Source organism: Ideonella aquatica, assembly GCF_018069755.1.
In the GTDB taxonomy this organism is placed as follows: Bacteria; Pseudomonadota; Gammaproteobacteria; order Burkholderiales; family Burkholderiaceae_C; genus Ideonella; species Ideonella aquatica.
In genome coordinates this window covers 53,028-109,058 of record NZ_JAGQDE010000013.1, presented here as the reverse complement: position 1 = coordinate 109,058, position 56,031 = coordinate 53,028, and the positions used below count along the sequence as shown (strand labels likewise).

Annotated in this window: 53 protein-coding genes (2 of these 53 running past the window's edge); 27 read left to right on the top strand and 26 right to left on the bottom strand. The window is 68.6% G+C overall.

The genetic code is table 11. The annotated features are described in order from the left end of the window. Window positions 1-798 carry the 5' portion of a form I ribulose bisphosphate carboxylase large subunit gene (locus tag KAK06_RS15325; RefSeq protein ID WP_210802997.1) on the bottom strand. 687 nt of this gene lie to the left of the window's left edge, so the window shows 798 of its 1,485 coding nt (coding positions 1-798); its start codon is at window positions 796-798; the stop codon falls past the left edge of the window. A gap of 126 nt (window positions 799-924) precedes the next feature. Here KAK06_RS15325 and KAK06_RS15320 point away from each other — a divergent pair, with 126 nt between their 5' ends. From KAK06_RS15320 to KAK06_RS15310, 4 genes are all read left to right on the top strand, one after another. Beyond that, on the top strand, window positions 925-1,875 hold the full coding sequence (locus KAK06_RS15320) for a LysR substrate-binding domain-containing protein (protein WP_210802996.1): 951 nt from the start codon (window positions 925-927) through the stop codon (window positions 1,873-1,875). Window positions 1,876-1,913: 38 nt separating this feature from the next. Next, entirely contained in the window at window positions 1,914-2,024 is a 111-nt protein-coding gene (locus tag KAK06_RS24695; RefSeq protein ID WP_510604442.1) for a YlcI/YnfO family protein, read from the top strand. A 349-nt stretch (window positions 2,025-2,373) separates the two neighbouring features. Continuing rightward, window positions 2,374-2,682: a YlcI/YnfO family protein gene (locus KAK06_RS15315; protein WP_210802995.1), complete on the top strand. Its 309-nt coding sequence runs from the start codon at window positions 2,374-2,376 to the stop codon at window positions 2,680-2,682. Continuing rightward, the gene (locus tag KAK06_RS15310) at window positions 2,679-2,999 is read left to right on the top strand and encodes a hypothetical protein (RefSeq protein WP_210802994.1); all 321 of its coding nucleotides are present in this window, start codon (window positions 2,679-2,681) and stop codon (window positions 2,997-2,999) included. The genes KAK06_RS15315 and KAK06_RS15310 overlap by 4 nt, the downstream gene beginning before the upstream one ends. Before the next feature lie 216 nt (window positions 3,000-3,215). Here KAK06_RS15310 and KAK06_RS15305 read toward each other — a convergent pair whose 3' ends face one another. The 3 genes from KAK06_RS15305 to KAK06_RS15295 form a co-directional block, all read right to left on the bottom strand. Then, window positions 3,216-3,560, bottom strand: coding sequence for a hypothetical protein (locus KAK06_RS15305; protein WP_210802993.1), 345 nt, complete (start codon window positions 3,558-3,560; stop codon window positions 3,216-3,218). 96 nt (window positions 3,561-3,656) lie between these two features. Next, window positions 3,657-4,457: an ankyrin repeat domain-containing protein gene (locus tag KAK06_RS15300; protein ID WP_210802992.1), complete on the bottom strand. Its 801-nt coding sequence runs from the start codon at window positions 4,455-4,457 to the stop codon at window positions 3,657-3,659. Further along, window positions 4,454-5,617, bottom strand: coding sequence for a Tle-like phospholipase domain-containing protein (locus KAK06_RS15295; protein ID WP_210802991.1), 1,164 nt, complete (start codon window positions 5,615-5,617; stop codon window positions 4,454-4,456). Before KAK06_RS15295 ends, KAK06_RS15300 begins: the two co-directional genes overlap by 4 nt. 287 nt (window positions 5,618-5,904) lie before the next feature. Here KAK06_RS15295 and KAK06_RS15290 point away from each other — a divergent pair, with 287 nt between their 5' ends. From KAK06_RS15290 to KAK06_RS15280, 3 genes are all read left to right on the top strand, one after another. After that, complete coding sequence (locus KAK06_RS15290) at window positions 5,905-8,982, top strand: LodA/GoxA family CTQ-dependent oxidase (protein WP_210802990.1); 3,078 nt, start codon at window positions 5,905-5,907, stop codon at window positions 8,980-8,982. A gap of 4 nt (window positions 8,983-8,986) precedes the next feature. After that, window positions 8,987-10,099, top strand: a complete 1,113-nt coding sequence (locus KAK06_RS15285; protein WP_210802989.1) for an NAD(P)/FAD-dependent oxidoreductase — start codon at window positions 8,987-8,989, stop codon at window positions 10,097-10,099. A gap of 143 nt (window positions 10,100-10,242) precedes the next feature. Next, complete coding sequence (locus KAK06_RS15280) at window positions 10,243-10,908, top strand: phosphoglycolate phosphatase (RefSeq protein ID WP_210802988.1); 666 nt, start codon at window positions 10,243-10,245, stop codon at window positions 10,906-10,908. 191 nt (window positions 10,909-11,099) lie between these two features. Here KAK06_RS15280 and KAK06_RS15275 read toward each other — a convergent pair whose 3' ends face one another. The 4 genes from KAK06_RS15275 to lnt are packed head-to-tail and all read right to left on the bottom strand — an operon-like array spanning window position 11,100 to window position 14,079. After that, window positions 11,100-11,453: a hypothetical protein gene (locus tag KAK06_RS15275; RefSeq protein WP_210802987.1), complete on the bottom strand. Its 354-nt coding sequence runs from the start codon at window positions 11,451-11,453 to the stop codon at window positions 11,100-11,102. Further along, entirely contained in the window at window positions 11,450-11,821 is a 372-nt protein-coding gene (locus KAK06_RS15270) for a hypothetical protein (RefSeq protein WP_210802986.1), read from the bottom strand. The genes KAK06_RS15275 and KAK06_RS15270 overlap by 4 nt, the downstream gene beginning before the upstream one ends. A gap of 33 nt (window positions 11,822-11,854) precedes the next feature. Beyond that, window positions 11,855-12,562 (bottom strand): TadE/TadG family type IV pilus assembly protein, encoded by a 708-nt coding sequence (locus KAK06_RS15265; RefSeq protein WP_210802985.1) that lies wholly within the window; start codon window positions 12,560-12,562, stop codon window positions 11,855-11,857. Beyond that, window positions 12,559-14,079: an apolipoprotein N-acyltransferase gene (lnt, locus tag KAK06_RS15260; protein WP_210802984.1), complete on the bottom strand. Its 1,521-nt coding sequence runs from the start codon at window positions 14,077-14,079 to the stop codon at window positions 12,559-12,561. Before lnt ends, KAK06_RS15265 begins: the two co-directional genes overlap by 4 nt. Window positions 14,080-14,397: 318 nt before the next feature. Here lnt and KAK06_RS15255 point away from each other — a divergent pair, with 318 nt between their 5' ends. The 13 genes from KAK06_RS15255 to KAK06_RS15195 all read left to right on the top strand — a co-directional run bounded on the left by KAK06_RS15255 (window position 14,398) and on the right by KAK06_RS15195 (window position 26,047). After that, window positions 14,398-14,634 (top strand): pilus assembly protein, encoded by a 237-nt coding sequence (locus KAK06_RS15255; protein WP_247664499.1) that lies wholly within the window; start codon window positions 14,398-14,400, stop codon window positions 14,632-14,634. Between the two features lie 122 nt (window positions 14,635-14,756). Then, on the top strand, window positions 14,757-15,617 hold the full coding sequence (locus tag KAK06_RS15250; RefSeq protein WP_210802982.1) for an OmpA family protein: 861 nt from the start codon (window positions 14,757-14,759) through the stop codon (window positions 15,615-15,617). Between the two features lie 168 nt (window positions 15,618-15,785). After that, a complete protein-coding gene (locus KAK06_RS15245) occupies window positions 15,786-17,180 on the top strand; it encodes a pilus assembly protein TadG-related protein (RefSeq protein ID WP_210802981.1) in 1,395 nt (464 codons plus the stop codon). A 2-nt stretch (window positions 17,181-17,182) separates the two neighbouring features. Further along, window positions 17,183-18,034 carry a hypothetical protein gene (locus tag KAK06_RS15240; RefSeq protein ID WP_210802980.1) on the top strand — a complete coding sequence of 284 codons (852 nt, stop codon included), beginning with the start codon at window positions 17,183-17,185 and terminating at the stop codon, window positions 18,032-18,034. Continuing rightward, window positions 18,031-18,798: a TadE/TadG family type IV pilus assembly protein gene (locus KAK06_RS15235; RefSeq protein WP_210802979.1), complete on the top strand. Its 768-nt coding sequence runs from the start codon at window positions 18,031-18,033 to the stop codon at window positions 18,796-18,798. The genes KAK06_RS15240 and KAK06_RS15235 overlap by 4 nt, the downstream gene beginning before the upstream one ends. Further along, on the top strand, window positions 18,795-19,511 hold the full coding sequence (locus KAK06_RS15230) for a hypothetical protein (RefSeq protein WP_210802978.1): 717 nt from the start codon (window positions 18,795-18,797) through the stop codon (window positions 19,509-19,511). Before KAK06_RS15235 ends, KAK06_RS15230 begins: the two co-directional genes overlap by 4 nt. Window positions 19,512-19,514: 3 nt before the next feature. Further along, complete coding sequence (locus KAK06_RS15225) at window positions 19,515-19,715, top strand: hypothetical protein (protein ID WP_210802977.1); 201 nt, start codon at window positions 19,515-19,517, stop codon at window positions 19,713-19,715. A 2-nt stretch (window positions 19,716-19,717) separates the two neighbouring features. Next, window positions 19,718-20,650 carry a Flp pilus assembly protein CpaB gene (cpaB, locus tag KAK06_RS15220; protein WP_210802976.1) on the top strand — a complete coding sequence of 311 codons (933 nt, stop codon included), beginning with the start codon at window positions 19,718-19,720 and terminating at the stop codon, window positions 20,648-20,650. 226 nt (window positions 20,651-20,876) lie between these two features. Continuing rightward, window positions 20,877-22,232 (top strand): type II and III secretion system protein family protein, encoded by a 1,356-nt coding sequence (locus KAK06_RS15215; protein ID WP_210802975.1) that lies wholly within the window; start codon window positions 20,877-20,879, stop codon window positions 22,230-22,232. Continuing rightward, the gene (locus KAK06_RS15210) at window positions 22,229-23,947 is read left to right on the top strand and encodes a TadA family conjugal transfer-associated ATPase (protein WP_210802974.1); all 1,719 of its coding nucleotides are present in this window, start codon (window positions 22,229-22,231) and stop codon (window positions 23,945-23,947) included. Before KAK06_RS15215 ends, KAK06_RS15210 begins: the two co-directional genes overlap by 4 nt. After that, window positions 23,944-24,786, top strand: a complete 843-nt coding sequence (locus KAK06_RS15205; protein ID WP_210802973.1) for a type II secretion system F family protein — start codon at window positions 23,944-23,946, stop codon at window positions 24,784-24,786. The genes KAK06_RS15210 and KAK06_RS15205 overlap by 4 nt, the downstream gene beginning before the upstream one ends. Beyond that, on the top strand, window positions 24,783-25,646 hold the full coding sequence (locus tag KAK06_RS15200) for a type II secretion system F family protein (protein ID WP_210802972.1): 864 nt from the start codon (window positions 24,783-24,785) through the stop codon (window positions 25,644-25,646). Before KAK06_RS15205 ends, KAK06_RS15200 begins: the two co-directional genes overlap by 4 nt. A gap of 5 nt (window positions 25,647-25,651) precedes the next feature. Continuing rightward, window positions 25,652-26,047, top strand: a complete 396-nt coding sequence (locus KAK06_RS15195; protein ID WP_210802971.1) for a DUF192 domain-containing protein — start codon at window positions 25,652-25,654, stop codon at window positions 26,045-26,047. Here the strand turns inward: KAK06_RS15195 and KAK06_RS15190 are convergent. The 5 genes from KAK06_RS15190 to KAK06_RS15170 form a co-directional block, all read right to left on the bottom strand. Beyond that, entirely contained in the window at window positions 25,989-27,152 is a 1,164-nt protein-coding gene (locus KAK06_RS15190) for an ABC transporter permease (RefSeq protein ID WP_210802970.1), read from the bottom strand. The genes KAK06_RS15195 and KAK06_RS15190 overlap by 59 nt on opposite strands. Then, window positions 27,149-27,895, bottom strand: a complete 747-nt coding sequence (locus KAK06_RS15185; protein WP_210802969.1) for an ABC transporter ATP-binding protein — start codon at window positions 27,893-27,895, stop codon at window positions 27,149-27,151. Before KAK06_RS15185 ends, KAK06_RS15190 begins: the two co-directional genes overlap by 4 nt. Next, window positions 27,892-29,352: an alpha/beta fold hydrolase gene (locus KAK06_RS15180; RefSeq protein ID WP_210802968.1), complete on the bottom strand. Its 1,461-nt coding sequence runs from the start codon at window positions 29,350-29,352 to the stop codon at window positions 27,892-27,894. Before KAK06_RS15180 ends, KAK06_RS15185 begins: the two co-directional genes overlap by 4 nt. A gap of 326 nt (window positions 29,353-29,678) precedes the next feature. Then, entirely contained in the window at window positions 29,679-30,641 is a 963-nt protein-coding gene (locus tag KAK06_RS15175) for an IS5 family transposase (protein WP_210802967.1), read from the bottom strand. A 53-nt stretch (window positions 30,642-30,694) separates the two neighbouring features. Beyond that, on the bottom strand, window positions 30,695-32,164 hold the full coding sequence (locus KAK06_RS15170; RefSeq protein ID WP_210802966.1) for a hypothetical protein: 1,470 nt from the start codon (window positions 32,162-32,164) through the stop codon (window positions 30,695-30,697). A 389-nt stretch (window positions 32,165-32,553) separates the two neighbouring features. On the opposite strand from KAK06_RS15170, the gene KAK06_RS15165 reads away from it, so the two are divergent. Then, window positions 32,554-33,192: an MBL fold metallo-hydrolase gene (locus tag KAK06_RS15165; RefSeq protein ID WP_210802965.1), complete on the top strand. Its 639-nt coding sequence runs from the start codon at window positions 32,554-32,556 to the stop codon at window positions 33,190-33,192. A 13-nt stretch (window positions 33,193-33,205) separates the two neighbouring features. Here the strand turns inward: KAK06_RS15165 and KAK06_RS15160 are convergent, their stop codons facing one another. The 3 genes from KAK06_RS15160 to KAK06_RS15150 form a co-directional block, all read right to left on the bottom strand. Continuing rightward, window positions 33,206-35,302, bottom strand: coding sequence for a S8/S53 family peptidase (locus KAK06_RS15160; protein ID WP_210802964.1), 2,097 nt, complete (start codon window positions 35,300-35,302; stop codon window positions 33,206-33,208). A 10-nt stretch (window positions 35,303-35,312) separates the two neighbouring features. Continuing rightward, window positions 35,313-36,458: a phosphatase PAP2 family protein gene (locus KAK06_RS15155; protein WP_210802963.1), complete on the bottom strand. Its 1,146-nt coding sequence runs from the start codon at window positions 36,456-36,458 to the stop codon at window positions 35,313-35,315. 202 nt (window positions 36,459-36,660) lie between these two features. After that, window positions 36,661-38,394, bottom strand: coding sequence for an adenylate/guanylate cyclase domain-containing protein (locus KAK06_RS15150; protein WP_210802962.1), 1,734 nt, complete (start codon window positions 38,392-38,394; stop codon window positions 36,661-36,663). A 278-nt stretch (window positions 38,395-38,672) separates the two neighbouring features. Between KAK06_RS15150 and KAK06_RS15145 the strand changes: the two genes are divergently transcribed. The 3 genes from KAK06_RS15145 to KAK06_RS15135 all read left to right on the top strand — a co-directional run bounded on the left by KAK06_RS15145 (window position 38,673) and on the right by KAK06_RS15135 (window position 40,314). Beyond that, window positions 38,673-39,428 carry a helix-turn-helix transcriptional regulator gene (locus KAK06_RS15145; RefSeq protein WP_210802961.1) on the top strand — a complete coding sequence of 252 codons (756 nt, stop codon included), beginning with the start codon at window positions 38,673-38,675 and terminating at the stop codon, window positions 39,426-39,428. A 75-nt stretch (window positions 39,429-39,503) separates the two neighbouring features. Continuing rightward, window positions 39,504-39,686: a hypothetical protein gene (locus KAK06_RS15140; RefSeq protein WP_210802960.1), complete on the top strand. Its 183-nt coding sequence runs from the start codon at window positions 39,504-39,506 to the stop codon at window positions 39,684-39,686. Further along, on the top strand, window positions 39,673-40,314 hold the full coding sequence (locus KAK06_RS15135) for a Crp/Fnr family transcriptional regulator (protein ID WP_210802959.1): 642 nt from the start codon (window positions 39,673-39,675) through the stop codon (window positions 40,312-40,314). Before KAK06_RS15140 ends, KAK06_RS15135 begins: the two co-directional genes overlap by 14 nt. Before the next feature lie 34 nt (window positions 40,315-40,348). On the opposite strand, the gene KAK06_RS15130 is transcribed toward KAK06_RS15135, so the two are convergent. From KAK06_RS15130 to KAK06_RS15095, 8 genes are all read right to left on the bottom strand, one after another. Next, a complete protein-coding gene (locus tag KAK06_RS15130; protein WP_210802958.1) occupies window positions 40,349-41,302 on the bottom strand; it encodes a M48 family metallopeptidase in 954 nt (317 codons plus the stop codon). Between the two features lie 10 nt (window positions 41,303-41,312). Next, complete coding sequence (locus tag KAK06_RS15125; RefSeq protein WP_210802957.1) at window positions 41,313-42,932, bottom strand: AmpG family muropeptide MFS transporter; 1,620 nt, start codon at window positions 42,930-42,932, stop codon at window positions 41,313-41,315. A gap of 111 nt (window positions 42,933-43,043) precedes the next feature. Further along, window positions 43,044-43,433: a hypothetical protein gene (locus KAK06_RS15120; protein ID WP_210802956.1), complete on the bottom strand. Its 390-nt coding sequence runs from the start codon at window positions 43,431-43,433 to the stop codon at window positions 43,044-43,046. A gap of 41 nt (window positions 43,434-43,474) precedes the next feature. Then, window positions 43,475-43,927 carry a hypothetical protein gene (locus KAK06_RS15115; RefSeq protein ID WP_210802955.1) on the bottom strand — a complete coding sequence of 151 codons (453 nt, stop codon included), beginning with the start codon at window positions 43,925-43,927 and terminating at the stop codon, window positions 43,475-43,477. Window positions 43,928-44,112: 185 nt separating this feature from the next. Continuing rightward, window positions 44,113-45,984, bottom strand: a complete 1,872-nt coding sequence (locus KAK06_RS15110) for a hypothetical protein (RefSeq protein ID WP_210802954.1) — start codon at window positions 45,982-45,984, stop codon at window positions 44,113-44,115. A gap of 325 nt (window positions 45,985-46,309) precedes the next feature. Next, window positions 46,310-47,089, bottom strand: coding sequence for a hypothetical protein (locus tag KAK06_RS15105; RefSeq protein WP_210802953.1), 780 nt, complete (start codon window positions 47,087-47,089; stop codon window positions 46,310-46,312). 26 nt (window positions 47,090-47,115) lie between these two features. After that, complete coding sequence (locus KAK06_RS15100; protein ID WP_210802952.1) at window positions 47,116-49,896, bottom strand: serine/threonine-protein kinase; 2,781 nt, start codon at window positions 49,894-49,896, stop codon at window positions 47,116-47,118. 144 nt (window positions 49,897-50,040) lie between these two features. Then, window positions 50,041-50,607, bottom strand: coding sequence for an ECF-type sigma factor (locus KAK06_RS15095; protein ID WP_210802951.1), 567 nt, complete (start codon window positions 50,605-50,607; stop codon window positions 50,041-50,043). Window positions 50,608-50,900: 293 nt separating this feature from the next. On the opposite strand from KAK06_RS15095, the gene KAK06_RS15090 reads away from it, so the two are divergent. Together KAK06_RS15090 and KAK06_RS15085 are read left to right on the top strand one after the other, a co-directional pair. After that, complete coding sequence (locus KAK06_RS15090; protein WP_210802950.1) at window positions 50,901-51,500, top strand: BAR domain-containing protein; 600 nt, start codon at window positions 50,901-50,903, stop codon at window positions 51,498-51,500. Window positions 51,501-51,518: 18 nt separating this feature from the next. Next, the gene (locus tag KAK06_RS15085; protein WP_210802949.1) at window positions 51,519-51,896 is read left to right on the top strand and encodes a hypothetical protein; all 378 of its coding nucleotides are present in this window, start codon (window positions 51,519-51,521) and stop codon (window positions 51,894-51,896) included. 8 nt (window positions 51,897-51,904) lie between these two features. Here the strand turns inward: KAK06_RS15085 and KAK06_RS15080 are convergent, their stop codons facing one another. Together KAK06_RS15080 and KAK06_RS15075 are read right to left on the bottom strand one after the other, a co-directional pair. Then, complete coding sequence (locus KAK06_RS15080; RefSeq protein ID WP_247652894.1) at window positions 51,905-52,555, bottom strand: response regulator transcription factor; 651 nt, start codon at window positions 52,553-52,555, stop codon at window positions 51,905-51,907. After that, a complete protein-coding gene (locus tag KAK06_RS15075; protein WP_210802948.1) occupies window positions 52,552-54,585 on the bottom strand; it encodes a sensor histidine kinase in 2,034 nt (677 codons plus the stop codon). The genes KAK06_RS15080 and KAK06_RS15075 overlap by 4 nt, the downstream gene beginning before the upstream one ends. Window positions 54,586-54,696: 111 nt before the next feature. On the opposite strand from KAK06_RS15075, the gene KAK06_RS15070 reads away from it, so the two are divergent. Then, window positions 54,697-56,031, top strand: partial view of an NADP-dependent malic enzyme gene (locus KAK06_RS15070; RefSeq protein WP_210802947.1) — the 5' portion only. 963 nt of this gene lie beyond the right edge of the window; only the first 1,335 of its 2,298 coding nucleotides appear in the window; it begins with the start codon at window positions 54,697-54,699; its stop codon lies off the right edge, out of view.

Here is a 56,031-nt window from a genome sequence, read left to right as displayed (position 1 = left end):
CTCGGCGCGCTCGTAGATGGCCTCCATCGTGCCGGCGGTGACGTTGAGGTAGCTGCCCTTGACCTCGCCGGTGGCGGCGCTGGCCTTGTTGACGCCGTCCATCACGTACAGGAAGCGGTCGCGCCAGTGCATGAAGGGCTGCGAGTTGATGTTCTCGTCGTCCTTCATGAAGTCCAGGCCGCCCTTCAGGCCCTCGTAGATGACGCGGCCGTAGTTGCGCGCCGACAGGCCCAGCTTGGGCTTGGTGGTGGCACCCAGCAGCGGGCGGCCGAACTTGTCCAGGCGCTCGCGCTCGACGATCAGGCCGGTGGGCGGGCCCTTGAAGGTCTTGACGTAGGCCACCGGGATGCGGATGTCCTCCAGCCGTGCGGCCTTCAGCGGCTTGAAGCTGAAGACGTTGCCGATCAGGCTGGCCGTCATGTTGGCGATCGAGCCCTCCTCGAAGAGGATGATGTCGTAGGCCACCCAGGCGAAATACTCGCCCGGCCGGCCCGGCACCGGCTCGACCTTGTAGCACTTGGCGCGGTAGTTCTCGCAGGCAGTGAGGCGGTCGGTCCAGACCACGGTCCAGGTGGCGGTGCTGCTCTCGCCGGCCACGGCGGCGCCGGCTTCCACCGGGTCCACGCCGTCCTGCGGCGTGATGCGGAACAGGCAGATGGTGTCGGTGTCCTTGGGCACGTAGTCGGGCACCCAGTAGCCCATCTGGCGGTACTTCAGGACACCCGCGCTGTAGCGCTTCTTGGCGTCGACGATCTGGGTGGCCTCGGCCACCAGGCCGGCGTCCACAGGGCTGTTCATGGGGTGTCTCCTTCAGCTGTTCTCGGGTGGGTGGGTGACCCCACTGTAGGAACAGGCTTGCGAAAGAAACAGTCAGAACTTTTTGTCGATCACGTAAGGTGCGGCTGAGGTGTCGGGGCGAGATTGATGAATATCACTTTCAGACAGCTGCGCGTGTTCACCGAGGTGGCGCGCCACAACAGCGTGCAGCGCGCGTCCGACGTGCTGCACCTGACGCCGCAGGCGGTGTCGATGCAGCTGCGCGAGATCGAGTCGCAGGTGGGCCTGCGCCTGTTTGACCGCCAGGGCCGCGGCCTGAGCCTGTCCATGGCCGGCGAGCAGTTCCTGATGCAGGCCCGGCGCATGCTGGCGCTGCTGAAGGAAACCCAGGACCTGATGGCGCGCTACAAGCAGGTGGCATCGGGCCGCCTGAGCATCGGCATGCTGGGCCCGGCCAAGTACTTCCTGCCCACGCTGCTGGCGCGCTTTCGCGCCGAGCACCCGGGCGTGCAGGTCACGCTGCGCCTGGGCAACCGCGCCCAGCTGGTCGCTGCGATGCAGGCGCGCGAGGTGGACATGGCCGTGATGGGCCGCGCCCCCGCCGACTGGCCCAACCGCGCCGAGCCCTTTGCGATGCACCCGCAGGTGCTGGTCACCGCGCCCGACCACCCGTTCACCGCGCTGGCCCATGTGCCGGTGGCCGCGCTGGCGCGCGAAACGCTGATCGTGCGCGAAGCCGGCTCGGGCACCCGCGCCGCGATGGAAGAATTCCTGCGCGCCCACCACGTGCAGCCGGTGTCGCTGATGGAGATCCCCAGCGACGAAGCCATCAAGCAGGCCGTGATGGCCGGCCTGGGCGTGAGCCTGCTGTCGCGCCACACCGTGGCGCTGGAACTGCAGCACGGCCTGATCGCCACGCCCGCGATGGAAGACCTGCCGCTGCTGCGCCGCTGGCACCTGGTGCGCAGCAGCGGCACCGAGCTGTCACCGGCGGCCGAGGCCTTCCGCTACTTCCTGCTGGAGAGCGGGCGGGGGGTGCTGGCGGAGCTGGTGGGGGAGATCAGTGGGGGGACGGAGACAGGGGAGGAGGCGGACTGAGGGATGGGTCTCATGCGATCGATCACCTGGCGCCGAGCATGTCCACGACGGCCATCCGCGTCGGCGAGGAACTGACGTCCCGTATCGCGATGCCCGCGCAGCGAGGCGGCCAGACGGCCCATGCATTCATCATCGAAGCCATTGCCTGAACGGTCACCAAGGCCTGGCTGGCAGTGCGCAGCCAGCGCGGGAGTGGCGACACAGGCGGGGGCGCTGCCTGGCGTGGCGATGCGCTCGTACCGTGACGACGCCTGTGTCCGGACGATTGCTGCGTGAAGCCGGCAGGCAGGTGTCGACCCTCAGGAGTCGTCGCCATCCCGATCGGGTTACCGCGTAGCCGACCATCGGACCCGCACCAGACCGGTCGAAGGAGCCCGCGCCGCGGAGATCACCTGTCAGCGCGCCGCGTTCCGGGCGTCCGCGCGGTCTGCTAAAGAACCTGGCGCGACCTTATGGGCTTGGTGCGTGGATGCAATACAAATGCTATACACTTTTTCCATGAGTCGCTCCGCCACATTGCCTCCCATCCGTGTCGCGCCCGAGACGAAGGCCAGCCTCGAGGCTGTGCTGCGGGAGGGCGAATCGCTGACGCAGTTCATCGAGGGCGCGGTTTGCCGCGAGGCGGAGTTCCGCGCCGAGCAGAACGCTGCCGTCGCCCGGGCGAAGAAGGCATTGCGCAGCGCTGACAAGGGCGTAGGCCTGTTGACAGCCGAGGACTTCTTGGCAGGCATGGCGCAGCGTGCAAAGGCTGCACAACAGCGCATCCGTGAGGCTGCGGCGGCCAGGAACAAGCGGGCCACCGGGTGAGCAGCCGGTTTCGAGTTGTTCCGACCGTCACGTTCCAGGACGACATCGAGCGCCTCGAGGAACACATCGTGCAGCGCGAGCCGGCGAGCAACGCACCAGATGACACGTGTCTCTTTCGGTTCCGCGACGCGGTGGAGCGCGCGATGGGAATCCTCTCCTTTGCGCCGCACACCTGTCGTCGATCTGAGGCGCACCGCGAGTTCCGGGAACTGATCATTCCTTTCGGCCAAGGCGGGTGCGTCGTTTTGTTCGCGATTCGCGAGGTTGATGTCGTATTGCTCGCCGCGAGGGACCAGCACGAACACGACTACCGCTGACGCATTCGACAGCTGGCAGATCTGCTGCCGGCGCTGCAGCCGCCGGCAGCACAGACACCCGCTGAGCCCCGACTCGGTGTGCATCCAGAAAGCTGCCTGTCGGCGAGGGCCGGACCTGGCCGATCGGCGACAACTCCAGCATGCCAACGCCCCCCCATCACCTGACCCAACCTGCGGCGGCAGCCTGCGCGACGGAGCCAATCGCGTCGCCCTCGGTCACAACGCACTGGGCCACTGAACTTGGCGGCAAGCTGGGTCGCCGTCGCACCACACCAGGCAATGCGCCGGCTTGTCGAAGCCCGGGACCCAGAAGACGTTCGGGTCCATGCGTTGCGCTCCCAACTCCAAGGCAAAGCGTTCGAAGTCTCCACGCCGATCGCTGGGAGAGTCGAACGCGTGGGCAAGCGTGGCGGCTTGGGCGCGATGGAGAACGGTCGCGATCTCTGGTGGCAGCGCACCGTCGGCCCCTTCCCAGGACGCGGCAGTCGTCATCGGCTTGGGTTGCGCCAGGAGGCGCCGCCAGTCAGTGCCGGACCCGGCGGGGACGAAGATGCGTTTCACGGTGCTCGAAGGCGAACGCGGCGCCGACCAGCCATGGGGTTCACAACGGTCGGTACGAACAGCGAATCGGCGCGTGGACGATGCGCAGACCCGCCCCTACCGCCGCGCCACTGGCAACTTCGCCAGCAGCGCCGGCTCCACCGGCTCGCGCGGCAGCACGCCCACCGGGAAGCGCACGCCCAGCGCCTCCAGGCGCTGCTGCACCAGCGCGCGGTCCCGGGCCAGGGGCGTGTTGGGGGCCACCACCACCACCTGCAGGGTGCGACCCAGGTGGTTCAGGCGGTAGCGGTAGCCGCGGTCCAGCAGCTCCAGCACGCGGTCAAAGCGGCCCAGCGAGGCAGCACGGATGGCGATGGTGTCGCCCGTGGCGTCGTAGGGCTGGTTGATGTCGGCGCGGGGCAGCAGCAGCTGCCAGTGGCGCCAGTCGCCGCTCTGGATGCCGCGGCTCAGGGCCAGGCCCAGCGCGGTCTGGTCGGAGCGCAAGTCGTAGGCGTCGCCGCTGGCGCCGGCCTCCAGCAGCAGCTGCAGCAGTGCGGGATTGTCCTGGCCGGCGGCCACCAGCACGGCGGAGCTGAAGAGTTCGCCGATGGCCTGGTCGGGCCGAGCGCCGGCAGCCAGCAGCGCGCGCACGCCGTCGGTGCTGCCGCAGTGCAGCGCCCAGACCAGTGGGGTCAGGCCCTGCAGGCCGGCGGCGTTGGGATTGCTGCCGGCCTTGACGGCGGCGGCCACATCGGCGCTGCGGCCGGCGCAGGCAGCGTCGGCCAGCTGGCGCACGGCCGGGTCGGTGAAGACCTCGGCCGCACTGCGCTGGCCCAGTCGGTGTTCCATGGCATGGCCCCCTTGGTTGGTCATGATCAGCAGCGCCAGCCAGGTGGCGCGGACAAAGGTGTGGGTCACGGTGGGAGCTCCGCCTGCGCCTGGGCAGCCAGCGAATGGATCATGGTGGTGATGCGGTGCTGCTCGAGCATGGCGCCAGGCCACAGCGACTCCAGCGTGCCGTAGGCTTCGCCCGCGGTGTACTGATCGCCCTCTTGCGTGGGCGCGTGCACGGCAGGCAGGGCGTGACGGTCGCCCTGCACCGCGGGCAGGCCCACCAGCGCGGGGGCCAGGGCAATGCCCGCCACCCCCAGGCCGGCCACGGCCCCGGCGGCCAGCAGGTATTTGCCGCCATCCTGCAGGCGGTTCAGGGCGTCGCCCTCCAGGTGGTAGGCATCGATCAATTCGCCGGCATGGCTGAAGTCCACGCCGTAGCGCGCCAGCGTGTCCGGGTGTACGCCGGCCGCGTTCATCGTGGTGGCGGGGCTGCCGGTGCGCAGCGCCTGGGCCATGGCCAGGCCGCCACCCAGCGAGTGCCCGCTGTACTCCACGTCCACACCGTCGCGGGCCAGGCGCACTGCATTGAGCATCGCCTGCTCGTACTGTGCCGATGGGCCGCCCAGGGCCTGCACGACATCGGTGCCGATGTCGTTCAGCGCGCCTTCCGTGCCGCGGTTCACGTACAGCAGTTTGGGCTGGCCGGTGGCGGGGTCGGTGGTCTCGTAGAGGGCAGCGTAGTAGCCGTTGCCGGGGTTGTTCAGCATGTCCGGGCCCAGGCCGTAGCGCTGTTTGGCCTGCGTCGGGTCCAGACGCTGGGTGCCGGCCGGCAGCAGGCCAGGCACGTGGGCGTCAAAGTACACATCCTGCGCCAGCAGCGCACGGTCAAAGGCCTTGAACAGCGCCTCGGCGCGCTCGGCGCGGGCCGGGTCGGCCAGGCGCAGCGCGGGCAGGCGCTCGCGCCAGGCCTCCACCTGCTCGCGCGTGGCCACCAGGCGGGCGATCTCGGCGGCCTGCTGGCGGGCGTCTTTCTCAGAGGCGCCCTGGGCCAGGCGGGTCTGCAGCACGCTGTCAAACGCGGTGGACTGGGCGATGCTGACGGGGACCCAGGGGCTGCGGGCGGCCGCTGGCGCGGCGGGCAGGTCGGCGGGCAGCGGCACGCCCAGCACCTCGGCCAGCCAGCGCTGCTGGCGGGCTTGCAAGGGGGTGGGGGCGGGCGGGCGGGGGTCGCCGACGAAGGACACGCGGGCACTATAGCCTGAAGCCCAACGCCAACAGCCCTGGCCTGAAGCCGGCGCAGGCGGAACCGACGATCACGCCCCGCTGTGGTTGCATGGCGTCGGCTGTATCGACGGCGCCCCCGCGAGCCGGTTTCGCACCGGCGGCCAGCCGGATCCGGCGTGGCCGGGAAAACACCAGACCGCTGGTCGACCTGTCCTGCTAGTGTGCAGCCGCGGAAGTGACGCCAACAAGAACCAGATGTGGCGCCTTCCGTGCAACCCATCCAAGGCACATCAGGAAGGAGCCTGCGATGCGTAGTCTGCAAGACGATCACCCGTCGTTCACCGCCACCTGCGCCTGCGACGACCCGGTGGCCTGTCTGGGCCACATGTTTGTGGACATGACGGCCAAGCGCCGTGTGGCGCAGGGGCAGTGCCCCGCCCGACGCCCGGTGTTCCTGCGCACCCACGGCATCCTCCAAGGCCGCCTGACCTTCAGCGACGACATTCCGGCCCCCATTCGGCACGGCTTGTTCGCCCATCCGGGGCGCTCGCACCCGGTGTATGTCCGCTACTCGTCGGACCTGTCAGATGGCCGACCGGACTGGGAAAGCACCATCGGCGTGGGCATCAAGCTGTTCGATGTTCCCGGCGACAAGGTGGTCTCGGACGACGGCGCAGGCACCGCCGACCTGCTGCTGCAGAACGTGCCCTTCTTCTTCGTCGACAACGCTCGCCAGATGTGCGAGTTCACCAAGGCCAGCTTCGAGGGCTGGGGCGACGAATGGGTGCAGCGCCACGCGCCCGACACCAACGCGCTGCTGGACCGCATGGCCAAGCCGATCCGGTCGGTGCTGGCCACGAACCTCTGGAGCGTGGTGCCATTTCGCCTTGGAAGCGGCTTTTGCAAGTACATGCTGGTGCCGGGCACCTCCACGTTTCCTGGCGACCCGGACACCGATGACCCCCATTTCCTCGCCGCCGACCTGCGCGCCCGCATGGCGCGCGGGCCGGCCACGCTGGACCTGTACGTGCAGGTGCGGCCGGACGCCGCGTCGTTCGGCGAGGCCTATCTGGACGAGCACTTCCCGCTGGACCGCGCCACCGTGGTGTGGGACGACAAGCTTGCGCCGCCCGTGCGCGTGGCCACCATCGCGCTGCCGCAGCAGGACGTGGCCGAACCGGCACAAGCCATCTACGGTGACTGGCTGGCCTTCAACATCGGGCGGGTGCCCGCCGTCAACGCGCCTGTCGGCTCGATCGCGCAGGCCCGTATGCAGGTCTACCTGCTCAGCGCCGACTTCAGGCGAACCCAGAACGGTCAGCCGACGACCGAACCCAGCGCGCCCGGTGAGCCCCAGGTCAGCAACCCCGCCTGCCCATTTCCGCACCACCCGTCGCAGCCGCAGGCCCAGGCGCTCAGCGCCGAACAGATCGCTCGGATCACGCAGGTGCGCATCCATCCCGGCATCGGGGTGGCACGAGTGGGGAACAGTGCAAGCGACTTCTACGTCGGCCCCGAAACCACCGCACCGGCACCCACCGCCTGGGGGCAGACGCGCGACGCGGGGGGCGCCCTGAAACGGCAGGCCGCCCGGTTCCGCGTGTATGGCTACGACCAGAACGGCAACGTGGTGGCCGAGATCCAGCAGTCGGCCAACAGCCGCATTGAATGGTCGGTGCATGTGGCCAACCGCAAGGCCCAGTGGTACGAGTTCAACGCCGCCATGGACCTGCCGGCCACCTGCAACATCAGCGTGCCACAGCGCAACCCCACGGCCCAGGGCGCAGCCCGTGACGCCCTGTGCATCGATGCCGGCGTCAAGAAGATCACAGGCATCGGCATGAACGACGCCAGCTTCGCCCTCACCGGCACCTTCCAGGGCACCTCGGTGTATCTCGGCGAGCTGCGCACCGACAGCGTGGGGCGGCTGCTCGTTCTTCCCGGCATGGGGGTCTCGGCCAGCCCGGGCAACACGCCGGTCTATGACCCGGCCCACCCGGGCAGCTTCAACAATGCCGCCGGCTGGTACGACGACATCGCCGACGGCCCGGTGCATGCGCGTGTGACGATTGGCGACCGCGATTTTGACGCCGACCCGGCCTGGGTCCTGTCGGCGCCGCCGAGCTTCGCGCCCGACCTCACCAGCTGGCGCACGCTGGACGACCTGCTGCGTGCCGTCTGGGCGAAGGCCGGCATGCTGAGCCTGCCGCAGCGGGTCTCGTTCCAGGACCATGTGCGTCCCGCCCTGGAGCGCCTGACCGATCTGCAGTGGGTCAACAAGGGTTTCTCGTCGATGTTCGGCGCCGACGGCCCGATGAACTTCCGGGACCCGGCACTGATGCGCAAGCTGTCGTTCCTGCCGCCCAGCAGTCTGTATCCCGACCCCTACGCGGAACTCCGCCGCACGATCTTCAACAGCTTCCGCGCCGTGGTGGGCGACGAGCAGGACATCGGCGCCTGGCCGTGGTCCTATGGCGATACCTTCGGCTACACCGATCCCACCGAAGCCGACGCGGTGAACGCTCAAACCTACCTGCGCTTGCCCGACTATTACGGCTACATCCTGACAGCCTGGGTCCAGGGCCATTTCGTCAGCGACTACCGGCCCGAGGTGTCCCAGGGCATCCCCCTGGATGACTGGCCCCTGCAGGAGCGGCCGGACATGCTGGACCGCGCGGCCATGCATTTCTGCCTGGCCGACGCCTTCCATCCCGGCTGTGAACTCACCTGGCCGGTCCGGCATGCCAGTCTGTTCCGGGCGCCCTACCGGATCCGCGAACGCCAGCCCGGCCTGGCCGAGCCCTCCTACGGCCCTCAGTTGACGCAGGATGACGTGCTGCGCATGGGTGGTCCGCTCTATGACCAGGGCCCTGGTGACCTCACGCGCTGGATGGCCGTGCCTTGGCAAGGCGACACGGCCTATTGCCGGTCCGGCTACGACATGGAATTCGACCCCTACCTGCCCACCTACTGGCCGGCTCGGGTGCCCAACCAGGTGCTGACGCTGACGGACTACCAGACGCTGTGTGACCGCAGCAAGCCGATGGACGAACGGATAGCAGCTTTCCACAACCGTCCCGCCTGGCTGCGCCAACTGCCGTCCGCCAACCCGGCGCCCGAGCAGATGGTGTACATGATCGAGCACTTCAGCGAGATGGGCGTGCTGGAGGCTCGGCCCCGCCCGGACGACCTGGACTGGCTGCCGGCCATGCTCTATGTCGAGAACCTCACGGCGGTGAAGGAAGCCGAGCTGGCGTCCGCCCACCGGGCGTTCACCGAGCGCTACGCCCTGCTGGGCCCGCATGACCGCTTATTGGCGGAAGCGGGCTGGTTCAGCGATGAGCAGCGCAACGAGTTCGCCACCATCAAGTTGCGTAGCCTCTGAGGCCTTGCAACCGCGCGTTGTCGTCATCGGCACCGGGCCGGCGGGCTGCGCAGCGGCCACCGTGCTGGCGCGCGCAGATGTCCCGGTGGTCCTGCTGGGGCCGTCGCCGGACGAGCGATGGCGGGTGGGCGAGTCCCTGCCGGCGGCGGCGCAGCGCCTCTTGCGCGCCCTGGGCGCGGCCAGTCTGGCGTGTCTGCTGTCGCCCGGCGAATACATCCCGTGCACCGGCCACGCATCAGCCTGGGGGGAAGCGGCATGGCGGTTCCGCGATGCTCTGCGGGATCCGGAGGGTCCCGGATGGCTGGTGTTGCGCCACCGGTTCGATGCCGCCATGTTGGCCTTGGCGACGCGGGCTGGCGTCACCCACATCGATGGTCAGGCCGTGGCACTGGCGCCCGCTGCGGACGGTCACCGTGTGCGGCTGCAACGGGGCTCGGTCGAAGAAGAGCTCAGCGCGCCATTCCTCATCGATGCCACCGGTCGCGCCGCCTGGCTGGTTCGCAAGCTGGGTGAGCCGGGTGTGCGCGCGGCGGAGCTGATGGCGGCCGTGGCTTGGCTGCGCAGCCCACCGTCGGACCACGACCAGAGCACCCGTGTGATGTCCGTCCCCGAGGGTTGGTGGTACAGCGCCCGACTGCCCCAGGGCCTGCGCGTGCTGGCCTTCCATGGGCTGCGTCATGCCGTGGGCGAGCATGTCCGCACACCGGCCTCCCTGCTCGCCGAAGCGCGGCGCTGCGGCATTCTTCCCCATGCGTCTGTGGATGGGGAGCTGCTGGCAACACCGCAAGCGCACGACGCGGCGTTGCGCCTGCAAAACCGCTTTGCGGGTCACCGCTGGCTGGCAGTGGGTGATGCAGCACTGGCGCTGAACCCGTTGGCATCGCAGGGTCTGCTGTTTGCGCTGTACAGCGGCCTGCAGGGGGGCCGGGCGCTGTTGCCGGCCGTGGTGGATGGCGCCGTGGGCCCCACCTGGGACAGTGCCGATTACCTGGCGCGCGTGCGCCGCGTGCACCAGAGCAACGAACGCGCTCTGAGGGGATTCGCCTGGGCGGAGACCCGCTTTCCTGAGGCCCCGTTCTGGCGACAACACCAGCGCGCGGTGTCTCCGGTTCTGTGAACCATCGTGCAACCGCCGCCCTGCGGCGTTCTCGAGATCAGGTCTGTGGCGCCGCGCCCGGCCCCAGCCAACACCCCACCCCGCACGCGGGCCGGGCGCGGCGCCGCACAATCCGGGCACCCCGTCTTGCAGCCCACTCGCCCATGACCTCACCCACGATCCTGCCCTGGCACGCCGCCATCGTTGACCTGGACGGCACGATGGTGGACACCGTGGGCGATTTCGACGCCGCGCTGAACCGCACACTGGCCGAGCTGGGTCAGCCGGCGATTGGCCGCGCGTTCATCGAGCGCACGGTGGGCAAGGGCTCGGAGCACCTGATCCGCCGCACGCTGGCCGAGGTGGGCGCCGACGCTGCGCTGTACGAGGCCGCCTGGGCCGCCTACCAGCGCCATTACCGCAGCATCAACGGCGCGCACTCGGCCGTGTACCCAGGCGTGCCGGAGGGCCTGCAGGCGCTGCGCGCGCGCGGCCTGCGCCTGGCCTGCCTGACCAACAAGCCGGGCGAATTTGCGCGCGAGCTGCTGGCGCGCAAGGGCCTGGACGGGCACTTCGACGTGGTGTTTGGCGGCGACGCCTTCGAGCGCAAGAAGCCCGACCCGCTGCCGCTGCTGCGCACCTGCGCTGCGCTGGGCACCACGCCCGCGCAGACGCTGATGGTGGGCGACTCCAGCAACGACTGCCAGGCCGCCCGCGCCGCCGGCTGCCCGGTGGTGCTGGTGCGCTATGGCTACAACCACGGCGAGCCGGTCGAGGCCTCGGGCCCCGACCGCGTGATCGACCGCCTGGATGCGCTGCTGCAGCCCTGAGGGCGTGCGGCGGCGCTGCGGGGGGCAACGCCAGTGCGGCGCCGCATCCCCCATCGTCAAACGCAACCTCTGCGCCCCAGCCTTTGGCCCGCGACGAAGACAGCCCGTGGTGCGACCCGAGTAGCACGGTCGTCTGTACGTGACCAAAGTGCGGCAGCCGCCGATGCCGACGGCGTCGATCGGGCGCGTGCTCACCGCGCGAGTTCGCGCCGCAGGGCATCGATGTTGTCCTGTGCGCGCCGCCGCTGGGCAGCATCCGCCGCACGCCCATCGCGCTGCAGAGCAGCCAGCGCGGCATGCTCCTGGCGCAGCTCGTTCTCCAGGATCGCGCGCCGAGTGATGTCACGCTGGCGCTGCGACGTCGGTGCAACAACGAGGTTCGGTGGGGATGCCGGTGGGGAGGTTGGTGCGGACTCGACACAGCCCTGGGCGCCCCCGCCGATCAGCTCGACCCGTCCCTGACGACAGTGCCACTGCGCTGACGCCGGCCTGAGCAGCAGGCCCAGCACGACAAGCGCGAGCCATGGGCCGGGACCGGCGGTCATATCGGCGCGTTGCTGATCGGCACGGCCAGCAACCGGCCTTCGGCATCCTCGATCGTGATGGGCATGTCCGACAGACACACGCCGTTGAAGGTCAGCGTGAAGCCCTCACCCGGCATGTTGACGCGCGCGCGATCGAGCGACATGGCCAAGGGCGCAGCATTCTTCAGCACGTAGGGCGGCTTGCCGCCATAGACATGGACGGTTGGGCCGATCCCCACGAAGCAGCTGCCCTTGGCGCCGACCTTGACCGCATCGGGCGACGCCCAGACGGCATCGGCCGGACCCAGTTCATTGCCGCCACCGCCGCAGCCGGCCAGGGCGATCGTCAGCGGCAAGGCCACCAGGCCGCACCGGGAGTAACGTGGCATGAATGTGGACACGGAGCGATCCTTGCAAAGACTTCAGGGTTGGTAGGCCGGCGACTGCATCTCGACCAGGGCATAGGCCTCGATGGGCAGTCGGCCGTGGCGGTAGTAGCGGGCGCACAGCAGCGGGTTGGACAGGCCGAAGGCCGACTCGGCGATGCTGACGTCGCCCCAGGCGTCGACACCCGCGTCACCGCCGCACATCACGCGGCGGACCACGCCGGCCATCAGCGGGACCTTCATCTCATAGCCATAGACGACCTTGATCTTCAACAGATTGGCGTCGCGCAGGTTCATCTTGGACTTGGGTTGCACGGCCTGGCTGCGGAAGGCGAGGTTGTCGTTCGGGATGTAGGTGAGCTTCCGGACGGGATCACGCACGCCGAAGTCGGCGAAGGCCTCGGGTGAGGGCGACAACACGGTGAACTCGCTGAAGAGCCGGGTGTCCACCTGGGCCTCGGCCAGGGCCATCGCCAGCCGGGTGTGGTCGTTCCTGCGGGAGCCGTCCTGGTAGAACGGGCTGAGCCCGCGCGCCAGGGCGTCGGTCATGGCGCTGCGGCTGGCGTTGTGCACGGCGCCCACCCGTGCCGCCATGAAGGTGGCGTGGTTCAGCGTGGTCTTGGCCATGAAGACGAAGCCCGCCTGGATCAGGCTGAGCGTGAACAGCACGGCGAACGGAAAGACGATCACGAACTCGACCAGCGATGCGCCTTGCTGACGGCGCCGGGCCGATGCGGGCTTCATGCAGAGACTCCTCGGCGCCATGGGGCCCGTTGCCCGAAGGCCGCAGGCAGGGCCCGCGCCAGCGGAAACAGCGCCAGCAGCCACCATTGCGGGGCGGCACTGCGCGCATAGAACGAGGCGGTGCCGCCGGCGGGGACCACCACGGGCCAGGGCTGGATGCGTGCGCCGCGCAGCGGCAGCATGCGCTGCACCCGCCCGTCAGGCAGGGCCAGCAGCGTCGGCCCGCCGTTGGCCACCCGCAGCAGCGGCAAACCGGTCTCCATGGCGCGCAGCCGGGCCAGCGCGACCATCTGCTGGCGATACATCGGGTGGTCGATCCAGCCGTCCTCGGACAGCACTACCAGCCATTCGGTGTTGGCTGCCCGCTCGGCGGCTTCCAGAGCGAAGGACATCTCGTGGCAGATCAACACGCCCGTGGCGTGTCCCGCCACCAGCAGCGATTGCACCAATTCCTCGGGGGCGGGACTGGGCCCCTCGAGCGTGCGGCCGAACACCGGCCCATCGATCCAGCCCATCAGCGAGGGCCAGGGCAGATACTCGCCGCCGGGAACCAGTCGGCGCTTGCCATACATCGACGCTCTGCCGGGGGCGAGCTGCAGCGCTGTGTTGATGATCCGCAGGCCGGTTTCGTCCTGCAGCGCGTGTGGCATGCCCAGCAGCACTGTGACGCCGCTGGTGTCGACCTGACGCAGCAGGTCGGCCCAGACGCCTTCCGCCCTCTGAGGGGGTGGCTCGGCAAAGAAGGTTTCAGGGGTGACCACCGCCTGGCCGGCGCCAGCCAGCTGCATGGCCTGGTCCAGTGCCGCGAGCTGGCGATCTCGCCCAGGCCGGCTGGACGCCTGACCATGGTCGATGTGGGTGGCCAGGGCCACGACCCGCCACCCGTCGTTGTGGGCGCGGGTCTCGGTGGGCGTGGGTCGCAAGGGGAGCGCGAGGAGTATCGGCAGCAACACGGCGGCCACCGCGGCCATGCGCCGAGGTCCACGGTGGTCAGGCGACAGCAGCGCCAAGGCTGCCACCGCGGCAGCAGCGCAACCGATGGCCGACAACCCCAGCCCGCCCACCAGGCTCAGCGGCAGCGCCGCGCCGGGCACCGCCGACAGAGGGTCCGCCAGCGAGGCGTAGCCGTGCCCGGCGCAGCCCCATTGGCGCCAGGTCTCACCCGAGGCCAGGGCGATGGCCCACGCTGCCAGTCGCTGGCGCGCTGTGGTGTCCCGCCCCATGGACCAGCGCAGCGGCACCCAGGGCAGCATCACGCAGGCCGAGTGGTGAACCACTGACACCAGCATCGTCAGCCACTGCCAGAGCAGCCGCGCGTCCGAGGCGTCGTGCACCGCGGTGGCCACCCAGACCGTGCCGACACTGGACCAGGCCCAGACACCCCATGCGAGGCAGGCGGCCTCCTGGCGACGATCCTGGCACCCATGGATGCCCACCGCCCACAGCAACAAGGCGGGCCAGGCCAGGACCGACCACGCCGGTCCCGCCAGCGACAGGCCGATCAGGGCGCCGGACACCGCGCCGGTCCAAGCGGGTTTAACCTGTGGAGTGCTGGGCACGTTGATAGCGGGACGTGGCGATCCAAGGGTTTTGACAATCAACGCCGAGGAGGTTCCCGGCGCCACGATCCGGGGAAATTAATCCGTCGGAGTTCAGCCGGCCATCACCCATGAGGGGGGGTTGACGCCAGCAGGTCTTGAAGTAGTCTGGCGGCCATCGACAGCCGTGTGTCATACCCATTCCTGCGATACGTCGGCGTCGACCTTCGACTCAATCAACCTCAGGGAGCGAATATGTCCGCACACAGCATGAAGGGTCGCCATCACGGCCAAGGAATGACCGAGTACATCATCATCGTGGCGCTGATCGCGATCGCATCGATCGGCGTCTACAACCTCTTCGGCAAAACAATCCGCAACCAAACGGCGGGTCTGGCGGCGGGTTTGGCTGGAGAGGATGGGCACGCCAAGAATGCGATTAAGGCCGCGCGGGATGCTGAGGAGGCAGCCAAGTCCGACGCCAATACCCCACGTGGGTTGTCGAGCTTTGCCGATTCGACGGGCGATAAGTAAGAACTCAAGGTCCGAACCCTTCTCATCTACTTGACGCTGGTGATGCGTGTCTGGATTCACTCGTCATCTGGGCTGCCGGGCATCTCGCCTGCGTCGTACTCCTGAAGTCTGAATGTATGCGCATGTTCCGTCTGCTTCTGTGGCTGCTCTGGGCCGCATTCGCTGCTTCCACCGCCCACGCGGCGGCTTCACCTGAACCCAGTGACCACCCCCTGCTTTCTCGTATTCCGGGGTTTGAGGTCCACTCAAAGACAGGTCCGAGATTCGATGTCGTGAAAATCGAAGATTTCAGCATCGCAGGCCAGATCGGCAAGAATTCTCAGGCATTTCAAGCCGAGGGTAAGGTTACTTTCATTGACTACAACGATGACAAAGAGACCACTTCCCCAGCGTTCATCTACAGAAATTATCTTAGTGCGGCCAAGTCACTCGGCGGCGTGCAGCTCAACTCGAACTTCGGGCCTACTAGCCGGGATGTTCAAGGAGGGCACCACATTTTCCAGATTCCTAGCAAGTCGGTGGCTGAGCCCACCTACGTGCTGCTGCGAATCAACGGCTCGCGGCGGTATTCACTGACATTCATCGAACCCAGCCCGATGGTCCAGCAGGTCACGGTTGGGAAGCTCGCCCAGGAGATGGCTGACCAGGGGTTTGCCACGATTCGTTTGAATTTCGCCACTGGAAGCGCAGAGGTGCCACCAGACGCTGCTCAGACCCTGCAAACCATCGTGCAGTGGCTCAAGCAGACGCCGTCGTTGCGCCTGTCGATCGAGGGCCATACCGACAACGTGGGCCAGGCCGCCGAGAACAAGCGACTGTCCCAAGCGCGCGCGGACGCGGTGCGCAGTGCCTTGCTGGCCCAGGGCATCGCGGCGGGCCGCCTGACGGCCAAGGGCTGGGGACAGGAACAGCCGATCGCCGACAACCGCGCCGACGCTGGACGGGCGCAGAACCGCCGCGTCGAACTGGTGAAGTCGCCGTGATGGTGTGACATGACAGCGGGAACGAGCAATCTGCGTGGATCGTCGCCCGGAGCCGTTGATGGCCCGCGCCCGGCACAACAGGGCAGAACCATGCGCAATGGACCACTTCGGAGCGGCTTCGTACGTCTGCACCCTCCGCGAAAAGGCGGTCTGCAGCGCGGGCAAGCGATGATCTGGCTGTTGGGCACTCTGTCGGCCGCAGCTGCCGTGATGTACGGCGTGTTCAACGTCTCGCAACTCACCGTGGCGAAGCAGCGGACGGTGAATGCGGCTGATGCCGCCGCGCTGGCCGGCGCCACGGTGGAAGCGCGGCTGCTCAACCTGATGGCCTACAACAACCGCGCCATGATGGCCAACGAGGCGTTCCTGGTGCAGATGCTGAGCCTGGAGAGCTGGACCCAGTACTTCTCACACTCGGCAGACAACATCGGCTACGCACTGGACGTGTTGGGTACGTTCGTTCCTCAAGTGGCTGTCGCGGCCCGCTTGTTGCACGAGCTGGCGCACCGTGCGAACGAGGGTCATACGCTCCTAGGCGAGTCGATCACGAAGATCGTCGACATTCTGGAAGTCGAGAAGAAGCTGATCAAAGGCAGTCACCTGATGGTCCGGAGCACGGGCAGCCTGCTGGCGCAAGATGCCGCCGCGGCCATTACCGATGCCAACCGCGCCCAGTTCGGACAGCACTCGGACGCCGGGGTGCAACTCGATCGTCGGCCCGCGGTCCTGGCGCTGACCTTGGCCGCCAACGAATGGGAATGGCGGAACTTCACCCGGCAGTACGCCACGACCGGGGACGACCGGCGAGATGCCGCCGATGTTCTGCTGGCCTCGCGCGATGGCTTCTCAGCATCGCGACCCGGCGCGGGATGGCTGAACTTCGATGCCCTGCTGTTCGGCCTCGACAAGGACGGCGGCTCCCGCCTCAAGAGCTATGAGCGTTGGGAGTCCCAGGACACCTTGGAGCTGTGGGTCAAGGGGCTATGTGGCAAGCCGCCGCGGCCCTGCAAGCTGTACACGCCGATTGGATGGGGTCGCTCAAATGCGGACTACGTTGGTGGTGGTGGCGATACCTGGTCACCTCGGCGCAGCGCACAGATGTTGGCCTACAAGGACGCGAGCCGGCACGAGAACTGGACCGGCGTGCCCCATGTCTACGACGTTAGAGACAAGTCCCTGTCCCAGCGCGGTCGCCTGGGTCTGGACTTCGTGGTGGTGGTGAGCCGCCCTGCGTCGAACACCGTGACCAGTGATGCGCTGCGAATGGGTGTAACAACGGGCTCGGTGGCTGGCTCCTCGGAGATGCCCGAGCGCCTGGCTGGCCACCGACTGAGCGCGATTGGCAAGGCGCGGGTCTTCTTTGAGCGCCCGCGCCGCGGCCTGCCCAACGACTTCACGGCCCGCTCACTGTGGCGCCCGGACAGCGCCAAGGAGCACGGATCCTTGTTCAGTCCCTACTGGCAAGCCCGGCTGGCAGACACCAGCCAGCGCGAAAAGGCGGCCCTTCTCGTGGCCATGGGACTGGCGCCGGACGCCGCGCTGTACACACCTGGAGGGCAGTGACGATGCGCTGCGATGTCCGTGGCCGAGGCCGCATCTGGGCTCTCGGGCTGCTGCTGTGGATGCTGCTCACTGGCTCGGCCGTCGCCGATGGTGGGCCCCTGCGGGTGGTATTGCGAGGCTACGCGCACCCGGCAACGATCCAGGAGTATCTGGAACTGATGTCCCACATATGCTGGACCCGCAAAGGACTGCCCGCCGCCCCTGTGCCCCTCTTGTCAGCGGCCCAGTTGCAGCAGGCACCCCATGAGCAGAGCGAAGTACTCTTCGACGGCGAACGGTGGGCGAAGTACACCATCAACGCGGTCTTTGTCGTCGACTCCAACTGTCAGCCCATCATCTGGCGCAGCTTCCACGTCGACATCATTGACGGATGCCGACGCGCGCTGAGCGGGACCAAGGGACCGTACATGCCCGGTGAAAGCGATGTTCCTCAAGTCGCGGTGTTCGAGAACTCGGTGGTGTGTCATGGCCGCCCCCCCAAGCGCGAGGTCGACCTCAGCGGCCTGCCCGTCGACGATGCCGGACTGGGCGTTCAATGCATCTGGACCGAAGACATCGTCTCCCGAGAGCTGAAGACGCCGCTGGGCAAGCGCAGCGGCAACGACCACTGCCTCTACGCTCGCCGCTCGCATGTGGCCCTTCCCAGCGGCGCCAAGCAGGTCGTCGTGCGCATGCGCCTGGACAACAGAAATGACCGCGGCGGCGACGTCGGCGCCATCTTTCCCATGTCTGCGGAGATGAGGCTCGCCGAGTTCAGCGACGGCACGCCGATTCCACCCACCCGTTTCTCACGCGAGAGCGTCGAGGCCTTCCTGCGCCAGCCGCACAAGCAAGCCCTGGGGGCCGGCCGATGAGCGCGCCGCGATCCCGCCAGCACGGCCAATCGATGGCCGAGTTCCTGGTGGCCCTGGCGGTGCTGCTGCCGCTGTTTCTGGGCATCAGCTACCTGGGCCGCTATGGTGACCTGAACCAGACCGCCACGCAGGCCAGCCGCTATGCTGCCATGCAAAAGGCCATGCACCCGGGCCTGTCGGAGGACCGGATCCAGGACCAGATGCGGGCTCGGTTCTTCCTGCACGGCAGCCACCTGCATGGCGGCAGGCTGCGCTCCGACGACAGCGTCGCGTCGATCCAGGGCGCCAAGGGGCAGACCTCGCTGTGGCTGGACCTGTCCGGCCGGGCGCTGCTGCAGAAGCCCGAGGACGTGCGCGTGGTCTTCAGCGGGGTTGCGATGGGCAGCCAGGGACCGCTGGCTGAGGCCAAGGCCATGGCCAGGTCGGCCGGCAAACACTACCCCCCGGGCACCGTCGCTCGGGTGGAAGTCTCGCTGGTCAACCGGCTGCCGCTGGCCGAGACACTGAAGGCCGATCGCCTGACACTGGCCGCCGCCACCGCCGCGGGCGCCAATGCGCTGGGCAGCAGCGGCTCGCAAGCCACCCGAGATGCGGCGGCGGTCATCGTCCCGCTGACCCTGGTGCCCGGCATGTTGAGCGGCTTCTTGGAACGGGCCGTCTCGCTGTTCGAGCCCGAGGGGCCGGTGCTGGGCTGCATCAAGCCCGACCCGATCTACGCCAGCCGCCTGGAGGGGGCAGGTACCGCAGGACCCTGCGTGCCATGAAGCCGCTTGTGGGCCTGCTGGTCTGGACGATCGTGAGCGCCGCCGTCGCCGCGCCGGTCGAGTGGCCCGAGGTGAAGCTGCCGCCGCGCAGCCACGCCGAGTGGGTCACCAACGACGCCGTGGTCAATGGCTTGCCAACCCGCCTGCAGCACTTCGCGTCCGAGCTGACGCCGCGCGAGGTGCTGGGCTTCTACGAACGTGAATGGGCGCGCCGGCCCGTGGGCACGCCGCGTCGGGTCGATACCGGAGGCTGGTTGGCCTTGTCGACGCTGGCTGGCGGCCTGCAGGTGGCCGTTCAGGTGCGCGAGCATCCAGAAGGTCGGGGTTCGGAAGGGCTGATCAGCTGGGGCCACGTCCAGGGACTTCAGCGCGATTTGGCACCGCCTTGGTTGCCTCGCTTTGCAGACCACCGCATCGCGCAGAGCATGGCCTCCACCGACGGGCCGGTGCGCAGTGAGCACGTGACGCTGGTCAGCCAGGCGCCCTTCGAGGTGCAGGTCCGCCGCTGGCGCGATCACTGGCAGCGACAGGGCTGGCGCACCACCTTCGACCGCGAAAGCCCCGCCAACGCCGAAGCCGGCCGCGGCTGGCTGGCCAGTTTCGAGCGCGCCCCGCAAAGCGTCGACGTGGTGATCAGCTGGCAGCCGCACGCGCAGCGAGGCGTCGCCACGGTCAACCTGCTCACGCCCGCCACCGCCGCCCTGACACGCTGAGCCATGACGAAGACCATTGAACACCGACGCCCTGGCCCCCGCAGCGAAGCCGGGCAGTCCATGGTCGAGTACCTGGTGGTCGTCTCGGCACTGGTGGCGGCCTTGTTCGTGATCGATGTCGATGGCCGAACCGGAGCGCAGCACCTGGCGGACATGGTCCGGCTCTTCTACCGCAACCTCACCTACTTCCTCTCGCTGCCCTGACCATGCGGCTTCCCCGACCCCAGATCAACACCCACTGGCTGCTGCTGGGCTTGGCCATCGCGCTGGGCGTCGGCGCCGTCTACCTGAGCAATGACTTGATCCACAGCCGCTTGGCTCAACTGGAGGAGGAGAGCCGTCGGGGGCGCGTGATGGTCAGCGTGGTCGTCGCCAAGCGCGACCTGGACCGCGGCGAGCCCATCTCGGCCGAGGTCATGGCCATTCGAGAGGTGCCCAAGGAGTTCGTGCACCAGAACGCCGTGCTACCCAAGCAGTTCGGTGACTTCGAGCGCCAGCGGCTGACCCTGCCGATCAAGCGTGGCGAAGTGCTGCTGCCGATGCATGCCGAGGGCGGTGGCCAGTACGTGTTCTCGGCCACGCTGAAGAAGGGCCAGCGGGCCATGACGGTCGAGGTCGACTCGGTCAACTCGATCTCCGGCATGCTCAAGCCCGGCGACTTCATCGACCTGGTCTACTCCGGCCGGGCCGCGGCGCCGCAGGGGGCCGAGCGCGACGAGGAGCTGACGCTGCCGCTGCTGTCCAAGGTGCCGGTGCTGGCCACCGACCAGCGGGTCAGCCGGCGGGACGATGGCACCGAATCGTCCTACTCGACCATCACCTTGGAGGTCAGCCCCGAGGAGGCTGACCGCATCATCGTCGCCCGCGCCGCCGGTCGGCTGACCGCACTGCTGCGCAACCCGGACGACACCGACCCCAACCGCACGCCGGTGATGAGCGGCGCGTCACTGATCGGTCAGCGCCCGGCCGAGGCGGTTCGCCGCAGCGTGGAGTTCATCGTCGGCGGGCAGGGCGGGGGTCTGGCCGACGTCACCGAAGCCAAGGTGTCCGGTCTGGCGCCGCTGCTCAAGGGCTGGATGGGGCCGGCGAGCACACCCGCACAGGCCCTTGCCCGGCCACGGGCCACAGACAGCCACTGACGCCATGCCACCGACCCACCCGCCCCGGGAGATGCCGTTGTTGCTGCGCGCCCTGACGTCCGCCCCCGCCCTGGTCTGCTGCTGCTGCCTGACCGCCTGTCTCGCCTGGCCGGTCATGGCAGCAGCTGCGGTGTCCGCCGCTGTACCCTCCGCTGTACCCGCCGCTTCGGCCGTCTTGGCGCCCCCGCCCGCCCCCCCCCTGCCGGCCAGCGCGACCACGGCGCCCGTGTCCACAGCGCGTGGCACACAGATCGAGACCCGCGTCCTGCCCGCCCAGCGCGCCTGGGCTCGCGCGCCAGCGCCTGCACCCGCCCCCGAGGTCGAGCTGGGCCCGAACCGGCGCATGGTGGTGGGCGAAGTGGGCACCATCGGCCTGCCGGCGATCAGCCGCATCGCCATCGGCAACGGCGCCGTGGTCAAGGCCACCGTCGTGGATGACCGTGAGATCGTGTTGCTGGCCGAGGCCGCCGGCGAGACGACGATGCATGTCTGGCTCAAGTCGGGCCGGCAGATCAGCTACCAGCTCAAGGTCGAGGCGGTGCGTGCTTCGCGGGTGCTGGAGGATCTGCAGGAACTGATCCGTGCGGTGCCCGGCGTCACCGCGCGCCAGGTGGGCGACCGCATCGTGATGGAGGGGCGGTACCCCGATGCCGAAACGGCCACCCGCATGAACAAGCTGGCCGCCAGCTTTCCCCAGGCGCTGAATCTGGTGGCCGAGCGGCCGGCCGATGCCGATCCGCTGCAGATGGAACGCATGGTCCAGATCGACCTGCGCGTCGTCGAGGTGAAAAAGCGCGCGCTGGACCAGCTTGGCGTGAAGTGGGGCAGCAGCGCGCGTGGCCCCAGCGTCGCCACCAACATCCTGGGCTACAGCAACACGCCGTGGCGGCCTGCCGACAACACCGGCCTGCCGCAGGTCAGCAGCGTGGTGCCGGCGCGCAGCTACTTCGGCCTGGCCACGCAGCTGAGCTCGGCCATCAACCTGCTGGAGCAGAACGGCGACGCGTGGGCCCTGGCCGAGCCGCGCCTGAGCTGCCGCAGTGGCGGCGAGGCCAGCTTCCTGGCGGGCGGCGAGATCCCGATCCCTGTCACCCAGGGTCTGGGCGCGGTCACTGTGGAGTACAAGCAGTACGGCGTGCGCATCGAGTTCAAGCCTGTGGCCGATGGCGAGGGCAACATCGATTCGGCGCTGATGGTCGAAGTCTCCGAGCCCGACGCGCGCAACTCGAACGCCGGCTACGTGGCCTTCACCACGCACCGCACCGAGACCCGCGTGGCGCTGCGCCAGGGCGAGCCGCTGGTGATCTCCGGCCTGCTGCGCCAGCGTGCCGAACGCGCCATGGACGGTATCCCCGGCCTGGCGCGCCTCCCGGTGGTCAACAGCCTCTTCCGCTCACGTGAGAACACCACCGAGCAGACCGAGCTGTTCGTGATTGCCACGCCGCGGGTGATCACCCCCGATTCGGCGATCAACCGCGAGGCGCTGGAGAAGGCCTCCGCGGCCGCCGGCGTCGCTGCCGACAAGGTATCGCCTCGCGTCACGCCCAACACGATCGAAGGCCGCTTCGACATGTCACGATGAGCCCGGTGCTGGTGGTTGACGGGGTTCCCGGACAGGCCAGTCCGCTGCGGCTGGAGGGGCTTCGCTTCGTCATTGGCAAGGAGCTCGACTGCGAGGTCACGTTGCCGGGCTGGCGCGTCAGCCGCCGGCACGCCGAGGTCTTCGTCTCCAACGATCGCGTCTTTGTGCGCGATCTGGCGTCAGCCTTCGGGACGCTGATCAACGAGCGCAAGATCGACGGCATGGCCGAGGTGGACGAACAGGACCAGCTGCGCGTTGGCGGGCACCTGTTGACGGTGCGCCTGCAGCGGTCGCCTGTGGCCGCCACCGAGACGGCCGCGCCCGCTGACACCTTGCAGCGGGTCGCCGGGGTGTCGTCGGCCGGCATCGCAGAGCCCGCCCCGGCGACCGACGCCAACGCCGACGCCGACGATGCCCTTTACCGCTACCGCCGCGCACTGCATGGCCGGCTGCTGGATGCCTTCGATGTGCGCCGCGTTGACACCCACCGCATGGGCGACGCCGAACTGCGCGAGCTGACCGAGCGGATGATCCGCGAGCTCATCGCACAGATGTCGGCCGATCTGCCGCCACAGGTGGACCGCGTGCGCCTGCTGGAGGAGGTGCGCGACGAGGCCATTGGCCTGGGTCCGCTCGAGCCGCTGCTGGCCGACGCCTCGGTCACCGAGGTCATGGTCAACCGCCACGACGAGGTCTTCGTCGAGCGCGCCGGCCGGCTGCAGCGCTGGCCGGTCAACTTCACCAGCGATCGCGCGGTGCAGGGCGTGATCGAGCGCATCGTCGCGCCGATCGGGCGCCGGATCGACGAGAGCTCGCCCATGGTCGATGCGCGCCTGAAAGACGGCTCGCGGGTCAACGCGGTGATTCCGCCGCTGGCGCTCAAGGGCCCGTCGATCACGATCCGCAAGTTCTCCCGGCGCAAGCTGGGCTCCAGCGACCTGCTGAAGTTCGGATCGGCCAGCCCGGCAATGATCGAGTTTCTGCGCGTGTGCGTGGAGCAGCGCAAGAACATGCTGATCTCCGGCGGCACCGGATCGGGCAAGACCACGCTGCTGAACATCCTGTCCAACTTCATCCCCGACGGCGAACGCATCGTCACGATCGAGGACGCCGCCGAGCTGCAGCTGCACCACGCGAACCTGGTGTCGATGGAAGCGCGCCCGGCGAACATCGAGGGCAAGGGGGCGGTGTCGATCCGCGACCTGGTGAGGAACTCGCTGCGCATGCGGCCCGACCGCGTGGTGGTGGGCGAGTGCCGCGGCGGCGAGGCCCTGGACATGCTGCAGGCCATGAACACCGGTCACGACGGCTCGCTCACCACCGCCCATGCGAACAGCCCGCGCGACATGCTGGCGCGCCTGGAGGTGATGGTGCTGATGGCCGGCATGGATCTGCCGGTGACGGCCATCCGCGAACAGGTGGCCTCGGCGCTGGACATCATCGTGCAGCAGACGCGCTTTGCCTGTGGCACCCGCAAGATCACCAGCATCGTTGAAGTGACCGGCGTGGAAAGCGGTCGCATCCAGCTGCAGGAGGTCTTCGCCTTCCAGCAGTCTGGCGTCGACCACCAGGGCAAGACCCGCGGCCACTTCACCGGCCGCGGCTTCGTGCCGGAGTTCTACGAGCAACTGCAGCGCATCGGTGTGCCGCTCGACCTGGACATCTTCTTCGCCGGTATGCCGGCAGAAGAAGTGGCACGGCTGCGCCGCCCATGAACGCCGAGATGCTGGTGATCGCCCTGCTGGTTTTTGCCAGCGTGCTGCTGCTGTTGCGTGCGGCACGCGGCGCCTACATCGACTGGCGGGCCAGCTTCACCGAGCACGCCCGGGTGACGCTGGCGGACATGTTCCTGTTCATTGACCCGCGCCGCCTGTTCCGCCTGAACCTGCTGATGTTCATGCTGCTGCCGCTGCTGGTCTGGCTGCTCAGCGGCGCGCCGGTGCTGGCGCTGCTGGCCGGCCTGCTGGGCGCCGGGCTGCCGCGCCTGGCCTGGGTGGTGATGCGCCACCGCCGCGCCTCACGGCTGGTGCAGCAGCTGCCCGATGGGCTGACGATGATGGCCGGCGCACTGCGCGCCGGTGCCAGCCTGCAAAACGCGCTGGACCTGTTGGTGCGCGAGAGTCCCGCCCCGCTGTCGCAGGAGTTCTCGCTGCTGCTGCGCGAGCAGCGCTTGGGTCTGGCGCTGGAAGACTCGTTGCGCGGCATGGGTCAGCGGCTGAAGATGGAGGAGATCGACCTCTTCGTCTCGGCGCTGACGATCGCCAAGGAGGTGGGCGGCAACCTCTCCGAGATCCTTGAGCGGCTGTCTTCGGCACTGCGCGCCAAGGCGGTGATGGAAGGCAAGATCCGCGCGCTCACCTCGCAGGGCAAGTTGCAGGGGATCATCGTCGGCCTGCTGCCGATCTTCCTGGCCGCCATCCTGTACGTGATGGATCCGCCGGCCATGATGCCGCTGTTCACCACCCTGTATGGCTGGGGCGCGATGGCCGCGATTGCGGTGCTGCTGGTGCTGGGCGCGTTCTTCATCCGCAAGATCGTGTCAATCGACGTATGAGCCATCCCCTGATGGTTTCCCTGCTGGGCGGTCTTGCGGTGGCCTTGCTGCTGATCTCGGCCTGGGGCCTGTACACCACGCTCGGCCGCGCCGACACCACCTACCGTGACAAGCCGCCGCCGGGCTTTCGCGTCCTGTGGCCGCTGATCAACATCCTGGGTCACAGTGCGGCCATGCTGCTCTCGCCAGACCGGCGACAGGCGCTCCTGGCCCGCCTGCGGCGGGCTGGCCAGGAGTACGCGCTGACCCCGGAGCAGTTCATTGGCGGCAAGCTGCTGTCCGCGCTGCTGGCCGGGCTGCTGGCGACAGGGCTGATCGATGGCCGTGCGTTGGCGGCCCTGCTGGGCGGCGGTCTGCTGGGCTGGTACTACCCGGACCTCTGGCTGAAGGATCACACCCAGCGGCGCCAGTTGGCGGTGCTCAAGGCCATGCCCTACTTCCTGGACATCGTCACGCTGGCCATCGAGGCGGGCCTGAACCTCACCGGCGCGCTGCAAAAGGCGGTTGACCGCAGCAAGCCCGGCCCGCTGATGACCGAGATCAACCGTGTGCTGCGCGACATCCGGGCCGGCAAGCCGCGCGTTGATGCGCTGCGCGACCTGGCCGAACGCATGGACTTCGCACCCATCTCCAGCCTGGTGAGCGCCTTGGTTCAGGGCGAACTGATGGGCTCCAGCCTGGGTCCCGTGCTGCGCGCCCAGAGCGACCAGCGCCGCACCGAGCGCTTCCAGCGCGCCGAGAAGCTGGCGATGGAGGCCCCGGTGAAAATGCTCGGGCCGCTGATCCTGTTCATCTTCCCGTGCACCTTCATCGTGCTGGGCTTCCCGATCGTCATGAAGTTCCTCAACGCGGGTCTCTGAGGCGCATGGAGCCTGCCCAGGCGCTGTGGATCGACGGCCGTGACAGCGGCTGCCGCGTCGGCCTGGCCAACCGTTGGCGTTCGCGGGCGATCGGGCTGCTGGCCACGCGCCAGCTCGACCGGCTCGACGGCCTGTGGCTCAGCCCCTGCGCCGCGGTGCACATGGTCGGCATGGCCTACGCGCTGGACATCGTCTTCCTGGACCGCAGCGGCGGCGTGCTGCGCGTGGTGCCCGGCCTGCGGCCCTGGGCCGCGGCGGTCTGCCGCGGCGCCCACCAGACGCTGGAGCTGCGTGCAGGCTTGGCGGCGGGCCTGGCGATCAGGCTGGGCAGCCGGCTGGCGCTCAGCGCGCCACCACCCGCCCCATCTGCCGCACCACCAGCGCCAGCGCCAGCACGGTGAGCAGTGCGCAGGCCAGCGCCGGGCCGGCCACCTCGTGCCAGGCCATGGCTTCACCGCGCAGCACGCGCGACATCAGCGTGCTTTGCGCCACCACCGGCAGCCACAGCTGCCAGGGCTGCTCGCCGCGGGTGCTGAGCATGGGCACCAGCGGCAGGAAGGACACCGCCAGCACCACCAGGCTGGCGCCGGCCTGGGCTTCCTTGACGCTGCGGCCATGGATGCCCAGCACCATCAGCACCGCGGCCAGCAGGCCGGCCAGCGGCAGCAGCAGGGCCAGGAAGGCGGCCACCTCGGGCGGGCCGAAGCGGAACATCGCCGACAGCTGCTCATTGCGCAGCAGCCACTGCCCGGGCATCAGGCTGCCGCAGGCCAGCACCGCGATGAACATGCCCAGCAGCGCCACCGCAGCCCACTTGCCGGCCACCAGCGACCAGCCCGGTGTGGGGTTCATCAGCAGCGGCTCGAGCGAGCCGCGTTCGCGCTCGCCCGCGGTGCTGTCCAGCGCGGCGGCCAGCGCGCCCGAGACCATCGCCATCATCACCAGGAAGGGCAGCATGCTGGTGAAATTGGAGGCCCGTGCGGCCGGGTCGGCCAGGTCCTCGGCGTCCACCGCCAGCGGCTGCAGCAGGCTGGGCGCCACGCCGCGCGACACCAACGCCAGCGTGCCGCGTTCACGCGCAAAGCCGGCCAGCAGCTCCTGCACGCGGCGCTGGCTGGCACTGGCGCGCGGGTTGGCGCTGTCGAAAATCAGGCGCAGGCGCGGCTGCTCGCCGCTGGCCAGACGCTGCTCGAAATCGGCCGGCAGCACCAGCACCGCGTCGCCCAGGCGCTTTCGGCGCAGCGCGTCTTCGTAGTCGGCCGGCGCGTCGCGGGTGGTCCAGGTCTGACGCCGCAGGTAGTTGTCCAGCGTGGGCGCGTGGGCCAGGCCCACCACCACCAGCTCGCGCGATTCGGCCTGGCGCTCGACATCGCTCACCAGCACCGACAGCAGCACCAGCATCAGCGGGCCGGGCAGCAGCGCGCTGAGCAGCACGGCGCGCAGCGTGCGGCGGTCGCGCAGGGCGTCGCGCAGCTCCTTCAGGAAGACCAGCCAGGCGCGGGTCATGGCGCGTCTCCATAAGCCAGCGCCACGAAAGCGTCTTCCAGGTCGGTGTGGCCGCTCAGCGTGCGCAGGTCATCGACGCTGCCGCTGGCCACGGTGCGGCCACGCGACATCACCACCACCGCGTCGCACAGGCGTTCCACCTCCTGCATGATGTGGCTGGAGAAGACGATGCACTTGCCCTGCTCGTCGCGCAGGCGGCGCAGCACCTCGCGCAGCGCGCGGGTGGCCACCACGTCCAGGCCGTTGGTGGGCTCATCCAGGATGATGTGGCTGGGGTCGTGCACCAGCGCGCGGGCCAGCGCGGTCTTCATGCGTTCGCCCTGGCTGAAGCCGTCGGTGCGGCGGTCCATCAGCGGCTGCAGGCCCAGCTGATCGGCCAGTGCGCTGGCGCGGGCCTGGGCGGCCTGGTCGGACAGGCCTTGCAGGCGGCCGTAGTAGACGATGTTCTCGCGCGCGGTCAGGCGCGGGTACAGCCCGCGCGCATCCGACAGCACGCCCAGCCGCGCGCGCGCCTGCAGCGGCTGCGCGGCCACGTCGATGCCGTCGATGTGCAGCGTGCCGGCATCGGGCGGCAGCAGGCCGGCCAGCATGCGCAGCGTGGTGGTCTTGCCGGCACCGTTGGGGCCCAGCAGGCCGGTGATGCGGGCATCGCCTGCGGCCCAGCTGACACCATCCACCGCGCGCACGGCGGGAGATCCCTTGGGGCCAGGGAAATGCTTGCGCAGGTCCTGCACCTCGATCATGGCGCGGTCTCCGACAGGGCGCGCCAGGGCGTGGGGCGGGGCACGTCCTTCGCGCAATCGGCGCCCTCGCGGGCGGCGGCCAGCGCGGCGCTGTCGTCGTCGGCGTCGATGAAGCGGTGCATCAGCTCGCGCAGGCAGCCCAGGCTGGACACGCCATGGCCGGCCTGCGGCACCAGCGCATGCACCGCTTTCGGGCCCAGCGCCTGCAGCATGCGCTGGGCGTGGCGCGGCGGCGTGGCCGGGTCCTGGCCGCCGGACATCAGCAGCACCGGCACCGGGCTGACGGGCACGCGGTAGAACTCGGGCGGCACGCTGGCGCGCGGCCAGTCGGCGCAGATGCGGCGGTACAGGGCCTCGGTGCCGGCCGGGTCGGGGGTGGCGGCCGCGGCCTGGGTGCTCAGCAGCGGCGCGTCTTCGCTGCACACCACCGAGAAATGCTGGCCCTGCGCCAGCCCCGGCCGGCCGCTGGGGCTGGGACCCGGCAGGGCCAGCGCCAGCAGCGGGCCCAGATCGCCCGCCGCAGCGCGGTCGATCGCCGAGGGCAGCGCGGCGGCCAGCGCGGGCTGGTACAGCGCGGGGCGCACCAATGCGGCCAGCAGCGCGCTGTCCACCGGCAGGGTCTCGTCGCGGCCGCTGAAGGGGTGGCGCACCGGCCAGTCGCGCGCGGGCGCGGCCAGCAGGGCCTGCCAGCGCTGCGCCAGGCCGGGGCGATGCGCCTCGGCGCTGGCCAGCAGCGCGTCCAGCGTGGCGCGCTGGTCGGTGGGCATCGAGTGCATCAGCACCATGTCGGGCGGCGCCACGCCGTCCAGCAGCAGGCGGCGCACGCTGCCAGGGTACTGGCGCAGGTAGTCCAGCGCCGCCCGCGTGCCATAGGAGCCACCGAACAGGTTCAGCGGCCCCAAGCCCAGCGCCTGGCGCACGGCTTCCAGGTCCGCGCTGGCGACCGTGGTGGTGTAGTGGCGCAGATCGCCATGCGGCAGCTGCTGCAGCCGCTGGCGACACGCCGCCAGCTCGCCCGGCAGACGACGCGCATCCACCAGCTCAGCCAGCGGCCGCGTGGGCGACGCACGGTCATCGCAGTACAGCGGCGCACTGCGCCCGGTGCCCCGCTGGTCCACCAGCAGCAGCGGCCGCCGGTTCAGCAGCCGCGGAAACAGCCCCAGCGCATGCGCCGCCAGATCCACCGCACTCTGCCCCGGCCCGCCCGCCACGAACACCACCGGATCCTGCCGCGCATTGCGCGCCAGCGCCGGGATCAGGGCCACCTGCAGGGTGATCTGCCGGCCCTGCGGCTGCGCCGGGTCCAGGGGCCGCTGCAGGGTGCCACAGCGGGCTTCCTGGGCGACGTTGCTGAGGCGGCAGGGGGTGAGGGGGAGGGAAGCGGCGGCGAGGGCTGTGGTGGCGAGGGTGGCCAGCAGGAGGGGGATGAGGGTGGGGAGGAGGGGGAGGCGGGCCACGGTGTGTGGATGTTAGGGCACCGATTCAAGGGCTTGGGGGTGGGCGGGGAATTGCGTTCCTCATCCTGATGTCTCTTGGCTCGCTTAACATGGACTCTGGCCGCCCACATGAACTGACGCTCGCCTGGTGCGCCTCCGCGAACAGATCTGGAGAGATCTACTTGTCCATCAGTTCTTGGGAAGGTCTGCACAACACACCGAGCGGCGTGCTGATGCCTTGATCTGATCGGAATGTGATGCTGCCAGCCCCGGATTCACCCGCTCTCGCAGGTCATCAGCCCCTAAGGAGGCGCCAGCATGGCCGCTTTCGCGAACTGCGGACGCACTCATGCCTGCGCTCCCATCAGTTTGCGCCGCACCAGCCACAGATTGGCCAGTGCAAACAGCGTGTGCAGTTGCGCCGTGTTCTTGGCCAGTCCGCGGTAGCGCACCTTGATGTGTCCGAACTGGCGCTTGACCACTCGGAAGGGATGTTCAACTCGCGCCCTGATCCCGGCCTTCACCCGCTCCAGTTCTTCGGTGAGCGCCTCGATGAGCTTGGCCAGGTCCAGCATGCGGCGCTTGCCAGGGCGCATGGCGATGTTCCAGGTCACATCGTCGCGGGCGTCGGGCCGTTTGCCTGCGCCTTGGTATCCAGCGTCTGCAAAGACTTCGTGGTCGCTGCTGCGCACCAGGCTGTTGGCCTCGATCACGTCGTTGACCGCGCCGCTGGTGCCCTTGACGGTGTGGACCAAGCCCGACTCGATGTCCACGCCGATGTGGCACTTCATGCCGAAGTACCACTGCTGGCCCTTGCGGCTTTGCTTCATCTCCGGGTCGCGCTCGCCGCTCTTGTTCTTGGTCGAGCTGGGTGCAGCGATCAAGGTGGCGTCCACCACCGTGCCGCTCTTGAGCATCACGCCCTTGGCGCTCAGCAGGTCGTTGACGGTCTGCAGGATCTGGGCAGCCAGCTTGTGCTTCTCCAGCACATGCCGGAAGCGCAGGATCGTGCTCTCGTCGGGCAGCCGCTCGTCCCAGCCTTCCAGGCCCGCGAACTCCCGAAACACCGGCATGTCGTGCAGCGCCTCTTCCATCGCCGGGTCGCTCAGCGCGAACCACTGCTGCATGAAGTGAATGCGCAGCATGCTCTCGGGCGAGAACGGTGGGCGACCGCGCTTGCCCTCCGGCAGATACGGCGACACCAAGGCCACCAGATCAGCCCAGGGCACGACCTTCTCCATCTCGTCCAGGAACTCCCGGCGCCGCGTTCGCTTGGCCGTCTGTCCCAGGCCCAGGCTGTGCTGCTTCATGGGCCCAACCGTCTCAGGGCTTCAGGTCGGTGCCAAGCACGGCGTGGGGCGATTTATGCAGACCTTCCCTTGGGGGCAGTAGAGGTTTGGGTAGATGGTTCCTTCTTCTTACGAAAACCTTCGGGAGGTGTCGTCTCGTCGCAAGACTTATCCGACGAAGAATTCTTGGATGTGGGCCACCGCGGCGCCTCGGCAGAACTGCGCAGGACATGACCGTCCAGCGTCGACCTCATGGACGATATGACCAGGTACTCAGCATTGCATTTGGCGACCCTGTCCACGGATTCGTGAAGTTTGTCGTCGTCGATGAAGTCAAAGTCGATAGGAAAAAGCTTCCCGCCCGAGAGGACTCCCATGTTCTCCGCGTCGATGGCTAACGAGCTTGCTGACTGCAGCGTGACTTGCAGATTCTTGAGCGCGGCCAGCAGCTGAGGGGCGTTCACACCAGTAAGTCCGCTGAGGCTTCCGATGACCGCATTGAGGTTAATGGAAAGGGATCGCAAGCGACGAATCGAACGCGCATCAGACCAAGCCGCATGGCGTGCCAATAGCTGATAGCTGGTCACGTACAGATGATCGGATGGTATGGCGCTGTCCATGCCGTCACGCGAACTCTTCCCTGAGGGCTTGTCGGCGCAAATGGCCCCCCGCGCGCTGCACGCGCGAGCCAACAGGTCGTCACCAGCCACCAACGTCAGGACCCGTGGACCACCGAGCACGACGAAGCCCGCTCCGCCGTCAAGGTCATTGCTGTCGTAGCCAATCCCTGTTGCGCCGATGCTCCTACTTTTCGAGGAGTCCAGCTTCCAGCGTGCCACGATGATCCCCGGCTTTGCGCGCAAGACACGGAGTGCCGCTTCTGCCTCGCCTTGCGCCTTGTCCACCATGTTGGCGCGCTGGTTCGCCGCATCGAGTTGCACATCAACCGATGCGTCACTGTCCAAACCAGACACGCCACTTGAACCCAGCAGCTGCACCAGCGCTTGCTCGCGCTGCACCAGACCTTGCAGAACCACCTCATCCGTTGTCTTGGTCGCCTCCGTGCGCGTCGACTTGAGTAGGGTCAATAGCGTCGCTTGGCTGCGTGCGATCGCTGACTCGACTGCGAGACCCTGCAGCGTTTGCAGCGTGTCACGCAACTTGGCAACATCCTCGGATGTGACGCTTTTGCCGTCATCGAAATCGCGCACATACACCTTTGACTGCCCAGGTGTAATGCGCAACGCCAACTGATCGGGCAAATGTTCCTTGCTGAAGATTGAACGCCAGAGTTCAGGCAGTACCGTCGGATCCGGATCGGCGCTGAGCATTCCGATGGTGTCAAACGCACCCGTTCCGGCGATGTTGTATGACTGTCGGTGTCGCAATCTTCCACTCATGGATCCGGCGTCAACGCGACTCTCGGTGCCCAACTCTGTTAGCGAAATGGACAGACCCCTTGGTGCAGAGGCGCATCCGCTCAACAAGACGGCCACTAGGATCGTGGCAGCAATGCAACTGCACTTGCGGTAGGTGTCGGCCATTTCTTGCTCCTATATGCAGATTGGGTCAACTTCAGGATACTTCGAACTCTGTCGATTGACCTCATACGAATAGGTGATTGAGGTCCATGCAGGCAGGCCTCGAACGGTTCAGTAGCGCGCGATCGGGGCGAACCCGCAGCCAAGTGGGCTCGGCACATGTCTTCCGTCGTTTGTCGTCCATCATCCGGCACGTGCTGGTTGGAGCCAGACCACAGAATTGCCGTGGAGGAGTCTGCGAGCATCTCGTACGGACGTCGGCCTGTACGAGGTTTCACGCGACGAAGGAGCATCGGGGACTGGCCACTCACCATGACGCATCCTCCGAGTAGATTCAGTCACCTACCAACGGCGAGGAGCGATACTGACTCGTCCATGGACATTTTCGGCCAATGCTGAGATATCACACCATCCCCGTCACCGGTTTCGCCCAGAACTGCTCCCTGCTCTGGTGCGACCAAACCAATGAAGCCAGCCTGATCGACCCTGGCGGCGACCTGGACGTGCTGAAGGCCGAGGTGGCGCGCCGCGATTTGAAGCTGGTGGCGCTGTGGCTCACCCACGCCCACATCGACCACGCCGGCGGCACCGGCCAGCTGGCCCGCGAACTGGGCCTGCCGATCATCGGCCCGCACGAGGGCGACCAGTTCTGGATCGACGGCCTGCCGCAGCAAAGCCAGATGTTCGGTTTCCCCAAAGCCGAGCCGTTCACCCCCACGCGCTGGCTGCACGACGGCGACACCGTCACGCTGGGCCAGTCCACGCTGAACGTGCGGCACTGCCCCGGCCACACGCCCGGCCATGTGGTGTTCCACAGCCCCGAGATCCAGCGCTGCTTCGTGGGCGACGTGCTGTTCGCCGGCTCGATCGGCCGCACCGATTTCCCCGGCGGCAGCCACCCGCAGCTGATCGACAGCATCACCCAGCGGCTGTGGCCGATGGGTGATGAGACTTTGTTCATTCCGGGGCATGGGCCGGAAAGCACGTTTGGCGAGGAACGGCGGTACAACCCCTATGTGCGTGGGACTTGAGTCGTGAAGCGGGTTAAGGCTCCGTTCCGAGTCGCAGCTTCGCGGGGCGATCGTGTTCAATAGCCTTCGTCTGTTCATCCTCGACGATGACCTTAAGTGTTCCACGCCAGTCAGCGGCTGTGATGGGCTCCCCCGGATTAGCCGACATCCAGTTGTAGATGCATCGCGCCAGCACCGGAGCGGCAACGCTGGTGCCGCAGATGCGCAGACTGTCGCCTGAGCGAGTGGCGGCGCCCCTGACCGTGGGCAGAATGTCGCTCTCCTCGCAGGCGGCGTAGACCACTGGCGCACCTTGACGAGCGCCCATGGCCGAGTAGTCCGCACGCTGGCGGTTGGACAATCGGAAACCGCCGGCCACGATCGTGCAGCGGCCAGAGGCCAGACTGCTCAGCGTTTCTTCATCGTCGCCCCAACGCTGTTCCTCGAAACGCGGCTGTACGCCATAGCCCAGCCAACCCGGATCGTCGCGCTCCACCCATGCGTCGAGTGTGACGGAGGCATCGGCATCCAACTTGATCTCGATCTGCCAAGAGCCCGGGCGCGCCAGCGGCCCGTCGTCATCGGCCGGCCTCGCAGTCGGCGCCATCGCCAGCAACAGCAGGGGCTTGCTGCCATTGGGAACGTGCTCCTGAAAGCTCAATCGGGCGATGGTTGGTCCGGCCTGCGCGCCGCCGGATCGGCCTTCCGTCAACACGGCCTCTTCGCCGGGGGCCACCCAAGGGCTCCAGTCGCCGTCGCAGGTGCGTGCCCGAGCTTCGACGCTGGACAGGTGGTCCCGAGACTGGAACCAGGTTTCCACGTAGGTGTCGGTGTAATCGCCTTCAGCCAGGCCGACTCGCAGCAGCGCGCTTCGGTCCTTGCGCACCGTGCGCCGCACATGACAGGCCGCCTGCCGGCTGTTGCCTGCCCCGAGCACCAGAGCCAGCGTCCCGCCACCCTGCTCAAAGTGTTCGATCAGTTCATCCAAAGCTTGTTCAATCAGCGTGCTGCCGTCGTGGGGACCGGCCAGGCTGCCATAGCTCAGCGTCAGGACAATCTTTGCCTCGGGCTTGCACTGGTCGAGCACATAGTGGACGGCATCGAGCACCTGGGCCGACAACGAGCCTCCGCCGCTGTCTGCCGCCGTCAGTGCGGGGAGTTGAACCAGCACCAACGGCGCTTGTCCGGCAGCATCGACCTCGGTCGAGTCGGGCCTCAAGGGGTCGGTCTGCCCGGCGGCCACCGACGTCACATGACTGCCATGGGTTGCCGCCCAGACGCGGCGACGGGGATCGTCATAGTCGATCAGGTAATTGATCATGCGGTAGGCCTCGGCCTCATCGGGCAAATGCCCTGACCGGCTAAGGCTGCAGTACTGGGTCAGCACATCCTGAATGGCGGCCTGGCGCAACTCCCGCCCATATCCCATTCGGGGGCTTGCGTCCGACCAGGGCCAGCCGCTCGGCAGATGGTTTACGTACGGTCGCGGGGCGCAAGCGCCTCCTTGGTCCCAGAGGGCGTGAACACGGCTAGCTGGCGTGTCCTGGTCCTCGCCGCGTCTAGGAGCGCGAAAGGTCAGGTTGAGGAAGGGGAAGCCGAAGTCGACGACGGCCATCACCAGACCACTTAGGCGCACCCGCTCGTCAGAAAGGTCTTGGGGTACGAAGGCTGACTTCGGGCTGAACGCCGACGCCTGCCGGGTCTCTCCGTAGGCGCCCACCGCCTGGGCGCGTGCCGCGGTGTCGGCATCGCGAAAGGGCAGTGCCAGCTCCCATTGAAGCCCCTGAGACTGCAGACTCTCCAAGCCATTCAGGACGGCATCAAAGTCCTCGGGACCATGCGCCTCTGGGCAGGCCAGCTCGGCGACAAAGTGGCGCAGTGGCTTGTTCTTGTAGACCTCGGCGACTCTCCAGACGCCGACGCTTTCGTAGTGATCGATGGCCTGCTGCGCCGATTCATGCTCCGCGGCCTGAACCAAGATGCGAATCGGCGGCGGCTGGTTGTCACCGGAGCCCAGGCGCTCCCCGATCAGGCGACGAAAGCCACGCCACTGGGTGGCACGAGCCCAGGCGAAGTAGGGATCTCCTGCCTGGCGGTCTACGGGCGTGGCGCGTGGCGACGTCCAGTGCATCGTGGCCTCCTCAGAAACCCAGGCGGGTGAGTTCGCGCTCGCTGGCGCGCCACATCGTCGCCAGCAGTGGGCTGTGGCGAGGCTCTTGCGGCGCGGCGACGCCGCGATTCAATGCAGGCGGCCTGTTGGGGGCGCCGAGTTCCCTCAGTTCCTGCTTGTCACCGCCTTCCTCGAAAAAGGTGGGGGCATCCCCGTCGGTGGCCAGGCCAACGAAGTGGGCGGCCAGTTGAAGCCCCAAGGCATGACCGGCGCGGCTGTCGATCGGAAAGTGGACGCCCGCCACAACGCGGTTGAACGCAATGCGCCGAGCCAGTCGGTTGAGTTGCATCACTTTGTCCGCGCGGCGTGTGGGCGCCCCGTAGACCAGCCGGGAAAGCAATGCCGACACCATGGCCGAGACCGTGGCGTGTCCGCTGGGCAGCGACCCATGCGCCGGTGTATCGATCACCGGAAGGATGCGTGACGAGGTGACATGGGGGCGACGTGCAGCCAGCTGGTGCTTGAAGGCCATGACCAGCATCGTGGCCCATCGCTGGGCGATGACCAGCATCGCGCAGGTGATGGGTGCCACCTCCGGATGGATGCCGACCACGCTGTAGAAGAAGGGCATGAAGTCGTCCGCTTGACTGAGGATCTCCGGCAGGCGATCCTCACGCTCAATGGCAGCGCGGAGCACCTTGTCAATCTGCTCGTCCTGCCATTCGGGCTTCATCAGAAACAGCTTGATGCTGGGCTGAAAGTTCAACTCCTCCTGTGCTCCAAAGCTCGAGGCCGCGTACAGGCAGGCGCCCTTGACACGAAAGCGCCAGCTCAGGTCAGACAGCACGGTCAGGGCCTGTGGCTCGGCACCCCAGCGCCAAAGGGCAGTGTCCGAGCCGGCCTTGCAGCCTTCGTCGCAGACTGGGCTGGCTATCCGAGCCGGATCAACCGATTCTTGTCGCGGATCCAACGCCCCGACGATGCGCGCATTGGACCGATTGATGGCCTCGGCCAACAGGGCGTCGTCATTGCCGGCATAGACCCAATCAGGGTCGTGGCCTCGCCAGGGTACACCACTGGTGAGCCGTGCCGCAGCGGCGGCCAGGTGCTCAGCCGCATGGTCGCTGACGCTGACGCCAGGTCGCCTGTGGTGTCCGCCGATGCCTGAGCTGAACATCGTGAGTTGAGCCGAATGCCCCCTCACACCCGCCGAGTGGCCGCCGATGCCCGCAGAGTGCCCTCCAATGCCTGCGGAGTGGCCTCCGATGCCGGCAGAGTGCCCGCCAACCCCCGGATTCAGCGCGCTGCCACTGAGCCATGCCCCGGGAGGAATCACGTAACTCGCCATGGTCTTGCCCTTTCATCCGTAGGCCGTGTACTCAGGGAGGAACGCCTGCGCTGATCAGCGCCTGCTCGAAATGGGCACGCCAGGACTGGCCGTGTCCCAGCCTGCGCCTGCTGCCAGGACCGGCGGTCGCCTTGGGATCCAGTTGCAGGTAGCGTTGGGTGGTGCGGCGCGCGGCTTCATGCTCGCCGTTCAGCCATTGGGCGCCCACCAGCAGGTGCAGGCCTGGAGCATGAAGCGCGTGCTGACGCACCGAGCTGGCGGCGTAGGTCACGGCGCGCGCATAGTCGCCTGCCGCGATGAAGGCCAGCGCAGCGTATGTCTCAAACAGGTAGCGGCTGGGGTCGAGCGGCGACAGCCGAAGACTCTCCACCACCGACGCGCAGGATTCATCGGTCTCGCCCAGGAAGGCCTGCATCGCGGACAGTTGCGCCCAGGCCAGGGCATCGGAAGGCTCCAGTTCGATGGCACGCTGGTTCAGCTCGCGGGCTGACCCCAGGTCGCCCTCAAAGTTGGAGCACACCTGTCCCAGGGCTGCATGGGCCGGCCCGTGATGGGGATCCCGGTCCAGTGCACGCTCGCAGTACTCGCGGGCTAACTGGCTGGCCAGGGACCGATCGCTCACCCAGCCCTGCTCCAGGGCAAACACCTGCCATCGGCTCAGCATGGCCAGCGGCGCGGCATGGCGCGGGTGGCGCTCTGCAAGGTGCTCGAAGACCTCGCGCGCGACCTGGAAGTCGGACTTGACCAGGCTGTGCAGCAGACCGCTGGCACCAAGGAACAGCGTGTAGGACGACAGCGCGTCGACAGGCAGGCTGCGCGCGCGGCTCAGCTCGCGACCGATGATCTGCTGAGAGACCTGGGTGACGATGTGCGGTACCAGCTCGTCGGTCCCCTCGAACAAGGCTTGCACATCGCCCACCGTGCGTCCGGTCCACAGCACCGAGCAGCCGTCCAGCTCGCTGAGTTCAAACGACAGACGCACGCGCGAGCCCTGTACGTAGTACTGTCCGCTGAGCAAGAACGAAGCGCCCAGGGACTCTCTAAACGCCTGTGGCGTGTCGCTACCGCGCAGGACAGCCGTGCTGACGCGCGACAGCACCCTCAGTGAGGGGTGTCGGGCCAGCGAGGCGATGATGTCGTCGGCCAGTGCGTGGCCAATCGCGTCGTGCGAGGGGTCGGACGGAATGGCCACGAAGGGGACCACGGCCACGGTGGGCCGAAGGTCCTGGTTCGGATCGGCACTGACCTGCACCAAGCCACCCGGCTGCGGTGGCTCCAGGCGAAACACCCTCAGCGGCTCCTCCACATGCTTGGCGTAGCGCAAACCCAGGTCGATGACATGGGCGTGCACGCCATCGGCCAGGGCCTGCCTGACCTGGGCAGAGGCCAGCGTCTGGCCGGGTTGGGCCAGCGATGCCAGGCGCGCCGCGATGTTGACACCTGCGCCGTACAGCTCGTGCGCGAACGAGACAACCTGGTCGGCATGGACCCCGATCCGCAATTGGAATCGTTCGGCCGAAGGGCAGCCCTTATTGAAGCCCTCGAGGGCCTGATGCAGCGAGAAGGACGCCGCTGTGGCGTCGAGCGCCGAGGCAAACTCCAGCAGCAGGCCGTCGCCAGCGGAGCGCACCAGCCGACCCCGGTGCTGGGCGGCCAGTTCATCCTCGACCCGTCTGACGAAGCCGTGCCAGCGTTCGATCACCGAGCGCTCGAAGTCGCGGAAAAGGCGGACCGATTCGACCAGATCGGCGAACAGGACGACCAAATGCTGACTGGGCAGCTCCGACACCATGCGCGAAAGCCCCTCCCAGGCCCAAGACTGCATGCATCTTTGTTACGAATCGATTGTGCTCATCCGATCGGAGCTCGCCTAGTCCCCAGTTTGCAGGGACTCATCAGTTTTGCGGACGCCGCATGAAGTGCCCGGCTGAGGTAAATAGATCACAAGCCGGCTGCGTCAGAGTGCCTACCTGATTAATCAGTGAATTTCTACGCTGTGACCCATGTTCCCGGCACCGCGACCGGGACCTTAGGAGGTCCACGATGAACCCGTTCCAGCCCAGCCCCACAGAACCTCGCCGCGCGCCTGACAACGCCTGGCATCGCCCTTTGCCCTACGCCGGACCGGAGCGGCGAACGGCCAGCCTCGCGCTGGCCATCCTGTTGGCCCAGGTGCTCGACGAGATCGACTACGGCGTGCTGCTGCTGGCTGATGCGCGGCAGGTGTTGCACGTCAACCATGCGGCACGCGGCGAGTTGGGCCAGACCCATCCACTTCAGTTGCTCGGCGGCGAACTGCGCGCTCGGCATTCGAAGGACGTGGCCGCGCTGCACGACGCGGTGCACGATGCGGTCACTCGTGGCCTGCGGCGCCTGCTGACGCTCGGCGATGGAGCCCAGCGCATCAACGTGTCAGTGATCCCGCTGGGCTGGCCAGGCTGGTCGGCGGTGGGCCGCGGCGATACATCGGTGGGTGCCCTGCTGATGCTGGGCCGGCGCGAAGTCTGCGGCGAGCTGAGCATTCACGGGTACGCCCGCGCCCATGGTCTGTCGGAAGGCGAGGAGCGAGTACTGCGCGCGTTGTGCGACGGACTGACACCCAACGAGATCGCCGAGCGCCACCAGGTGAAGATCGCGACGGTGCGCACCCAGATCGCCTGCATCCGCGCCAAGACCGATACACCGGGCATCCGGGAGCTGGTCCAAGCTGTGGCCGTACTGCCGCCCATGATGGGTGTGCTGCGCGGCTTCCTGGGTGGCTCTGAGGTGCCCCAGATCGTACCGCGGCGGGTTGCCTAAGCGCCCATCGAGTCAAGCCTCACACATGTAGTCAGGCGCCTCTGGCTGGGCACCAAGCGGTCAGCACAAAGACCCTTGGACCTGCCCGTTGAGCTGCCGCGAGGCCGCGCGGTTGGCACGATGCCAAAGTACGACGAGCAGCGCGGTTTGAGCAACGCTTCGATCCCGGCGATGGCAACGACCGCTGAAAAGGACTGGCCCATCGGCAAGGTGGTGGGCGCAAGGACGGCGCTACTATCAGCCCATGTCAAGAGATGATCAGCTGCTGGTCTTTTCTACCTCTTTGCGCCCGCTGGCACAGCGCGGAGAGTTGCGCCGCTACCGCAAAGGCACCCTGCTGATCCAGGAGGGCGACCAAGGCGACACGCTGTACCTGATCGCCAGCGGCCGCCTGCGCGCCTTCTCGGCCGCCGACAACGGCAAGGAGATCACCTACGGCACCTACGGCCCTGGCGAGTACCTGGGCGAGATGAGCCTGGACGGTGGGCCGCGCTCGGCCAGTGTCGAGACCCTGGAGGCCAGCGAGTGCGTGGTGGTGACACAGCGCACGCTGCTGGCCCACATCGCCGATCACCCCGAATTCGCACTGGAGCTGCTGGCCAAGGTGATCCGCCGCGCGCGAGCTGCCACGCTCTCAGCGCGGCAACTGGCGCTCAACGATGTCTATGGCCGACTGCGCGTGCTGCTGGAGGAACTGGCCGGTCCGCCGGATGCACAGGGCGTGCGCGTGATCGGCGAGCGGCTGACGCATCAGCAGATGTCCCAGCACCTGGGGTGCTCGCGCGAGATGGTCAGCCGGGTGATGAAGGACCTGGAACGCGGCGGCTTCGTGGATACCAGGGACAAGGCGATGTGCTTGCTGAAGGCGCTGCCGTCCCGGTGGTAAGTCGCTTCAGCGCCCCGCCCCCGGTGGCAAGGCCCTATCTCGCAGCCGCGCCGCCCTCCGCCGCCGGCGGCGCAAACCGCTGCCCCGGCTTCGGCGCCGCCGTGTACAGCGGCATCACCTTCGGCAAGGTCCCCTCGATGTCCTTGATCCGCGTCGGCCCCGCCGGGTGGGTGGACATGAACTCGGGCGGGGCGCCTTCGCTGGCCTTGAGCATCTTCTGCCACAGGCTGATGCCGGCGCGGGGGTCGTAGCCGGCGCGGGCGGCCAGGTCCAGGCCGACCAGGTCGGCTTCGCTTTCGTCCTGGCGGCTGAACTTCAGGGTCAGCAGCTGGCCGCCGATGTTCAGCGCGGCGTCGCCCAGGTTGCCCAAGCCCAGCAGCGAGCTGAGCAGGCCGGCGCCCACGCGGGTGGCCGCCGTCTTGCCCATGCGTTCGCGGGCGTGTTCGCGCAGCGCGTGGGCCACCTCGTGGCCCATGATCATGGCCACTTCGTCGTCGCTCAGTTGCAGGCGCTGCAGGATGCCGAAGTAGTAGGCGATCTTGCCGCCGGGCATGCAAAAGGCGTTGAGGTCCTTGGAGCCGATCAGGTTGACCTCCCAGCGCCACTGGGCGGCCCGCTTGTTCCAGGGGTTGGTGAAGGGGATGATGCGGTTGGCGATGGCACGCAGGCGGATGACCTGCGGGTGGTTGTCGGGCAGCAGTGCGTTCTTGGCGGCGGCCTGGCGCTTCATCTGGCCGTACTGTTCGGTGGCGGCCTGTTCCACCTGCTCGGCCGAGACCAGCTTGGTGAAGCCGCTGGTCTTGCCCACCTCGTCGCGCACGCCCTGCTGGGCCAGCGCGCCCAGCGGGGTGCTCAGCGCGGCGACACCAGCCAGCCCGCCAAAGACACGGCGGCGGCGGTGCAGGCCACAGCTGCAGCCTTCGCGGTGGGCCAGCGGCGGCAGGGCGATGTCGGCGTCCAGGGTCAGCGGGGCGGGTCGGGCGGTCATCGGGTCTCCGTCAGTCATCAAGCAGCGCGGGGTTCGGGTCCAGTTCCAGCGCCTGAACCTGCGGCCGCAGCCACCACAGCATGCCCAACGCAGGCAGCGCCAGCAAGGTGGACAGCACGAAGAAGTCGGGCCAGCCGATCGATTCGGCCACCACGCCGGCCATCGGGCCCACCCAGACCCGGCCCACCGAGGCCAGCGCCGACAGCAGCGCGAACTGGGTGGCCGAGAAGCGCTGGCTCGTCAGGCTCATCAGGAAGGCCACGAAGGCCGCCGTGCCCATGCCGCCAGTCAGGTTTTCCAGCGCCACCACCATGATCAAGCCGCCGTCCATGCGGCTGTCCTGCGCCAGCTTCACAAAGCCCCAGTCGAAGGCCGGCACCGGCACCGCGCCCAGCGCGCCCTGGCCGTGCGTGGCCAGCCACCAGAAGCCCAGGTTGCTGGCGGCCTGCAGCACGCCGAACACCATCAGCGCGCGCCACAGGCCCAGCTTCAGCATCAGCGCGCCGCCGGCCAGCGCGCCCAGGATGGTCAGCCACAGGCCCAGTACCTTGTTGACCAGGCCCACCTCGGCCGCGGCAAAGGCCATGCTCTTGAGCAGGAAGGGCGTCATCAGCGCGCCGGCAAAGGCGTCGCCCAGCTTGTACAGCACGATGAACACCAGGAAGGCCACCGCGCCGGACTGGGCAAAGTAGCTGGCCAGGCCGGCGCGCAGGGTCTCGAAACGGGCCCAGCGCGCTGCGGCCACGGCCAGTGGCAGCGTCATCGCGATGCCCGCCAGCAGCGCCAGCAGATCGCCCCAGCGCTGCTGCAGCGCGGCGGGCAGCGTGCTGCCCTGCCACAGCGGTGCCAGCAACGCATGAGCGGCAGGCACCAGCGCGCGGTCGGTGATCAGATAGCCCAAGGCCGCCGCGCCCAGCACGGCCAGAAAGCCCTTCAGGTCATGCCCGCCAGGCTGGGCCAGCGGTGGCGGCGTTTTCAGGCGCGGCAGCGCCACCGCGCTGAACACCGCGGCGCCGGCCAGGATGGCGGCCATCAGACGGTAGACCTCAGGCCAGGTCCAGCCGCCGCCCTGCAGTGCATCGGTCCAGATCAGCGCGATGCCGCCCGAGACGATCATCGCCAGCCGGTAGCCCATCACATTGAGCGACGCACCCATGCCGCGCTCGCGCGCCGCCAGCAGATCGGTCTGGTAGCCGCCCACCGCCACATCCTGCGAGGCCGACAGAAAGGCCACCGCCACCGCCAGCAACGCCAGCGCCTGCAGCGCGCCCTGCGGCGGCGTCACCGACATCGCCCACAGCCCCAGCGCCAGCAGCAGCTGCGTCAGCACCAGCCAGCCGCGGCGCCGACCCAGCCAGGGCGGATCGAAGCGGTCCATCAGCGGCGCCCACAGGAACTTGAAGGTGTAGGGCAGGCCCACCAGGCTGAGAAAGCCGATGGTGGCGATGTCCACCCCCGACTGGCTCAGCCAGGCCTGCAGCGCCTGGCCGGTCAGGGCCAGCGGCAGGCCGGAGGCAAAGCCCAGCACCGCCACCGCCAGCAGGCGCCAGGCGGCGTGCAGCCGGTCCTGGGCCGTCAGGGCCGCCGGGGCGGGGGAAGGGGCCGGGGCGGCGACGGCGGGGCGGGGCATTGGGCGGATTCTAGGAGGGGACCGTTGCCCGCCCGGAGGGGCCCCGCCGCGCAAAGACCCGTCGCGCAACCCAGGCAGGGTCGGCTGAGGCCGCCTGGGTTGGCTGCCCTATCACCAAGTGCCGGTACCAACGACATGGCCGTTCATGTCCTTGATGGTGAGCGTGTGGTCGGTGTTGAGGATGTAGATCAACAGGGTCGCTTGGGTGGGCCGAAGGTCGACCGTGAGCGCTGCGCCCATGCCGTCGTAGCCGAGTATCTTCCTGGCTTCGGGGCCACTGGCCGGGTGAATCGCACCGCCGCCAGGGCAGGCCGTGGTGTCCAGGCTGCCGCTGTACCAGCCCCAGGCGGATCCGCTGGAGGGCGGGAAGCTGTGCTGCAGGTTGACGAGGGTTTCGCAACGGCCCGGAAGTGCAATGGCGCTGGGCAGGTGCGTGGCCGCCTGGGTCAAACCGGCGCCTGCGACCAGTGCGAGCAGGCTGAGGAGTCGGGAGGTGGTCATGATGAGGTGTCCTTGGGGATGGTTGGCGAGTTGAGCGCGTCTCAGCGCGGCAAGCGCGCACCGAGCATGGGTCGGGCGCCGGTCGTCGGCGCGGCCTGCGTGGCATCTGTCCAGGTGCCGAAGTCGAAATCCAGTCCCGTCAGGTCGTACGCGCGCCAGGTCTGGTCGCTGTTGAGCACCAGCACAAAGGCGAAGTCCGAGCCCGTTGTGCCCTGGGTGTCCACAGAGAGTGCGACACCCGAGCCGTCGAAGGCCAGCAGTTTCCTGGCCTGTGGTCCGCTGGCCGGCATGGTCGGAGTGATGCCGCACGCCGATGCGTCGTAGCGGCCGGTGTACCAACCGTTGCCGTTGGCAGGGCCGACATAGACCAGATTGGTGAAGACATCGCAGTAACCATCGATCGTGATGGCGCTGGGCAGACGCCAGGGAGCGGCCTGGGCACTGCCGGCCAGGGCCGCCAGGGCCGCGGCAGCAATCCATTGAGTGAGAGGCATGGGGGTTCTCCAGTGAGGGATACGCGGCAAGGTGGCCGCCCTGGGTACACGCAGTGCGGCGACGGATGCCGACATCCGTCCACACGGGCGCTTCAGCGGCGAGCCGCAGGAAGGGCGCGCCACGGGCTTCCTTGCCCATTGACGCGCCCTCACGGCTCCTTGAGGTCACACGGTCATGCAGCGCCTCAGTCCTTGCAGACAGGCAAGACGAAGCATTGCTCGTCCTGCACGTGGTGCACCACATCGAAGCAGATACCGCTGAACGTCAGCCGATAGCTGCCGGCCGCAGCGCCGCGCAGGGACACCGCCAGTTCACGCGTCACGCAGCTGGGTTGGTCTTTGCCGCGGCAAGGGCCGATGTCTCCAAAGCACAGCGGCCCCGACGGAACGACCTGGATGGATGGTGTGCCGTCCGGCAGCATCGCCACCGGTCGGCCATGGGCATCGGTCACCTGGATCTGCTGGATCACCAGATTGGAGAAGCCCAAGTTGGAGTGGCAGTTGCACACCGAGATGCACATCACCTCGACATCATTGCCCTCCAGGCCATCACAGTCGCTGTCGGCCCATGCCACCGAGAGACAGGGCTTGATCGACGGCCAGGTCACGGCCTTGCAGTCGCAATGGCCCTGGCAGTCGCAGTCCACCGCCTTGGCCACGCCGGCCAGCGCCGGAGTCGCCAGATCGGCTGACTCGGCCGCACCTCCGTGCGACTCACTGCACCCGCCGCCGCACCCGCAGCCGCTGGCAACGCCAGGTGGACAGTGACAGGACACGCGCGCCAGGTGTTTGCGCTTGGTGGCGCAGCGCCGCCGCAGCTGCTCGGCCTGGTTGCGGGCGATCTCGTCGCAGCTGGGGCACCGCAGTCGGTAGTCGTTGTTGCGCCCGGCTGTCACGCCCTCATGCGGCGTGCCGGTCACCATCGTGCCCAAGGGCACCTGGCCCATCGAGAAGCTGGCGGTGGCCCGGATGTCGAAGCCGCCGAGGGCCGGATTCAAGCCGGTCAGCTGAGCGGGATCGATGGCGAAGCAATGGCGCTCGCCGCGGATCAGCAAGCCACTGGACAGCGTGAGCACCGTGACACCGTTCTGGATCAGCTGCAGCTGGATGCTCACCTCGCCAGTCACCGACAGGCCCTGCTTGTCCACCTTGCTCGGCAGGCTGTAGTCGAAGCAGATCTTGCCCGCGCCGCAGTGGTCGCTGGCTTCGCAGGCGTAGCGGAAGCTGCCCGAAGGCGAGCCGGCGCAAGTCCCGCAGATGTTGTCGATATAGGCGTAGCTGAAGTGTCCGGTGTGCGCGCAATCTGCGGTGATGAACTCCACGGTCACCTGCTGGCCCAGGTGGGTGCTCAGGTCAATTTGCGCGCAGCTCCAGTCCTTGTACAGATACGGATCGCTGGTACCGGATTCAGCGCTCTGGAACAGTGGGTGCTTGGGGTTGGCCACCAGCGTGTCATCCGGGTAGCCGGAGTTGGTCAGCGCGCCCAGGCCATTGCCGAAGCTGAACGCACCCGGAATCAAGACCCCCTGGGCATCGGTCACCCGGACACGGAAATAGGCTTGCGAGCCGCCGTTGTGGTTGTCGGGTCCGCCGTGCTGAACCACGGCGTACCAGAAGCTCAGGAAGGGTTGGTCGAGCGGCACGATGAAGGTCTTCGACAACACCTCGCAGGACAATTCGGCGTCGGGCCAGTTCCGGCTGTTGCCCAGCCGGACAGCACCCGTGGATCCCGGCGCTGTCTGGGAGATGCCGACCAGGGGGTCCGCCGTGCCGCTGGTGACATGGGCCTGATGGGGATGGCCGTCGAGGACGCCAGGGGCGCCCGGGAACAGGCCCTCCTCGAACTCGGCAAAGATGTTGCCCGGTTCGTGACGGATCTGATTTCGGCGGCCGACGGCGCCCTGCCATTGCGTCGGGTCGAGGCTGTCGTCGAGGCTGCCGTTGCCGCAGGCCGTCATGCCCGTCAAGCGAGGATGGTAGGGCGTGGTGGGTACGAAGCGCCGGGCTGCGGCGTCAGGGGTGGCGTGGGGATCGCCTGCAGAGTGTTCGTGGGACATGGTCATTCCTTGGCACGGTGGGTGGAGGGTCGCCCGCCATCCGCAGAGGTGCGAGGAAGGGCGGTGGACGTCGGAAGGGATTGATTCCGATCGACTCACGCCCACGAACACGTTGTCCGGGGTGCCATTCGCGACATGCATGTCGGCTGCGAATCTAGGGGCGTCAATGGGCACCAGGCGACGTAGGCCCAAAGCAAGACCGCCGCGCACCCGCCGGCCGGGTGATCCGAAGCCGGCTCGACCGGGCTCAGCAGCCCGAGCCGGTCCGTGGGGGAGCGGGGTCGCCGAGCTCAGACACGCTGGCGAGCCGCGCTCGTGGAACAAGTCACCACCAGACCCACCAATCCTGCAGATCGCCGATCTGCATGACCAAGGGCAAGCTCCCGGGGGTCAGGACATAGACGAAGGTCAATCCCGGCGTCAGCGGGACCACCGCATTGGCGTGTATCAGAGTCGGCGCCGGCGGGGAGTGCCGCAAGGGGTAGTCCCTCAGCGGTGCGGCAGGAAAGGATGTGACCGGCGAAAGATCGCCGTGGTAATGGAAATACACACAATGGTCTGTCGAACCGACAAGCGTCGGTCCCGGGGGCCGCTTCGGAGGCTTGTAGTTCACCTGGATGGTGTCCGTTTCGCTGACGCGATAGGTTTCACCTGGAAAGATCACGTCGCCATCAATACAGGTGGGCGGGTCGTTCTTCTTGCCTTCTTCTTCGCCAAAGGCGCTGATGGTGAACTCGTTCTCGGTGCGCTTGGCGTAGCGCGCGGCAACATCCCATTCGGTGCCTGGCTGGTCCTGCTCAAGGATGCGCTTGAGCGCGCGCTCCGTGCCTCTCTCAAGCTTTTCGGCCTGTTCACTGCCCGTGGGCGGTGCCGGCGGCGCGACCATGCCGGCGTCGCGCCGCCCGGTGATCAGCACGCGCACGCGGTCCTCGGTCCAGCGCTGGACGATGACCTGCAGGGTCCAACCCGGCAGGCTGCGGTGCACCGACGCCGTGAGCCGCTTGCTCAGGTTGGGCGGCGGCGCCAGCAGCATCTCGGCATTCGGCTCAAGACGTGGTGAGGCCGGCTCAGCCGGCGCGAGTCGCGGATGGATGCGGGTGGCCATGGGTGGGCTCCTTGGACAAGAGGACGTCAGGTGAAAAAGGCCGGTTCGGAGTCGGCCGGTGGGGTCGGCGTCGTCGCCGGGGAATCGGTCCGCAGGCGGCGGGCGCGCTGCAGCGTGGGGGCGTCGGCGCCCAGCGCGGGTGTCAGCACCGGCAGGGCCTGGTCCAGCAGGGCGCGGGCGCGCTCGCGCTGGCCCAGCGCCTGCAGCGAGGGCACGCAGTTCAGGCTGTAGAGGTGATCGATCACCGCGGTCTGGCGGCTGCGGGCCAGCCGGTCCGTGTCGCACAGCGGTGCCAGGCGCTCCAGGGCCTGGGCGTGCTGGCCCTGGCGCTGCCAGGCGATGCCTTCAAACAGCGCCGTCTTGAGCGCCTCGCGCGAGTGCGGTGACAAGCCGGCCTGCTGCTGCAGCACACGCGCCTGGCGGGTCCAGTTGAGGGCGGTGGCCGGGTCGCGCCGCAGCAGCGCCACCTCGGCCAGGATGTTCAGGCCCTGCAGGCGCAGCGGGGCCGGCAAGGCGCGGGTCCCGGTCTGCGTCACCTGCTGGGCCAACTGCCGGCGCGGCGGCTCCAGGCGGCTGGGCTGATCGGCCGCCGCCCAGGCCCGCACCATCAGCACGCGGGCCTCCAGCTGTCGGCGCGGCGACTGGCTGTTGTCGGCCTGGGCCTGCAGCTGCAGCGCCTGCTGGGCAGCCTGTTCGGCGTGGCCGCTCTTGAGCTGGGCGCGGATGAGGTGGCCGGTCAGATCCAGACAGTCCTCATAGGCCGGCCCCATGGCCTGGCGGCAACGCTCCAGCACCGGCGGCAGCCAGGCCTGCACGGCGGCGTACTGGCCCCAGTCGCCGTCGACGCTGGCGCGGTAGGCGGCCAGCGGCCGGAACAGCGCGCCGGGTTCCAGCTGCGCCGCCTGCGTCTGCGCGAACTGATCGGCCTGCTGCAGCTGATCCAGCGCGGCTTGGCGCTGGCCCAGCAGCGACTCGGTCTTGGCCAGGTTGAGCCGCGCGTTGAGCCTGTCCATGGCGGGCGCCCGGTCCGGCTCGTCGGCCAGCGCGAAATAGGCCCGCAGGGCGTCACGGGCCACGGCCGTGCGGGTGGGGTCGTACAGCGCCACCAGACCGGCCACGCGGCTCAGCTCGCGCCACTGCGCGCGGGTGGTCGAATGACGCTTCGCCTGATCGAGTGCCTGGCCCAACCAGTGACGCGCTCGGGTGAGGTTGCTCTGCAGCGCCTCTTCCTCGGCCAGGCTGATCAGCGTGCTCAGGCGCTGGGGATCGGCGCTGTCTGTTGGCAGGGTCTGCAGCAGGCTCTCCAGCGTGGCCACCGCACCGGTGCGGTCACCCAGCCGGACCTGGGCGTTGGACAGACCGCGCAGCAGCTCGGGCACCGGCAGCAGCGGGTCTTGCGCACCCGTGCGCAGCAGCTTGTCGCGGCTGCGTTCCAGCAGCTCCAGCGCCGACAGGTCGCGGCCGGTGGTGGCCTGGGGGTTGGTGTCTTCGAAGATGCCCAGCAGGAAGTCCTTCGAGGCATTGGCACGGTGCGCTTCGGTCAGGGCGCGCTGCCCCTGCCACAGCGCCAGCGTGCTGCTGAGCAGCAGCAGCGTGGTGGCCACACTGCCCAGGCCCACGCCCCAAGGGTGGCGCCGCACGAACTGGCGCCCGTGGTACCAGCGGCTGGGCGCGGTGACGCTGACCGGCTCACGGGCCAGCCAGCGGGTCAGATCGGTGGCCAGCAGGTCGACCGAGGCATAGCGCCGGGCCTGCTCGGTGCCCAAGGCGCGCAGCACGATGGCGTCCAGGTCGCCCGCCAGGGTGGAGCGCCACTGCCGGGCGCTGCAGCGGCGCAGCGCCAGCACTTCGGGCGCCAGGCTCAGGCGGCTGGGTGCACGGGCCAGCTCGTTGAGCACGGCGTCTTCCTGCCGCAGCGCCGAGCCGCCCAGGTGGGCAAAGGGCCGCTGACCCGCCAGCAGCTCGTGCAGCACCACGCCCAAGGCGTAGACATCGCTGGCGGTGCCCAGCGGCTCGCCCCGCAGTTGCTCGGGGCTGGCGTAGGCGGGGGTGAGCACGCGGCCGGCGGCGCGGGTCAGCTCGGTGTCCTCGCGGGTGCGGCCCTCGCCGGCCAACACTTTGGCGATGCCGAAGTCCAGCAGCTTCACATCGCCCGCTTCGTTGACCAGGATGTTGCCGGGCTTGAGGTCGCGGTGCAGCACCAGCTGGCCATGCGCGTACTGCACCGCGCGCAGCACCTGCTGGAACAGCGCAATGCGCTGCGGGATGTCCAGGCGCTGGCGGTCGGCGTGGGCCAGCAGGGTGTCGCCGGTCACGTACTCCATCACCAGGTAGGGCGTGCCGGCGTCGGTCAGGCCGACGTCGTACAGCCGGGCGATGTTGCGGTGCTCCAGCCCGGCCAGGATGCCGCGCTCGCGCAGCAGCCGGGCGGCCAGCAGGTCCTGGCCGGGCCCGGCATGCGGCAGCTTCAGGGCCACCTGGCGCTGCAGCTGCTGATCGGCGCGCTCGGCCAGCCAGACGCTGCTCATGCCGCCCTGGCCGATCTCGCGCAGCAGGCGCCAGGGGCCGACCATCGCGCCGGGCTGCAGGCGGGCGCCTGCGGGCGGTGGGGCGATGGCCGGCAGGCCGACAAGAAAGTCGCCGGTCTCGATCGCCCGGCGCTGCGCCAGCAGGCCACGCAGCGAGGCCTGTAGCGGCGCTGGCAGATTCTGGGCCTGCAGCCAGGCCTCGCGCTGATCGGTCGGGCACTCCAGCGCCTGCTCAAGCAAGCTCAGCAGTCGCGGCCACTCATCACGGGCGATCGGCATGGCGGGTATCCAGAGCAGGCATCAGTGCGGCAGGGCGGGAGAGACAACCGGGCACGCCCGTTGATCCTGATCGACGGGCGGGGCATCCGGGTACACGCAACGGGCCGACCGGAACCGACAGGCGGCCCGGCCCGTGCAAGGCGGTCAGCCGCCTTTGAGATGGTTGTAGAGAAAACTGCGCGCCTTTTCCCAGTCGCGCTCGACGGTGCGGGTGGTGACACCCAGGCTGTCGGCGATCTCCTGGTTGGACAGGCCGACGAAGTAGCGCATCTCGACCACCCTGACCAGGCGCTCGTCGATCGCGGCCAACTCCTGCAGCGCCTCATGCACGGCCAGGATCTCGTCCTCGCCCTGCTGGCCTGCGGCCTGGTTGATCGCGCCGGTGTCCAGCGTGACAAAGCCCTGCGGGCCGCCGCCGCGGCGCGCGGCCTGCTGCTGGCGCACGGTGTCCACCACGATCGAGCGCATCACCTGCGCGGCGTAGGCCAGGAAATGACCGCGGTCGCGCGCCAGCAGGCGCTCGGTGCCCAGCAGGCGCAGATAGGCCTCGTTGACCAGCGCGCCGGTGTCCAGCAGCAGGCGGTCATCCCGGTAGCGCAGCTTGGCATGGGCGATGCGCTTGAGCTCGGGGTGGAGCAGCTCGAACAGGCGGCCCACGGCGAGGGTCTCGCCTTGCCGGGCGGCGTCAAGCAGGACCGTCACGTCTCCCATGGGTGTCTCCTGTGGGCCGTTCGGGCCGCCGGCAAGCCGGCGGCGCTTCGGTCTGGTTGTTCGGGCAGTGTGCCTGTCATGCCCGACGGTGAGAACCCCCCTGCCCCGGCAAGATCACGCACGGGACAGGCGGTGGCGTGCTGCTGTGACGGAGTACCTGCGACTGTCGCCGCCGCCATGAGGCTGCGCCAGGGGCTACACTGCCCGGAGGTCTGCAGTTGGTGCCTACCTGGGTTTGCCCGCACAATCGGGCATGACAGCGCCTGCGGTACGGCGCGGATGGAGGGACTCGCGTGCAGTGGGCGGACATTCCCAGCTGGGCCTGGCAGGTGCTCGGCGCCTTCGGCGGCCTGGGGCTGGGTCTGGGCCTGGGCGCGTGGCACCTGCGACGCACCAAGGCCAAGCGGCGGCCGCAGCGCGCGGCCAGCCGGCCGCCCAGCGACAGCCGCCTGAGCAAACCCGCCAGCGAGCTACCCACCTCGGTGCTGCCCGGCGCCAGCCGTTTTGGCAGCCCGGCCGAATCCCCGCAGCAACGCCTGCTGGAGCACCTGCGCCAGAGCAACCTGGACCTGGCCGCGCAGCTCAAGGCCAGCGCGGCGCAGCACGCCAAGCTGCTGCGCACCAAGGATGAAGAACTGGCCGAGGCGCGCGCCGACTACGACGAGCGTGTCGAGACCTTGCGCCAGCAGCATTCCACCGAATTGCGCCACCTGATGGCGCTGCTGGTGGAGCAGGTCGACGGCATCCACAAGGCCCACGCCAACCATGTGAAGGCGCTGGAGGCCGAGGTCGAGCGCTGGCGCCGCATGGGCCCGCATGACGGCACCGACGAGGCCGACACCACCACCTTCGCCAGCACTGAACTGCTGCCCGGCTCGGCGCAGCGGCACTGACCCCAGGAGAGACCCCCCATGGACCCCTTGATCGGCGCAGCCTGGCTGCTCACCGGCGCCGTGATTGGCGCGGTGGTGATGCTGCTGGTCGGCCCGGCACGCGCGCAGCGCGAGAGCCAACGCGCCCGCGAGGCCCTGGCCGACTCCCAGCAGCGCCGTTTGCTGGAAAAGCTGCGCGAGGACAACCGCGAACTGGAAACCCGCCTCGAGCGCCAGGAGCAGCGTCACCTGCGTTCGCTGGAGGCGCTCAAGCGCTCGCACGCCGGCGAGATCGCCGACATCGAGGAAGACCTCAAGCAAGAGCGCGCCAAGCTGCGCGCGCTGGTCGAGGCCTCCAGCCAGGGCCACGTGATCAGCGGCACCTCGTTCGAGCCGACGCGCTTCGACGAGAACTGAGCGGCGCCTCAGCCGCCGCCGGGCCGCAGCAGGTTGGCCAGCTCCACGGCCGACTTGACGTTCATCTTCTCGAACAGGCGCGCGCGGTGCACCTCCACCGTGCGCACGCTGATGTCCAGCGCATCGGCGATCAGCTTGTTGGGCTTGCCCTCCACCACCAGCTGCATCACCTCGCGCTCGCGCTCGGTGAGCTCGGCCAGTGCGCGCTCCAGCGCGCGGGCGTCGGCGCGTTCGGTCAGGGCTTGCAGGCTCAGGGCCAGGGCCTGTTCCACGCGGTCGACCAGGGCGTTGTCGGAAAAGGGCTTCTCGACGAAGTCGAAGGCGCCGCGCTTGACCGAAGCCACCGCGGTGGGCACGTCAGCATGGCCGGTCAGGAAGATCACCGGCAGCAGCCGCGTCAGGCCCAGCTCCACCAGGCGGTCAAACAGCGCCAGGCCGCTCATGCCGGGCATGCGCACGTCCAGCAGCAGACAGCTGGGCGCGCTGGGCCAGGCGCCGGCGTCCAGGCGCTGGCGCAGCATGGTCTCGAAGGCCTCGGCACTGGCATGCGCCTCGGACAGCAGGCGGCGCGAGCGCAGCAGCCAGGCCAGGGCGTCGCGCACCACGTCCTCGTCGTCAACCAGGTAGACCATCGGCAGGCCGAAGCGGGCGGAGTTCATGGCGGGTTGTCGGCGGGCTTGCGGGGCGGGGATTCGGGCACCGGCAGGGTAAACCGGAACTCGGTGCCGCGGCCAGCGCTTTCGCCCGGTGGCGGCCCAAAGTCCAATGCGCCGCCGTGCTGCTCGATCACCGTGCGGCACAGCGACAGGCCCAGGCCCATGCCTTCGGTCTTGGTGGTGAAGAAGGGCGTGAACAGGCGCGCCGCCACCTCGGGCGGGATGCCCGGGCCGGCGTCGCGCACGGTGAAGCGCACCCAGCGCGGGTGGGTCTGCACCACCTCGATGTGCAGCACCCGCTCGGCGGCGGGCGTGGCCTCGTCCATCGCCTGGATGCCGTTGCGGGTGAGGTTGAGCAGCACCTGCTCCACCATCGTGCGGTCGGCCCAGACGCGCGGCACCGGCCTGGGCAGCGCCACCTCGATGCGGGTGCCGCTCTTGCGGGCCTGCAGGCGCACCAGCGGCAGCACGGCCTCGACCAGTTGATCAGCGGCCAGGGCCTCGCGCGCGCCGTCGCGCCGCCGCACGAAGCCGTGCACGCTCTTGATCACCCGGCCGGCGCGCTCGGCCTGCTCGGCGATGCGCGTGAGCGCCTGGCGCAGCAGGTCCTTCAGCGCGGCCGGGTCCTCATCGGGCGCGTCGATCAGGTTCAGCGAGCCGGTGGCATAGCTGGCAATCGCCGCCAGCGGCTGGTTCAGCTCGTGGCTCAGCAGCGAGGCCATTTCGCCCACCGTGGCCAGGCGGGCACTGGCCTGCAGGCGCTCCTGCTGCTGGCGCGAAAGCTCCTCCATGCGCCGCTCGCCGCTGACATCCACCGCTGCGCTCATCCAGCCGGTGTGGCGGCCTTCGCGGTCGCGCAGCGGCGCCTCGTAGATCATCACCGGGAAGCGCTCACCGTTGCGGCGCATGAACAGCGTCTCGAAGCCCTGGCGCTGGGCGTTGTCGTCGGCACCCAACTGCAGGCGCTCGGCCTGGCGGCGGCGGTAGTCGTCCACCCGCTCGGGCGGCCAGTAGGGCGGCGTGTCCTGGCCCACCAGTGACTCGGCGTCCCAGCCCACCATCGCGCAGAAGGCCGGGTTGACGTAGGTGATGCGACCGTCGCGGTCGCGCGCGCGCAGGCCGGTGACCAGCGAGTCCTCCATCGCGCGGCGAAAGGCCAGGGCCTCGGCCACCGCGTGTTCGGCGGCGCTGCGGCGGCGGATGTCACGCACCAGCAGGCCCACCACGCCCAACAGGCTCAGCGACAGGCCCAGCACCAGCGCGATCGCCAGGTTGGGGATCAGCCCCGGCCGGCCCGCCACCGCGTCGGCACGCAGCAGCAGCGACAGGCCCGGCAGGCTGACCAGGCGCGTGGCCTGGTAGACGCCCTGGCCGCGCAGGTTGCCGGCGCGTGCCAGGCGGGTGCCGTCGGGCTCGACCAGCGAGAGCTCGTGCTCGCCGCGCGTGCCGGCCGCCACCTTCTCCAGCAGTTCAGGCAGCGACACGGTGGCCACCACGTAGCGCGCACCGCCCTCCACCGCAAAGCACAGGTCCACCACCTCCTGGCCCTGGCCCGCCGGCTGCGGCATGAAGTAGCTGCGCGAGAAGGTGGGGGTGGAGGTGCGCGCCGCCAGCGCGCAGGTTGGCGCCAGCTCCAGCTCCAGCGCGCGCCGGCTCATGGCCGAGAAGGGCGCGGCGCCATAGGGGGTGTCGCTGGCCGACAGCAGGCGCAGCTGGTCGTCGCGGCGCTCCAGGCGCAGCAGGGCGCGGCGCTCGCGCAGCAGGCCCAGGCTCTCGTGGCGCCAGGCGGCCTCGGCGCCCGGCGACCAGACCAGCACCTGCACCGACTCCAGCAGCTGTTGGGCCTGGCGGCGCAGCTCGCCCGCGGACTGTGCGGCCACCTCGGCGCTGCGGTCCTGGGCGCGGCCTGATTCGTAGTCCAGCGTCAGCCACACCAACAGCGACTGGGCCACCAGCAGCATCAGCACCAGCGCCACCCACAGGACGCGCACGCGCAGCGCTGGCGCGGTGGTCGGACTGGCGGTGGGCGACATGGCGGAAGTATCCGGCCCTGCCGCTGCCCCGGGCTACGCAGTTACCGCAGCAGCGCGACCGGGTGCGACTCCTACAATCCGTCCCCCGATCCGCTGCGCCGAGGCCCCTGCATGACCACCGCCGAAGAGAAGCAATCCGAACTGCGCCGCGCCGCGCTGGAGTACCACGAGTTCCCGACCCCGGGCAAAGTGGCCATCACCGCCACCAAGCAGCTGATCAACCAGCGCGACCTGGCGCTGGCCTACTCGCCCGGCGTGGCCGCGGCCTGCGAGGAGATCGTCGAGGACCCGGCCAACGCCTTCCGCTACACCAGCCGCGGCAACCTGGTGGCGGTGGTCACCAACGGCACCGCGGTGCTGGGCCTGGGCGACATCGGCCCGCTGGCCTCCAAGCCGGTGATGGAGGGCAAGGGCGTCCTGTTCAAGAAGTTCGCCGGCATCGACGTCTTCGACCTGGAGATCGCCGAGAAGAACCTCGACAAGCTGGTCGACATCATCGCCTCGCTGGAGCCCACCTTCGGCGGCATCAACCTCGAGGACATCAAGGCGCCCGACTGCTTCTACGTCGAGCGCAAGCTGCGCGAGCGTCTGAGCATTCCGGTGTTCCACGACGACCAGCACGGCACGGCCATCGTGGTGGGCGCGGCACTGCTCAACGGCCTGAAGGTGGTGGGCAAGGACATCAAGCAGGTCAAGCTGGTCTCCAGCGGCGCCGGTGCGGCGGCGCTGGCCTGCCTGAACCTGCTGGTCAAGCTGGGCCTGCCGCGCGAGAACATCATCGCCACCGACCTGGCCGGCGTGGTCTGGAAAGGCCGCACCGAGCTGATGGACCCGGACAAGGCCGAGTTCGCCAACGACACGCCACACCGCACGCTGGCCCAGGCCATCGCCGGTGCCGACATCTTCCTGGGCCTGTCCGCCGGCGGCGTGCTCAAGCCCGAGATGGTGGCCAGCATGGCCGAGCGGCCGCTGATCTTCGCGCTGGCCAACCCCACGCCCGAGATCATGCCCGAGCAGGTCAAGGCGGTGCGCGATGACGCCATCATGGCCACCGGCCGCACCGATTACCCGAACCAGGTCAACAACGTCCTGTGCTTCCCGTACATCTTCCGCGGCGCGCTGGACTGCGGTGCCAAGACCATCACCGACGAGATGGAGATTGCCGCGGTCCACGCCATCGCCACGCTGGCCCAGGCCGAGCAGAACGACGCGGTGGCGGCCGCCTACTCGGGCGCCACGCTCAGCTTCGGCCCCGAGTACCTGATCCCCAAGCCCTTTGATCCGCGGTTGATGATGATCATCGCCCCGGCCGTGGCCCAGGCCGCCGCCGACTGCGGCGTGGCCACCCGCCCGATCGCCGACCTGCAGGCCTACCGCGACAAGCTGCAGACCTTTGTCTATGCCTCGGGCACGCTGATGAAGCCGATCTTCGCGGTGGCCAAGCGC

What these genes read in the sequence shown, in the direction of transcription:
- KAK06_RS15240 (WP_210802980.1), top strand. Translation starts at nt 17,183, where the DNA reads ATGCGCTGCGATGTCCGTGGCCGAGGCCGCATCTGGGCTCTCGGGCTG.
- KAK06_RS15315 (WP_210802995.1), top strand. Translation starts at nt 2,374, where the DNA reads ATGAGTCGCTCCGCCACATTGCCTCCCATCCGTGTCGCGCCCGAGACG.
- KAK06_RS15135 (WP_210802959.1), top strand. Translation starts at nt 39,673, where the DNA reads ATGTCAAGAGATGATCAGCTGCTGGTCTTTTCTACCTCTTTGCGCCCG.
- KAK06_RS15115 (WP_210802955.1), bottom strand. Translation starts at nt 43,927, where the DNA reads ATGCCTCTCACTCAATGGATTGCTGCCGCGGCCCTGGCGGCCCTGGCC.
- KAK06_RS15130 (WP_210802958.1), bottom strand. Translation starts at nt 41,302, where the DNA reads ATGACCGCCCGACCCGCCCCGCTGACCCTGGACGCCGACATCGCCCTG.
- KAK06_RS15155 (WP_210802963.1), bottom strand. Translation starts at nt 36,458, where the DNA reads ATGTTCAGCTCAGGCATCGGCGGACACCACAGGCGACCTGGCGTCAGC.
- KAK06_RS15175 (WP_210802967.1), bottom strand. Translation starts at nt 30,641, where the DNA reads ATGAAGCAGCACAGCCTGGGCCTGGGACAGACGGCCAAGCGAACGCGG.
- KAK06_RS15205 (WP_210802973.1), top strand. Translation starts at nt 23,944, where the DNA reads ATGAACGCCGAGATGCTGGTGATCGCCCTGCTGGTTTTTGCCAGCGTG.
- KAK06_RS15230 (WP_210802978.1), top strand. Translation starts at nt 18,795, where the DNA reads ATGAAGCCGCTTGTGGGCCTGCTGGTCTGGACGATCGTGAGCGCCGCC.
- KAK06_RS15265 (WP_210802985.1), bottom strand. Translation starts at nt 12,562, where the DNA reads ATGAAGCCCGCATCGGCCCGGCGCCGTCAGCAAGGCGCATCGCTGGTC.
- KAK06_RS15080 (WP_247652894.1), bottom strand. Translation starts at nt 52,555, where the DNA reads ATGAACTCCGCCCGCTTCGGCCTGCCGATGGTCTACCTGGTTGACGAC.
- KAK06_RS15195 (WP_210802971.1), top strand. Translation starts at nt 25,652, where the DNA reads ATGGAGCCTGCCCAGGCGCTGTGGATCGACGGCCGTGACAGCGGCTGC.
- KAK06_RS15095 (WP_210802951.1), bottom strand. Translation starts at nt 50,607, where the DNA reads ATGGGAGACGTGACGGTCCTGCTTGACGCCGCCCGGCAAGGCGAGACC.
- KAK06_RS15210 (WP_210802974.1), top strand. Translation starts at nt 22,229, where the DNA reads ATGAGCCCGGTGCTGGTGGTTGACGGGGTTCCCGGACAGGCCAGTCCG.
- KAK06_RS15270 (WP_210802986.1), bottom strand. Translation starts at nt 11,821, where the DNA reads ATGCCACGTTACTCCCGGTGCGGCCTGGTGGCCTTGCCGCTGACGATC.
- KAK06_RS15120 (WP_210802956.1), bottom strand. Translation starts at nt 43,433, where the DNA reads ATGACCACCTCCCGACTCCTCAGCCTGCTCGCACTGGTCGCAGGCGCC.
- KAK06_RS15170 (WP_210802966.1), bottom strand. Translation starts at nt 32,164, where the DNA reads ATGGCCGACACCTACCGCAAGTGCAGTTGCATTGCTGCCACGATCCTA.
- KAK06_RS15085 (WP_210802949.1), top strand. Translation starts at nt 51,519, where the DNA reads ATGGACCCCTTGATCGGCGCAGCCTGGCTGCTCACCGGCGCCGTGATT.
- KAK06_RS15075 (WP_210802948.1), bottom strand. Translation starts at nt 54,585, where the DNA reads ATGTCGCCCACCGCCAGTCCGACCACCGCGCCAGCGCTGCGCGTGCGC.
- KAK06_RS15320 (WP_210802996.1), top strand. Translation starts at nt 925, where the DNA reads ATGAATATCACTTTCAGACAGCTGCGCGTGTTCACCGAGGTGGCGCGC.
- KAK06_RS15125 (WP_210802957.1), bottom strand. Translation starts at nt 42,932, where the DNA reads ATGCCCCGCCCCGCCGTCGCCGCCCCGGCCCCTTCCCCCGCCCCGGCG.
- KAK06_RS15275 (WP_210802987.1), bottom strand. Translation starts at nt 11,453, where the DNA reads ATGACCGCCGGTCCCGGCCCATGGCTCGCGCTTGTCGTGCTGGGCCTG.
- KAK06_RS15200 (WP_210802972.1), top strand. Translation starts at nt 24,783, where the DNA reads ATGAGCCATCCCCTGATGGTTTCCCTGCTGGGCGGTCTTGCGGTGGCC.
- KAK06_RS15225 (WP_210802977.1), top strand. Translation starts at nt 19,515, where the DNA reads ATGACGAAGACCATTGAACACCGACGCCCTGGCCCCCGCAGCGAAGCC.
- KAK06_RS15160 (WP_210802964.1), bottom strand. Translation starts at nt 35,302, where the DNA reads ATGCACTGGACGTCGCCACGCGCCACGCCCGTAGACCGCCAGGCAGGA.
- KAK06_RS15110 (WP_210802954.1), bottom strand. Translation starts at nt 45,984, where the DNA reads ATGTCCCACGAACACTCTGCAGGCGATCCCCACGCCACCCCTGACGCC.
- KAK06_RS15105 (WP_210802953.1), bottom strand. Translation starts at nt 47,089, where the DNA reads ATGGCCACCCGCATCCATCCGCGACTCGCGCCGGCTGAGCCGGCCTCA.
- cpaB (WP_210802976.1), top strand. Translation starts at nt 19,718, where the DNA reads ATGCGGCTTCCCCGACCCCAGATCAACACCCACTGGCTGCTGCTGGGC.
- KAK06_RS15185 (WP_210802969.1), bottom strand. Translation starts at nt 27,895, where the DNA reads ATGATCGAGGTGCAGGACCTGCGCAAGCATTTCCCTGGCCCCAAGGGA.
- KAK06_RS15245 (WP_210802981.1), top strand. Translation starts at nt 15,786, where the DNA reads ATGATCTGGCTGTTGGGCACTCTGTCGGCCGCAGCTGCCGTGATGTAC.
- KAK06_RS15145 (WP_210802961.1), top strand. Translation starts at nt 38,673, where the DNA reads ATGAACCCGTTCCAGCCCAGCCCCACAGAACCTCGCCGCGCGCCTGAC.
- KAK06_RS15235 (WP_210802979.1), top strand. Translation starts at nt 18,031, where the DNA reads ATGAGCGCGCCGCGATCCCGCCAGCACGGCCAATCGATGGCCGAGTTC.
- KAK06_RS15255 (WP_247664499.1), top strand. Translation starts at nt 14,398, where the DNA reads ATGACCGAGTACATCATCATCGTGGCGCTGATCGCGATCGCATCGATC.
- KAK06_RS15100 (WP_210802952.1), bottom strand. Translation starts at nt 49,896, where the DNA reads ATGCCGATCGCCCGTGATGAGTGGCCGCGACTGCTGAGCTTGCTTGAG.
- KAK06_RS15165 (WP_210802965.1), top strand. Translation starts at nt 32,554, where the DNA reads ATGCTGAGATATCACACCATCCCCGTCACCGGTTTCGCCCAGAACTGC.
- KAK06_RS24695 (WP_510604442.1), top strand. Translation starts at nt 1,914, where the DNA reads ATGTCCACGACGGCCATCCGCGTCGGCGAGGAACTGACGTCCCGTATC.
- KAK06_RS15190 (WP_210802970.1), bottom strand. Translation starts at nt 27,152, where the DNA reads ATGACCCGCGCCTGGCTGGTCTTCCTGAAGGAGCTGCGCGACGCCCTG.
- KAK06_RS15290 (WP_210802990.1), top strand. Translation starts at nt 5,905, where the DNA reads ATGCGTAGTCTGCAAGACGATCACCCGTCGTTCACCGCCACCTGCGCC.
- KAK06_RS15250 (WP_210802982.1), top strand. Translation starts at nt 14,757, where the DNA reads ATGTTCCGTCTGCTTCTGTGGCTGCTCTGGGCCGCATTCGCTGCTTCC.
- KAK06_RS15280 (WP_210802988.1), top strand. Translation starts at nt 10,243, where the DNA reads ATGACCTCACCCACGATCCTGCCCTGGCACGCCGCCATCGTTGACCTG.